The organism is Gordonia sp. VNK21 (assembly GCF_046098115.1).
Lineage (GTDB): Bacteria > Actinomycetota > Actinomycetes > Mycobacteriales > Mycobacteriaceae > Gordonia.
Window position 1 is genome coordinate 202,320 of sequence record NZ_JBJURU010000003.1, and the last position, 42,641, is coordinate 244,960.

At 70.1% G+C, this 42,641-nt stretch carries 44 protein-coding genes and 1 riboswitch; of the genes, 15 read left to right on the top strand and 29 right to left on the bottom strand.

The genetic code is table 11. The features are described from left to right. On the bottom strand, positions 1-666 hold a 666-nt coding region (locus ACJMNC_RS05520; protein WP_408946939.1), incomplete at its 3' end, for an AMP-binding protein. A 150-nt stretch (positions 667-816) separates the two neighbouring features. Here ACJMNC_RS05520 and ACJMNC_RS05525 point away from each other — a divergent pair. Both ACJMNC_RS05525 and fgd read left to right on the top strand, forming a co-directional pair. Continuing rightward, positions 817-2,004: an acyl-CoA dehydrogenase family protein gene (locus ACJMNC_RS05525; protein WP_408946940.1), complete on the top strand. Its 1,188-nt coding sequence runs from the start codon at positions 817-819 to the stop codon at positions 2,002-2,004. 97 nt (positions 2,005-2,101) lie between these two features. After that, positions 2,102-3,127, top strand: a complete 1,026-nt coding sequence (gene fgd, locus ACJMNC_RS05530; RefSeq protein ID WP_408946941.1) for a glucose-6-phosphate dehydrogenase (coenzyme-F420) — start codon at positions 2,102-2,104, stop codon at positions 3,125-3,127. 12 nt (positions 3,128-3,139) lie between these two features. Here fgd and ACJMNC_RS05535 read toward each other — a convergent pair whose 3' ends face one another. After that, on the bottom strand, positions 3,140-3,550 hold the full coding sequence (locus ACJMNC_RS05535) for a hypothetical protein (protein ID WP_408946942.1): 411 nt from the start codon (positions 3,548-3,550) through the stop codon (positions 3,140-3,142). A 591-nt stretch (positions 3,551-4,141) separates the two neighbouring features. Between ACJMNC_RS05535 and ACJMNC_RS05540 the strand changes: the two genes are divergently transcribed. The 3 genes from ACJMNC_RS05540 to ACJMNC_RS05550 all read left to right on the top strand — a co-directional run bounded on the left by ACJMNC_RS05540 (position 4,142) and on the right by ACJMNC_RS05550 (position 7,345). Next, positions 4,142-5,521: a glutamate decarboxylase gene (locus ACJMNC_RS05540; RefSeq protein ID WP_408946943.1), complete on the top strand. Its 1,380-nt coding sequence runs from the start codon at positions 4,142-4,144 to the stop codon at positions 5,519-5,521. Between the two features lie 88 nt (positions 5,522-5,609). Next, a complete protein-coding gene (locus ACJMNC_RS05545; protein ID WP_408946944.1) occupies positions 5,610-6,281 on the top strand; it encodes a hypothetical protein in 672 nt (223 codons plus the stop codon). Continuing rightward, a complete protein-coding gene (locus ACJMNC_RS05550; protein WP_408946945.1) occupies positions 6,278-7,345 on the top strand; it encodes an AraC family transcriptional regulator in 1,068 nt (355 codons plus the stop codon). Before ACJMNC_RS05545 ends, ACJMNC_RS05550 begins: the two co-directional genes overlap by 4 nt. Here the strand turns inward: ACJMNC_RS05550 and thiD are convergent. Beyond that, on the bottom strand, positions 7,293-8,171 hold the full coding sequence (gene thiD, locus ACJMNC_RS05555) for a bifunctional hydroxymethylpyrimidine kinase/phosphomethylpyrimidine kinase (RefSeq protein ID WP_408946946.1): 879 nt from the start codon (positions 8,169-8,171) through the stop codon (positions 7,293-7,295). The genes ACJMNC_RS05550 and thiD overlap by 53 nt on opposite strands. After that, a complete protein-coding gene (thiC, locus tag ACJMNC_RS05560; RefSeq protein WP_408946947.1) occupies positions 8,168-9,787 on the bottom strand; it encodes a phosphomethylpyrimidine synthase ThiC in 1,620 nt (539 codons plus the stop codon). The genes thiD and thiC overlap by 4 nt, the downstream gene beginning before the upstream one ends. Further along, a riboswitch (TPP riboswitch) is annotated at positions 9,780-9,893 on the bottom strand. It overlaps the preceding gene by 8 nt. 173 nt (positions 9,894-10,066) lie before the next feature. Between thiC and ACJMNC_RS05565 the strand changes: the two genes are divergently transcribed. Beyond that, positions 10,067-10,417, top strand: coding sequence for a GNAT family N-acetyltransferase (locus ACJMNC_RS05565; protein WP_408946948.1), 351 nt, complete (start codon positions 10,067-10,069; stop codon positions 10,415-10,417). Between the two features lie 61 nt (positions 10,418-10,478). On the opposite strand, the gene ACJMNC_RS05570 is transcribed toward ACJMNC_RS05565, so the two are convergent. The 5 genes from ACJMNC_RS05570 to ACJMNC_RS05590 all read right to left on the bottom strand — a co-directional run bounded on the left by ACJMNC_RS05570 (position 10,479) and on the right by ACJMNC_RS05590 (position 13,641). After that, a complete protein-coding gene (locus ACJMNC_RS05570; RefSeq protein ID WP_408946949.1) occupies positions 10,479-11,270 on the bottom strand; it encodes an exodeoxyribonuclease III in 792 nt (263 codons plus the stop codon). Next, positions 11,270-11,776: a barstar family protein gene (locus ACJMNC_RS05575; RefSeq protein ID WP_408946950.1), complete on the bottom strand. Its 507-nt coding sequence runs from the start codon at positions 11,774-11,776 to the stop codon at positions 11,270-11,272. Before ACJMNC_RS05575 ends, ACJMNC_RS05570 begins: the two co-directional genes overlap by 1 nt. 61 nt (positions 11,777-11,837) lie before the next feature. Beyond that, on the bottom strand, positions 11,838-12,356 hold the full coding sequence (locus ACJMNC_RS05580; RefSeq protein WP_408946951.1) for a ribonuclease domain-containing protein: 519 nt from the start codon (positions 12,354-12,356) through the stop codon (positions 11,838-11,840). Positions 12,357-12,362: 6 nt separating this feature from the next. Continuing rightward, a complete protein-coding gene (locus ACJMNC_RS05585) occupies positions 12,363-13,010 on the bottom strand; it encodes a hypothetical protein (protein ID WP_408946952.1) in 648 nt (215 codons plus the stop codon). Positions 13,011-13,038: 28 nt separating this feature from the next. Next, positions 13,039-13,641, bottom strand: coding sequence for a peptide deformylase (locus ACJMNC_RS05590; protein ID WP_408946953.1), 603 nt, complete (start codon positions 13,639-13,641; stop codon positions 13,039-13,041). A 170-nt stretch (positions 13,642-13,811) separates the two neighbouring features. On the opposite strand from ACJMNC_RS05590, the gene ACJMNC_RS05595 reads away from it, so the two are divergent. The 4 genes from ACJMNC_RS05595 to ACJMNC_RS05610 are packed head-to-tail and all read left to right on the top strand — an operon-like array spanning position 13,812 to position 16,524. Next, entirely contained in the window at positions 13,812-14,168 is a 357-nt protein-coding gene (locus ACJMNC_RS05595; RefSeq protein WP_408946954.1) for a DUF3263 domain-containing protein, read from the top strand. 46 nt (positions 14,169-14,214) lie between these two features. Further along, on the top strand, positions 14,215-14,748 hold the full coding sequence (locus ACJMNC_RS05600; protein ID WP_408946955.1) for a LytR C-terminal domain-containing protein: 534 nt from the start codon (positions 14,215-14,217) through the stop codon (positions 14,746-14,748). A 49-nt stretch (positions 14,749-14,797) separates the two neighbouring features. Continuing rightward, entirely contained in the window at positions 14,798-15,358 is a 561-nt protein-coding gene (locus ACJMNC_RS05605; RefSeq protein WP_408946956.1) for a superoxide dismutase family protein, read from the top strand. Positions 15,359-15,390: 32 nt separating this feature from the next. Continuing rightward, on the top strand, positions 15,391-16,524 hold the full coding sequence (locus ACJMNC_RS05610; protein ID WP_408946957.1) for a glutamate--cysteine ligase: 1,134 nt from the start codon (positions 15,391-15,393) through the stop codon (positions 16,522-16,524). A 10-nt stretch (positions 16,525-16,534) separates the two neighbouring features. Here the strand turns inward: ACJMNC_RS05610 and ACJMNC_RS05615 are convergent, their stop codons facing one another. Continuing rightward, a complete protein-coding gene (locus ACJMNC_RS05615) occupies positions 16,535-17,110 on the bottom strand; it encodes a TetR/AcrR family transcriptional regulator (protein ID WP_408946958.1) in 576 nt (191 codons plus the stop codon). A gap of 211 nt (positions 17,111-17,321) precedes the next feature. On the opposite strand from ACJMNC_RS05615, the gene ACJMNC_RS05620 reads away from it, so the two are divergent. After that, entirely contained in the window at positions 17,322-18,779 is a 1,458-nt protein-coding gene (locus ACJMNC_RS05620; RefSeq protein WP_408946959.1) for an MFS transporter, read from the top strand. Between the two features lie 17 nt (positions 18,780-18,796). Here the strand turns inward: ACJMNC_RS05620 and mnhG are convergent, their stop codons facing one another. The 6 genes from mnhG to ACJMNC_RS05650 are packed head-to-tail and all read right to left on the bottom strand — an operon-like array spanning position 18,797 to position 25,310. Beyond that, the gene (gene mnhG / locus ACJMNC_RS05625; protein WP_408946960.1) at positions 18,797-19,123 is read right to left on the bottom strand and encodes a monovalent cation/H(+) antiporter subunit G; all 327 of its coding nucleotides are present in this window, start codon (positions 19,121-19,123) and stop codon (positions 18,797-18,799) included. Then, positions 19,120-19,380 carry a monovalent cation/H+ antiporter complex subunit F gene (locus ACJMNC_RS05630; protein WP_408946961.1) on the bottom strand — a complete coding sequence of 87 codons (261 nt, stop codon included), beginning with the start codon at positions 19,378-19,380 and terminating at the stop codon, positions 19,120-19,122. The genes mnhG and ACJMNC_RS05630 overlap by 4 nt, the downstream gene beginning before the upstream one ends. Further along, entirely contained in the window at positions 19,377-20,171 is a 795-nt protein-coding gene (locus ACJMNC_RS05635) for a Na+/H+ antiporter subunit E (RefSeq protein ID WP_408946962.1), read from the bottom strand. Before ACJMNC_RS05635 ends, ACJMNC_RS05630 begins: the two co-directional genes overlap by 4 nt. Beyond that, positions 20,168-21,802, bottom strand: coding sequence for a Na+/H+ antiporter subunit D (locus tag ACJMNC_RS05640; RefSeq protein WP_408946963.1), 1,635 nt, complete (start codon positions 21,800-21,802; stop codon positions 20,168-20,170). The genes ACJMNC_RS05635 and ACJMNC_RS05640 overlap by 4 nt, the downstream gene beginning before the upstream one ends. Then, positions 21,799-22,416: a Na(+)/H(+) antiporter subunit C gene (locus ACJMNC_RS05645; protein ID WP_408946964.1), complete on the bottom strand. Its 618-nt coding sequence runs from the start codon at positions 22,414-22,416 to the stop codon at positions 21,799-21,801. Before ACJMNC_RS05645 ends, ACJMNC_RS05640 begins: the two co-directional genes overlap by 4 nt. Continuing rightward, positions 22,413-25,310, bottom strand: a complete 2,898-nt coding sequence (locus ACJMNC_RS05650) for a Na+/H+ antiporter subunit A (protein WP_408946965.1) — start codon at positions 25,308-25,310, stop codon at positions 22,413-22,415. Before ACJMNC_RS05650 ends, ACJMNC_RS05645 begins: the two co-directional genes overlap by 4 nt. Positions 25,311-25,391: 81 nt before the next feature. Between ACJMNC_RS05650 and ACJMNC_RS05655 the strand changes: the two genes are divergently transcribed. Further along, positions 25,392-25,808, top strand: a complete 417-nt coding sequence (locus tag ACJMNC_RS05655) for a hypothetical protein (protein WP_408946966.1) — start codon at positions 25,392-25,394, stop codon at positions 25,806-25,808. 493 nt (positions 25,809-26,301) lie between these two features. Next, a complete protein-coding gene (locus tag ACJMNC_RS05660; protein ID WP_408946967.1) occupies positions 26,302-26,457 on the top strand; it encodes a hypothetical protein in 156 nt (51 codons plus the stop codon). 46 nt (positions 26,458-26,503) lie between these two features. Here the strand turns inward: ACJMNC_RS05660 and ACJMNC_RS05665 are convergent, their stop codons facing one another. From ACJMNC_RS05665 to ACJMNC_RS05680, 4 genes are all read right to left on the bottom strand, one after another. After that, a complete protein-coding gene (locus ACJMNC_RS05665) occupies positions 26,504-26,962 on the bottom strand; it encodes an SRPBCC family protein (RefSeq protein WP_408946968.1) in 459 nt (152 codons plus the stop codon). A gap of 78 nt (positions 26,963-27,040) precedes the next feature. Next, positions 27,041-27,484, bottom strand: coding sequence for a DUF350 domain-containing protein (locus ACJMNC_RS05670; protein ID WP_408946969.1), 444 nt, complete (start codon positions 27,482-27,484; stop codon positions 27,041-27,043). A gap of 41 nt (positions 27,485-27,525) precedes the next feature. Then, entirely contained in the window at positions 27,526-28,641 is a 1,116-nt protein-coding gene (locus ACJMNC_RS05675; protein ID WP_408946970.1) for an acyl-CoA dehydrogenase family protein, read from the bottom strand. 42 nt (positions 28,642-28,683) lie between these two features. Next, entirely contained in the window at positions 28,684-29,880 is a 1,197-nt protein-coding gene (locus ACJMNC_RS05680; protein ID WP_408946971.1) for an acyl-CoA dehydrogenase family protein, read from the bottom strand. Positions 29,881-29,963: 83 nt separating this feature from the next. On the opposite strand from ACJMNC_RS05680, the gene ACJMNC_RS05685 reads away from it, so the two are divergent. After that, positions 29,964-31,385: an amidase gene (locus tag ACJMNC_RS05685; protein WP_408946972.1), complete on the top strand. Its 1,422-nt coding sequence runs from the start codon at positions 29,964-29,966 to the stop codon at positions 31,383-31,385. Positions 31,386-31,392: 7 nt separating this feature from the next. Here the strand turns inward: ACJMNC_RS05685 and ACJMNC_RS05690 are convergent, their stop codons facing one another. The 8 genes from ACJMNC_RS05690 to ACJMNC_RS05725 form a co-directional block, all read right to left on the bottom strand. Further along, positions 31,393-32,037: an LpqN/LpqT family lipoprotein gene (locus ACJMNC_RS05690; protein ID WP_408946973.1), complete on the bottom strand. Its 645-nt coding sequence runs from the start codon at positions 32,035-32,037 to the stop codon at positions 31,393-31,395. Further along, on the bottom strand, positions 32,034-32,663 hold the full coding sequence (locus tag ACJMNC_RS05695) for a hypothetical protein (protein ID WP_408946974.1): 630 nt from the start codon (positions 32,661-32,663) through the stop codon (positions 32,034-32,036). Before ACJMNC_RS05695 ends, ACJMNC_RS05690 begins: the two co-directional genes overlap by 4 nt. Positions 32,664-32,783: 120 nt before the next feature. Then, positions 32,784-34,412 (bottom strand): cation acetate symporter, encoded by a 1,629-nt coding sequence (locus ACJMNC_RS05700; protein WP_408946975.1) that lies wholly within the window; start codon positions 34,410-34,412, stop codon positions 32,784-32,786. After that, the gene (locus ACJMNC_RS05705; protein ID WP_408946976.1) at positions 34,409-34,786 is read right to left on the bottom strand and encodes a DUF485 domain-containing protein; all 378 of its coding nucleotides are present in this window, start codon (positions 34,784-34,786) and stop codon (positions 34,409-34,411) included. Before ACJMNC_RS05705 ends, ACJMNC_RS05700 begins: the two co-directional genes overlap by 4 nt. Before the next feature lie 143 nt (positions 34,787-34,929). After that, positions 34,930-36,657: a cation acetate symporter gene (locus ACJMNC_RS05710; protein ID WP_408946977.1), complete on the bottom strand. Its 1,728-nt coding sequence runs from the start codon at positions 36,655-36,657 to the stop codon at positions 34,930-34,932. Then, positions 36,654-37,067, bottom strand: coding sequence for a hypothetical protein (locus ACJMNC_RS05715; RefSeq protein ID WP_408946978.1), 414 nt, complete (start codon positions 37,065-37,067; stop codon positions 36,654-36,656). The genes ACJMNC_RS05710 and ACJMNC_RS05715 overlap by 4 nt, the downstream gene beginning before the upstream one ends. A gap of 9 nt (positions 37,068-37,076) precedes the next feature. Continuing rightward, positions 37,077-37,892 carry a LytR/AlgR family response regulator transcription factor gene (locus ACJMNC_RS05720; protein ID WP_408946979.1) on the bottom strand — a complete coding sequence of 272 codons (816 nt, stop codon included), beginning with the start codon at positions 37,890-37,892 and terminating at the stop codon, positions 37,077-37,079. 17 nt (positions 37,893-37,909) lie between these two features. Beyond that, on the bottom strand, positions 37,910-39,133 hold the full coding sequence (locus ACJMNC_RS05725) for a sensor histidine kinase (protein WP_408946990.1): 1,224 nt from the start codon (positions 39,131-39,133) through the stop codon (positions 37,910-37,912). A gap of 473 nt (positions 39,134-39,606) precedes the next feature. Here ACJMNC_RS05725 and ACJMNC_RS05730 point away from each other — a divergent pair, with 473 nt between their 5' ends. Next, a complete protein-coding gene (locus ACJMNC_RS05730) occupies positions 39,607-40,488 on the top strand; it encodes a PPK2 family polyphosphate kinase (protein ID WP_408946980.1) in 882 nt (293 codons plus the stop codon). A gap of 46 nt (positions 40,489-40,534) precedes the next feature. On the opposite strand, the gene ACJMNC_RS05735 is transcribed toward ACJMNC_RS05730, so the two are convergent. Next, a partial coding sequence (locus ACJMNC_RS05735; protein WP_408946981.1) for a plasma-membrane proton-efflux P-type ATPase occupies positions 40,535-42,641 on the bottom strand: 2,107 nt, incomplete at its 5' end.

Sequence of the window (42,641 nt, forward strand, 5' to 3'; positions counted from 1 at the left end):
GGCCCCGTGCCGCCCGGCCAGCCACATCTCCTCGCAGGAGGCGTCGAAGGCCACCGCCAGGCCGGCCAGCACCCGGTCGCCGGGCCCGAGGGGCTGACTCTGGCAGAACAGCCGGGCCTCGGCGTCGACGAAGGCCGCCGCATTGCGGTGGGTCACCGCCACCCCCTTCGGGGTGCCGGTGGATCCGGAGGTGAAGATGATCCACGCATCGCCGTCGGGCGTCACCGGGGAGTCGTCGACGATGACCGTCGCCGCGGGTGATCCGGCCGCGGTCGCCGGCCCGGTGGGGTGGATGCCGTCGGCGTCGATGACGGCGTCCACACCCGCCTCGCCGAAGACCAGTGCGGCTCGCTCGTCCGGGTCGTCGGTGTCCACCGGCACGTAGGCCGCGCCGGCGTAGAGGGTCGCCAGGATCGCGATGTAGAGGTCCTGCCGGCCCGACGGCATCCGGATCCCGATCCGCGATCCGCGGCCCAGCGACAGCGCGGCGAGCCGGCCCGCGGTGCGCCGCACCAGAGCGAGCAGTTCGGAGTAGCTCAGCGGTTCGGTGCCGTCGTCGACGGCTGGTGCATCCGGGTACCGGAAGGCGGTTTCGGTGAGAATGTCTACAAGCGTCCGGGCTGTGGGGGCGTCGCCCGAGCGCAGGTATTCCGGAGGGATCGGCACGCTCCGATTGTCCTATACCGCCGGTGGATTCGCGCGATGGTCGGGCTATCGCCCGGCCGGTGTCGTCCGTATGGTGATGCACGACACGGCACCGTGTGACCGGTCGGTGTCGGACCGGAGATCAGCAGGTGAACGAGGGAAGGCACACAGGTGAGCGAGCACAGCACGGTCGAAGATCTCTTCGGCATCGATCGGCTTCTCGACGACGACGAGCGGGCCGTCGCGGCCACCGTTTCCGACTTCGGCGTCAAGCGGCTGCGCCCGCAGATCGCCGACTGGTTCGAGACCGGCCGGCTGCCGGTGCGCGAGCTGGCCCGCGAACTCGGCGAGCTCGGTCTGTTCGGCATGCACCTGGAGGGCTACGGCTGCGCCGGCACCTCGGCGACGGCCTACGGACTGGCCTGCCTCGAGGCCGAGGCCGTCGACTCCGGACTGCGCAGCTTCATCTCGGTGCAGGGCTCGCTGGCGATGTTCGCCATCCACCACTGGGGCAGCGAACAGCAGCGCGAGCAGTGGCTGCCGGCGATGGCGCGCGGCGAGGCCCTGGGCTGTTTCGGGCTCACCGAGCCGGACTTCGGCTCCAACCCGGCCGGCATGCGCACCCACGCCCGCCGGGACGGCGACGACTGGATCCTGAACGGCTCAAAGATGTGGATCACCAATGCGCCGGTGGCCGACGTGGCGGTGGTGTGGGCCAAGACCGACCTCGAATCCGGCTCGCGCGGTATCCGCGGCTTCCTGGTGCCGGCCGGCACCCCGGGCTTCACCACCAACGAGATCACCCGCAAGCTGTCGCTGCGCGCCTCGGTGACCGGTGAGATCTCACTCGACGACGTGCGGCTGCCGGCCGACGCGCTGCTGCCCGGCGCGGCCGGGATGCGCGGCCCGCTGTCGTGTCTGAACGAGGCGCGCTTCGGGATCGTCTTCGGTGCGGTGGGCGCGGCGCGCGACTGCCTTCAGGCGACGCTGGAGTACGCGGTCTCCCGGGACGTCTTCGACAAGCCGCTCTCGGGCTATCAGCTCACTCAGGGCAAGCTCGCGGATATGAGCGTGGAGCTGGGCAAGGCCTATCTGCTCGCACTGCAGCTGGGCCGGATCAAGGATGCCGGCGGCATCCGTCCGGAGCAGGTGAGTCTGGGCAAGCTCAACAACGTCCGGGAGGCGATCGCCATCGCACGCGAATGCCGGACGATCATGGGCGCCAACGGCATCACGCTCGAGTACCCGGTGATCCGGCATGCGAACAATCTGGAGTCGGTGCTCACCTACGAGGGCACCTCGGAGATGCATCAGCTGATGATCGGCAAGGCGCTCACCGGTCAGGACGCCTTCCGCTGAGCGGCCGGGAGGCGCACGAGTTTCTTCATTTCAGCGTCCGACGCGGGCGCTCGGCATAGGCGGGGAGGTCCCGCCGGAATTTCGAAAGGCACGGTCAATGGCAGCGGATCTGAAGTTCGGGCTCAAGGCGTCGGCGGAGCAGTTCGGCCCGCGGGAACTGGTGGAGATCGGAGTGGCGGCCGAAGAGTTCGGCCTCGACTCGGTGACCATCAGCGATCATTTCCAGCCCTGGCGGCACAACGGCGGGCATGCGCCGTTCTCGCTGGCCTGGCTGGCTGCGGTCGGCGAGCGCACGCAGCGGGTGCAACTGGGCACCTCGGTGCTCACCCCCACCTTCCGGTACAACCCGGCGGTGATCGCGCAGGCCTTCGCCACCCTCGGCTGCCTGTACCCGGGCCGGGTGATGCTCGGCGTGGGCACCGGTGAGGCGCTCAACGAGTACGCGACCGGCTTTCAGGGCGAGTGGCCCGAGTTCAAGGAGCGATTCGCCCGGCTGCGCGAATCGGTGCGTCTGATGCGCGAACTGTGGTCCGGCGAGAAGGTGGACTTCGAGGGCGAGTACTACCACACGCAGGGCGCCTACATGTACGACGTTCCCGAGCAGCCGATCCCGGTGTACATCGCCGCCGGCGGCCCGGTGGTGGCCCGCTACGCAGGCCGGGCCGGCGACGGCTTCATCTGCACCTCCGGCAAGGGCATGGACCTCTACACCGAGAAGCTGATCCCGGCGGTCCGGGAGGGCGCGGGCAAGGCCGAGCGGAACTTCGCCGACATCGACCGGATGATCGAGATCAAGATCTCGTACGACCGGGATCCGGAGGTGGCGCTGGAGAACACCCGCTTCTGGGCGCCGCTGTCGCTGACCCCGGAGCAGAAGCATTCGGTGAACTCGTCGGTGGAGATGGAGCGGCTCGCCGATGTGCTGCCCATCGAGCAGGTGGCCAAGCGGTGGATCGTGGCCTCCGATCCCGACGATGCGCTCGAGCAGATCAAGGCGTATGTGGATGCCGGCCTCAACCATCTGGTGTTCCACAACCCCGGACACGACCAGCGCCGCTTCCTCGAGGCGTTCAGCGCAGACGTGCTGCCCCGGCTGCGGGAGCTGACGCCGGTCACGCAGTGACTGGCGGGGCGGTCACTCTCCGGTGCCGCCTCCGGAGTCGCCCGTCACGGTCTCGGTGACGGTCGTGGTGACCTCGTCGGTGCGCGTGACGGTGTCGGTCTCGGTGACCGTCCTGGTGCGCTCGGCGGTCTCGTGCTCGGTGGCGGTGCGATCGTTGGTCACCGTCTCGGTGGCCGTGCGGGTCTCGGTGACCGGCTCGCCCGAGACCTGCGTGGTCCGCACGCTGGTCTGGGTGATCGTGGCCGGCGCGGTGGACGAGCCGCGCCCGTCCTGGCCGACGAGGAAGAAGCCGAGCACGGTGAGCGCGGCCGCGCCCACTGCGACGGAGGTGATGGTCTGCCAGCGGCGGACGGACCGGGCCGCCGTCTCGGCCTGATCCACCGAGCCGGTGGATGCGCCGATCGGCTCGTGCGGCTGTGTCAACGTCGCTCCTTCATACTTGCCTGATTCCCCGTCTCCGGCGTGCCGGAGACGGGGTTTCGCGTGACACACGTTACCGTGCGCCGATCGGTGGCCCCGGACGGAGGCGCCGGGACCGGCAGACGGCGACCGGTGACGGTGCCCGCCGTGCGGGCGGTCGCGGGGCCGCACACCGGCGGGAATCGGACATGTCCGAATTGTGCCAGCCCTTCAGTCGATCTGTGACCTGTCCGAAAGGCGGGCTCGGGCACGTTTCGGCGGTTGGCCTCGGCAAACCGACAGGTGCGGCGGGTTATGTCCCCCATCCTGGGGACAAAAATGCGTGCTGACCAGTGCTTCTGAAAGGCCGCAGACATGTCCGGAGGGTCTTAGAGTCGGGGTATGAACAATCCGGCGCGTTGCGCACAGAAGGTTTGCACGTTTGGCGCGCATACCTGTGAATCCGGCTGAGTAACAGCGCACCCACCGAACCGGTCCCGATCTCGGGGTGAGGGCCGGTCATGACTCCGTGGACGACCGGCGGCGGGCATCTCGCCGGCCGGCCATGGCACGCAATGACAACAGCACGACCCCACCTGAGAAATGAGGAAGTCCATGGCATCCGACCCCGACCACAACGAAGCCATTCTGAGCCCGGTTTTCAATCGTGAGGGCGAGGCCACCACGCTGCCGCGGTACGAGATGGCCGAGGAAATGCTCTACCCCGAGACCGCCTACCAGATCGTTCACGACGAGGCCATGCTCGACGGCAACGCCCGCCTGAATCTGGCCACCTTTGTCACCACCTACATGGACAAAGAAGCCAAGCTGCTCTATGCGCAGACCGTCGACAAGAACATGATCGACAAGGACGAGTACCCGGCGACCGCGGAGATCGAGGACCGCTGCTGGCGGATCCTGGGCAACCTGTGGAACGTGCCGGACGCCGGTGACACCATCGGTACCTCGACGATCGGCTCGTCGGAGGCCTGCATGCTCGGCGGCCTGGCCCTCAAGCGGCACTGGCAGGAGAACCGGCGCAAGGCGGGCAAGTCCACCGAGAAGCCGAACCTGGTGCTCTCGACCGCGGTCCAGGTCTGTTGGGAGAAGTTCTGCAACTACTTCGAGGTCGAGCCGCGCTGGGTGCCGGTCAGCCGTGATCACCTGATGCTCGACGGCCACGATCTGGAGAACTACGTCGACGAGAACACCATCGGCGTGGTGGCCATCATGGGCCAGACCTACACCGGACTCTACGAGCCGGTGAAGACCATCTCGGAGAAGCTCGACGAGATCGAGAAGAACACCGGTCTGGACGTGCGCATCCACGTCGACGGCGCCTCCGGCGCCATGATCGCGCCGTTCTGCCAGCCGGAGCTGGAGTGGGACTTCCGCGTCCCGCGCGTCGCCTCGATCAGCACCTCGGGCCACAAGTTCGGCCTGGTGTACCCGGGTGTGGGCTGGGTGGTCTGGCGCGATCAGGAACGACTGCCCGAGAGCATGGTCTTCCACTGCAGCTACCTCGGTGGCGACATGCCCACGCTGGCGCTGAACTTCTCCCGGCCGGGTGCTCAGGTGCTGCTGCAGTACTACCAGTTCCTGCGCCTGGGCAAGCAGGGCTACCGTGCCGTGCAGCAGAACTCGCTGGACGTGGCGCAGTACCTGTCCTCCGAGATCGCCGCGATGGGTCCGTTCGAACTGATCAGCAAGGGTGACACCATCCCGGTGTTCGCCTGGATCCTCAAGGACGGTCACACGGAGAACTGGACTCTCTACGATCTCTCGGACCGGCTGCGGATGAAGGGCTGGCTGGTGCCGGCCTACCCGATGGCCGACGATCTGGGCGACATGACCCTGCAGCGCATCGTGGTGCGGGCCGGCCTGTCGCACGATCTCGCCACCCGGCTGCTCACCGACATCAAGGCCGAGGTGGAGATCCTCGACTCGCTGCACAACCCGGTCGAGGGTACGCAGAAGAGCGGTTTCCACCACTGAGTCAGCGGTAGTCGGAACCCGCGGGCGGGTCGCGGATTCGGGGCCGTGCCCCGTCCGCGGGTTCTTAAGACAGTGAAAGGAGTAAGGCATGACGGCCGCTGTGACCGGTGCTGCCACCCGATCGCACAGCGCAGTCTTGACCCCGACGCTCACCAAACAGTGTGTGGGCTTCATGATCGGATCGGCGTTCTTCGCGCTCGGCTCTGCCCCGGGATTCGGCTCGCTGGTCGGTGCCGCCTGGGTCAACATCGTGTACTTCGTGGGCGCCTGGTTCTTCACCGGTGCGGCCCTGATCCAGCTGGTGCTCAGCGGCGCGATGACCGTTCCGGTGGAGTATGCGCCCGGCAGGATGTTCCGCGCCGAGTGGCTGGCTGCAGCCACCCAGTTCTTCGGGACGCTGCTGTTCAACGTGAGCACCACCGGAGCGCTGGCCGCCCACACCATCAAGGGGCAGCAGCACCTGGTGTGGACCCCGGACGCCGGCGGCTCGGTGGCCTTCCTCATCAGCGCCTGCTTCGTGCTGCTGGCGTTCGCCCGGCTTCACCCGTTCTGGTCGGTCCGCACGGCGGACTGGTGGTCCGGACAGATCAACATGGCCGGCTGCATCGCCTTCGGCGTGGCGGCGGTGGCCTCGTTCATCACCACCGCGGGAGTGACCGTGGATGCGGTGCTGGCCAATGTCACCACCTTCATCGGCGGCGTCTGCTTCTTCCTGTCCTCCCTCATCGTTCTTCCGGCACTGAGACGGGCATCGACATGACACGACAGATCACGGACTATCCCGGCGGCCTCAGCGACGCCGACGTAGCCGACTGGTACCGCCGTCTCGAGCGGGGTGCCGGAGGGGCGCTGCGCGCCACCATGCGCCGGCTGTCCGGGCGGGCCGGCATGCTCGGCTGCGGCCCGGACGTGCTCGTCGACGCCGAGGACCCGGACGGCTTCGAACTGCTGCTGCACGTGCGCCAGCAGGCACTGCTCCGCAGTTTCGCCTGCCTGACCACGCCGATGCGGGTCCGTCGCACCCCGGACCTGATCCGGCGCGAGCCGTCGGACGATCTGGTCGTCACCGTCCTGTGGGGCCGGGGCCGTCAGCGGGTCAGCGGTGGCGAGCGCGAATGCTCCTACGGGCCGGGCCGATTGGCGATCCGGAGCAACTCGTCGCCGTACGCGATGGTCTCCGACGGCGTCAGCGATCCACTCGGCGTGATCATTCCGCTCGAGGCGCTGGGCAAGGACCGCCGGCTGGTGAGTACCGCGCTCTTCCCGTTCTCCGGGGACAGCCTGCTGGCCCGGGCGACGGCCTCGTTCATCGGCAGTTTCGTGCTGCAGAGCCTGGTCTCCTCGGCGGACGAGTCGACTCAGGCCACCGTGATCGATCTGGTGACCCAGACGCTGCGCGAGGCGGCGACCGGCTCGCCGGCGATCGACACGCTCCTGCTGCAGCGCCAGTCCGCCGACGAGTTGATCGAGCGCAACTTCTGGAACGCCGACTTCGACGTGGAGAACCTCGCCCGCGAGATGCATGTGAGCCGGCGCCAGCTCTACCGGCTCTTCGACGACGGTGAGACACCGGCCGCGGTGATCGCGGTGCGCCGGGTGCAGGAGGCACGCCGGCTGCTGCGGGAGAGCCCGCAGCTGTCGGTGACCGCCGTCGGCCGGCTGGTCGGCTTCGCCTCGGAGGCGGCCTTCCGGCGGCGGTTCCACGACATCTGCGGCGTCTCGCCGGCCGCCTACCGCCGGGCCGGGTTCGTCGAGCCGGCGGCGGTTCCGCTCAGGCCGGAGCTGGCGCAGGGTTCGGCGGGCGGAGCCGCCACAGCGGGTTGACCGGGCCGTGGCCGGCGCCGAGCGGATAGGCGGCGGCCACGCACCGGGTGATCCAGTCCTTGGCCAGCGCCGCCGCATCGGGTACGGCCAGTCCGTGGGCCAGGGCGGCGGCCGCGGCCGCCGCCAGGGTGTCGCCGGCGCCGTGATCGTGTGCGGTGGGTATGCGCGGTGCGTCGAGCCGGAGGAACTGCCGGCCGTCCGAGAGCAGATCCGGGCTGCGCTCGCTGCCGCGCAGATGGCCGCCCTTGACCAGGGCCCAGCGCGGCCCGAGGTCGAGCAGCGCCCGCACCGCCGCCCGCTGGGAGTCGTCGTCGTCGACCTCGATGCCGGTGATCAGCCGCACCTCGTCGAGATTCGGGGTCACCAGGGTGGCCATGGGGAAGAGCCGCTCGATCAGGGTGCGCAGCGCCTCCGGATGCAGCAGCGGGTCGCCGTGCATGGAGGCGCACACCGGGTCGATCACCAGCCCGATGTCTCCGCCCGCCCCGATGCCGTTGCGTGCGAACGCATCCGCGACGGCGGCGACGATCGGTGCGGAGGCCAGCATGCCGGTCTTGACCCCGCTGACCCCGATGTCGCCGACCACCGTGTCGATCTGCGCGGCCACCACGTCCGGATCCACCTCCTGCACACCGGTCACGCCCAGACTGTTCTGCACGGTGACGGCGGTCAGCGCCACGCAGCCGTGCACGCCGAGCAGGGTGAAGGTGCGCAGGTCGGCTTCGATGCCGGCACCGCCGCCCGAGTCCGAGCCGGCCACCGTGAGGGTGCGGACCGGGGTGGCCCCGGGCGCAGGCAGCGGCAGCCAGCCGGACCGGTCGGTCATGACGAGTGTCCCGAACAGCCGCCGCCCGAGGCCGAGCCGACCGGCTCGAGCGAGAGTTCCACCACCCCGGCGTACTGCTCGCGGATGTCGGTGGAGAGCTTCATCGAGCAGAACTTGGGCCCGCACATCGAGCAGAACTTGGCATGCTTGGCCGGCTCGGCCGGCATCGTCTCGTCGTGGAACTCGCGGGCGGTGTCCGGATCGAGCGACAGGTTGAACTGATCGGTCCAGCGGAACTCGAAGCGCGCCTTCGACAGCGCATCGTCGCGCTGCTGCGCCCGCGGATGCCCCTTGGCCAGATCGGCGGCGTGGGCGGCGATCTTGTAGGCGATCACCCCGGCCTTGACGTCGTCGCGGTTCGGCAGCCCCAGGTGCTCCTTGGGGGTGACGTAGCAGAGCATGGCGGTGCCGGCCTGGGCGATGATCGCCGCCCCGATCGCCGAGGTGATGTGATCGTAGGCCGGGGCGATGTCGGTGGCCAGCGGTCCGAGCGTGTAGAACGGGGCCTCCTCGCACAGCTCTTCCTCCAGCCGCACGTTCTCGACGATCTTGTGCATCGGCACGTGTCCGGGTCCCTCGATCATCACCTGCACGCCATGGCTTTTCGCGATCGACGTGAGTTCGCCGAGAGTGCGCAGTTCGGCGAACTGGGCGGCATCGTTGGCATCGGCGATCGATCCCGGGCGCAGGCCGTCGCCGAGCGAGAAGGTGATGTCGTAGCGCGCGAAGATCTCGCAGAGTTCGGTGAAGTGCTCGTACAGGAACGACTGTCGGCTGTGCGCCAGGCACCAGGCGGCCATGATCGCCCCGCCGCGCGAGACGATGCCGGTGACCCGGTCGGCGGTGAGCGGGACGTACTCCCACAGCACGCCGGCGTGCACGGTCATGTAGTCCACGCCCTGCTCGGCCTGCTCGATCACGGTGTCCCGGTAGACCTCCCAGGTGAGGGCCTCGGGGACGCCGTCGACCTTCTCCAGCGCCTGGTAGATCGGCACCGTGCCCACCGGGACGGGGGAGTTGCGCATGATCCACTCGCGGGTGGCGTGAATGTCCTTGCCGGTGGACAGGTCCATGATGGTGTCGGCGCCCCAGCGGGTGGCCCACACCATCTTCTCCACCTCCTCCTCGATGGAGCTGGTGACCGCCGAATTGCCGATGTTCGCATTGACTTTCACCGCGAAGGCCTTGCCGATGATCATCGGCTCGCTCTCCGGGTGCCGGTGGTTGGCCGGGATCACCGCCCGCCCGGCGGCCACCTCGCTGCGTACCAGTTCGGCGTCGACACCCTCGCGGGCGGCCACGAAGGCCATCTCCGGTGTGACGATTCCGGCCCGGGCCCAGGTCAGCTGGGTGGCCGCCGACGTGCCGGCCGGTGCGGGCAGCGGTTGCGGGTGCTGCCAGCTCTCCCGGGTGGGCGGCAGGCCGCGGTGCAGGTCGATCGTCGCGGCCGGATCGGTGTACGGGCCGGAGGTGTCGTACAGGTCGAGGTGGTCGCCGTCGGTCAGGTGCACCCGGCGGATCGGTACGGCGAGTCCGCCGGTCTGGAGATACTGCTTGCTGCTGCCCTCGATGGGGCCGCAGGTGATCGACGATGCTGCGGGCATGGCTGTACCCATGGTGATTCCTCCCTACGCCGGCATTACCCGGACAGGTTCGTACGGTCGGCGACCGCCCGTCGCCATCTCAGCCCTCGGATCCGCGAGAGCCCCCGTGTGTTCAATTCTCGGCGCACCGCGAGCGGGTGCGCGGAGCCCAGCATACGACGCGACCGGCGTCGGCGGGGACCCGGTGGTGGCGCAGTCCTGGTCAGGGCCGTGATCGTCCTGTGACGCAAGTGGCTTGCGTGTATTCGAGTGGCGTGAGAGTATTTGTGAGCCAGATCACAGGAGGTAGCCATGCATCGCAAGTCGCGCCGTCACCAGCCGCCGCAGTCCGCCGACTCGATCTTGCAGCACATCGCCGAGGTGGTGCACAACCCCGTGCGGGACCGCTTCGAGCTCTGGGTGGCCGGCGACCTGGTGGGCGTGCTCGGCTACACCCGCGACGAGGCCGATCCGCAGACCGTCGTGATCGTGCACACCGTGCTCTTCGACGAGTACAGCGGTCACGGGCTGGCGACTCGGCTGGCCGGGGCCGCGGCCGCCTATCTCGCCGACGAGGGGGTCCGGGTGCGCCCGGTGTGCAGCTTCGCCCGTCACTTCTTCGCCCGCAACCCGGGCCTGGTGCCGCTGGCGCCGGCGGCCTGAACGGTGCAGACTCCCCGCCGGTGGACCCCGCCTGCGCGACGGCCCCGGTCGGTCGCTCGCGTCAGCCGCCGATGTCGAGGACCAGCGGGGCGTGATCGCTGGCGCCCTGCTGGGCGCGGGCCTGCCGGTCGATGAACGCATCGAAGACCCGGTCGTCGAGGGCGGGGGAGCAGAGCGCGAAGTCGATTCGCATGCCCTGGTTCCGGCCGAACCGGCCGGCCGTGTAGTCCCAGAAGGTGTAGACGTCCGGACCGGGAGCGAACGGACCGGCGCTGTCGATGAAGCCGGCCCGGGTGAACTCGGCGAAGGCCTCCCGCTCGGCCGGGCTGGTGTGCGTGCGGCCGGCGAAGTACTCGGGATCCCAGACGTCCGCGTCGGTGGGGGCGACGTTCCAGTCGCCGGCCAGGACGATCTGTGCAGCCGGGTCGTGGCCGAGCTCGAGCCCGGTCACCCCGGCCAGGGCCTCGAGCCAGTCGAGCTTGTAGCGGTAGTGGGGATCGTCGAGCGCCCGCCCGTTGGGCACGTACAGGCTCCACACCCGGATCCCTCCGCAGGTCGCCGAGATCGCCCGGGCCTCCAGCGGCCGGCCCGGCGCCGGTGCGGGCTGCCCGTCGAAGCCGATGTGCACCTCGTCCAGGCCCACCCGGGAGATGATCGCCACCCCGTTGTAGCCGCCCTGACCGGCCATCGCCACGTCGTAGCCCTCGGCGAGAAAGCTCATCACCGGGAACTGGTCGTCCGCGCACTTGGTCTCCTGGACGGCCAGCACGTCGATCGCGTGCCGGGTCATCCAGGAGACGATCTGCTCGGAGCGCGCACGCACCGAGTTCACATTCCAGGTCGCGAGCCGCATCAGGACACCTCCAGGACGGATACGGGCACCCCGGCCGCCGCCCAGCGGGCGGTCACCTCGGACCGGTGCGCGGGGTCGGTGACCAGCAGCACGGCGAAGCCGCGGCGATCACCGGCCGGCCGGCGATCGCGGTAGTCGTCGCGGTAGTAGCCGATCGAACCGGCGAACCAGTCGAAGTCCGCGTCGGCGGCCTCGGCGAGGAGGGCGTGCGCGTTCTCCACCACCGTCAGGTAGCCGGTCGCCGGGGTTCCGGTCGCGGTGAACAGGCGCGGGTCCAGATCGAGCAGGCAGTCGTCGAAGGCGTCCTTGTTGCGGCCGAAATGGTCCGGGAAGTCCCAGGCCTGCGCCACGGCGGTGTACAGGCCGGGCAGGTCGGCGGCGGCCCGGCCGTCGATGCGGCGCACTGCGGCGTCGGTTCCCGCGGTGGAGCTCTCGCCGGTGATCACGCCGACGGCGGGCCCGTCGGCCGCGGCGGCGGCGTAGAACTCTCCGATCGTGCTGTCCATGGCGTCCTGATCGTCGGGGTGCAGGTGGTCGGGGCGGGTCGGCGGCGCGGGGTGCGGCCGCTCACCCGGCCGGCCCGCGGATCCGGGTGAAGTGCTCGTAGTGGTCCAAGGTGTACCAGGCCGAGCCGTCGTTCGCGGTGATGATGCGCTCGGCGTCGCGGCCGCGGCCGCGCTGCTTCGGATTGACGTCCCACTCCTGGAACTGGAGCCGACGGCCGTCGGCCCCGGTACGCGGCAGCAGGCCCTCGTTGTTGCGGAACGTCCTGCCGCCCTGGGTGCCCGGGGCGTTCGCCGCCTCCGGCCAGCGGCCGTCGTCGATCAGCGCCAGGGTGGCCAGCACGCGGGCGGGGGCGCGGGCCGTGCCGGTTCCCGGGGCCGCGCCGGTGCCGGGTGCCGCAGAACTGGCTGCCGCAGAACCGGGCGCCGCAGAACTGGGCGCTGCGGTACGGGGCCCCGGGGAGTCCTGCGCGCCGGTGTCGTCGCCGGTCAGCCAGACCGCCAGCACGACCGCCACGACGAGCGCGAGGATGCTGAAAGCGGAGGTGAGGATGCGCCTGACCGAGCTGCCCGTACGATTCATCGCCGACTACCGTACGGCAGGCGCCGCGAGCGCCACCACGCGGAATCCGTGGTGGCGGCGGTACCCCTGGGCGCGCAGTTCCCTGCGCCGTGCGGTGTCGTCGCCGGCCGCCTCGGCGGGCGGGCGGCCCTCGGCGGTCAGCGCCTCGAATTCGCTGCCGCCCTCGGGTCCGTCGCCGGCCCGGAAGATCCGCTCGGGCAGGATCGCCCAGCCGGTCAGGCCGCGGTCGGCGTACCACTGCGCCACCCCGGCCAGGTCTGCGGTGCGGGCGGTCTGCTCCAGCGGAATCGCCGCGCAGCCGCGCGGGGTGCGGGCCTGCGGATCGGCCCAGAGCGCCCAGCCGCCGATCCGGGCGTCCTCGGTGCCGCCGACGGCCGCGCTCAGTTCGCCTTGCACGGTGCGGATCTGCGCATTGCGCACCACCTGCGCGGACAGCAGCCGCACCGAGGTCACCGCGGCCAGCGGAATCGCGGTCTCGGCTCCGTCGTGCTCGATCACCAGTGCCTCGCCGCGGCGGCCGCGGAGCACGCCGGTCACGTCCGAGAGCGTGGGCTGATGTGCGAGCGGCGGATTCGGCGCGGCCCGCCAGTCCTCCGGGCCGCCGGCGCCGAGCCGGTACCGGACGACGATGCGGTCGCCGATCAGCGGATCCATGTCCGGGGCTCCTCAGTGCACGCCGGGATCAGCTCTCGTCGGGGTCGTCGTGGCCGAACGGATCGCGCTGGGCGCCCGGCAGCCAGGTGAGGCCGGGAGTGCCCCAGCCGTTGCGTTTGACCGCCTTCTTCGCGGCCCGCGCATTACGGCCCACCAGCACGTCCAGGTACAGGAAGCCGTCGAGGTGCCCGGTCTCGTGCTGGAGCATCCGGGCGAAGAAGCCGTGGCCCTCGATCTCCACCGGCTCGCCGTTGCGGTCGGTGCCGGTGACCTTGGCCCAGTCGGCGCGGCCGGTGGGGAAGCCCTCGCCGGGCACCGACAGGCAGCCCTCGTCGTTGTCGTCGGGATCGGGCATGGTCTCGGGGATCTCGGAGGTCTCCAGGACCGGATTGATCACCTCGCCGCGGCGGCGGACTCCGCCGTCGGGGCAGTCGTAGACGAACATCCGCAGACCACGGCCCACCTGGTTGGCGGCCAGACCCACGCCGTTCGCCGCGTCCATGGTCTCGTACATGTCGTCGAGCAGTTCGACGAGTTCTGGGGCCGGCCGGCCGGCGGCGTCGAGCTCGACCGGAGCGGTGGGCTCGTGCAGCACGGGTTCGCCGACGATGCAGATGGGGAGGACAGCCATGAAAATATCGTACTGAAAGCGTTTCCCGGTGAGTCAGCGCCACTCTCGCGGCGCGGGCGTGGTTAGATACGAAGCGAACCACACCGCTGTCATTCGCCCGCCCGAGCGGGTCGATGAGGACGAAGTTTCACCCTGCATGCCAGGGCACTGTAGGTCATTGAGGGAGCACGATGGACGGCGCAACTGCGCGTAGCCAGAACGGAACCGATCCGGTGACGCCCAGCGGAGTCGCCGATCAGTCCGCCAAGCCGGATCCGCATGAAGTCGGTGACGACGGGCTGACCCGCCGCGAGCACGACATCCTGTCTTTCGAGCGCCAGTGGTGGAAGTACGCCGGTGCCAAGGAAGAAGCCATCAAGGAGCTCTTCGGCCTCTCGGCCACCCGCTACTACCAGGTGCTCAACGCGCTGGTCGACCGCCCCGAGGCGCTCGCCGCCGACCCCATGCTGGTCAAGCGGCTCCGCAGGCTGCGGGCCTCGCGGCAGAAGGCCCGCGCCGCGCGCCGGCTCGGTTTCGAGATCACCTAACAGCTGAGCGTCGCTCACGCGGACCCGTGGGCTAGAGTTGCCTGTGATGAAAGCTGACCGCGAACCCAATCGCCTCCCGCTGCGCGCCGGCGCCATGCTTCTGCTGGCGGTCGCCGTGCTGTTCCTCGCGCTCGGTATCCATTCGGCCACCAAGGACGATGATCCGGCGAAGGAACTCGAGCAGGCCGGCCAGAGCGCGCAGCTGACCGAGACCACCAGTGCCGGCAACGGTGGCGGCGGCACCGCCGGCGAGTCGACGTCGCCGTCGAAGACCACGTCCGCCGACGCGGCCGATGTGCCCGAACTGTGCGTGCTCAACGCCGGCACCGTCACCGGCCTGGCCAAGACGGTCTCGGACGACCTCGAATCCGCCGGATTCTCCATCGGCACCGATCCGGGCAATCTCAGCACCAGCTCGGTCACCGAGAACACCGTCTTCTACAACGAGGGCGAGCAGAGCGCGGGCGAGAAGGTCGCGCAGGCCGTGCCCGGTGGCGCCAGCGCCGAAGCCCGGCCGGCCGCCTTCAGCAACTGCCCCGGTGAGATCGCCGTCGTGGTGGTCACCGGTGAGTCCTCGTAAGGCCGCAACGATCGTCAGCCCAGACCCACTTTCCGCGAAGGAGCCAGACATGTCCGTCCGCAACATCCACGGTGCTTCGGCCAAGCGCGCCCTGCTGGCCCTGGCCGTCGCCGGTGCCGCCGTGGCGCTGAGTGCGTGCACCCCCGACGAGTACCCGACGGACAAGCCGGGGACCACCCCGCCGGTGCAGACCGGCAACCAGGTGATCCCGGGTGATCTGGTGAACGCCGACGACATCAGCGCCGGCGACGAGTCCACCGCGGTGGGCACCGTCTCGCTGATCAACCCCAAGGGCGACTCGGTGGGCGCGGCGAGCTTCGTGCCGGCCGGCGAGGGCGTCAAGGTGACCCTGCGCGTGGTGGATCTGCCCAAGGGACAGCACAAGGTGGGCATCTACTCGGTCGGCGACTGCGGCGGCGACAGCAGCTTCAGCGGCGTCGGCTCGGTGATCAACGGCGGCAACCTGCCGGGAATCTCGGTCGGTGACAACGGCACCGGTTCGGCGATCCAGGACGTGGCCTCGCTGGACGTGGCCGGCCTGAACGGCAAGTCGATGGTCATCGGCGGCACCGACGGCAACATCGCCTGCGGCGTCATCACCGCGGGCTGATCCCACCGGCCGACGACCCCGGTCCGACGACCATGGCCTCCCCGATCGAACCGATCGCCTTTCACGCCTCCCCGCGGCCCACGCTCGGCGTGGAATGGGAACTGGCGCTGGTGGATCGGGACACGAGGGATCTGATCAACGCGGCCCCGGCCTTCTTCGAACTGGCGCAGCGGCGCGGCCTGCCGCGCTCGGGGCAGGTGCACAAGGAGCTGTTGCGCAACACCGTCGAGCTGGTCACCGGGATCTGCCAGACCGTCGGTGAGGCGATGGCCGATCTCGGGGCCACTCTCGACGAGGTGCGGGTGCTCACCGACGAGCTCGGGGTGGACCTGTACGGCGCCGGCACTCACCCGTTCGCCAAATACTCCACGCAGCTGCTCACCGAAGGGCACCGGTACGCGGAGCTGATCGAGCGCACCCAGTGGTGGGGCCGGCAGATGCTGATCTGGGGTGTGCACGTCCATGTGGGCATCGACCGCCGCGACAAGGTCCTGCCGATCCTGTCCTCGCTGCTGCAGTACTACCCGCATCTGCTGGCGCTCTCGGCGTCGTCGCCGATGTGGGACGGGCAGCAGACCGGGTATGCGAGCAACCGGGCGATGATGTTCCAGCAGCTGCCGACGGCGGGACTGCCGTTCCAGTTCTATCAGTGGGAGCAGTTCGAGGGCTTCGTGCACGACCAGCGCACGACCGGCATCATCGACCACCTCAACGAGATCCGCTGGGACATCCGGCCGTCGCCGCATCTGGGCACCATCGAGGTCCGGGTGTGCGACGGGATGTCCAACCGCGAGGAGCTGGCGGCGCTGGTCGCGCTCACCCACTGCCTGGTGGTGGATCTGAGCCGGCGCCTCGACGCCGGCGAGGAGCTGCCGCAGATGGCGCCCTGGCTGGTGCAGGAGAACAAGTGGCGTGCGGCCCGCTACGGGCTGGACGCGATCATCATTCAGAACGCCCGGTGCGAGGAGCGTCTGGTCACCGAGGATCTGGCCGAGCTGCTGGTGCGGCTCGAGCCGATCGCCGAATCCCTCGGATGTGCCGCCGAACTGGCCGGGGTGGCCGGCATCGTGGCGCGCGGCGCGAGCTATCAGCGGCAGCAGGCGGTCTACGCCGCCTCCGCCGATCTGCGTGCGGTGGTCGACTCGGTGGTCGGCGAACTGGGCTGACGCTCAGCGGTCAGCCGGCCGGGCGCAGTCCGTCGAGCACGACCTCGATCGGTTTGGCGGCCTCGGCGACCGTCGTCGAGACCATCGCGAGGCCGGTGGCGATCCGCAGCAGATCGATCGGCGTCACATCGTCGCGGATCTCGCCGGCCGCTGTCCCGGCGTCGAGGAACGATTGCACGGCGTCGGCCAGCAATCGCCCTGTCTCCTGGCGGAATTCGCTGCCGGCGGTCAACGCGGGCAGCAGGGCCTCGGGCAGATCCCGGTTGGCGATCAGGTGGGCGGCGAAGGCCTCGAGCCAGGTGCCCAGGGCCGCTCGCGGCGAGCTGCTCGCCGTCAGCAGTGACTCGGCCCGATCACACAGCTCGACCACCCGGTGCCGGTAGACCTCCTCGACCAGCCGGCCGCGGTCGGGGAAGTGCCGGTACAGGGTGCCGATGCCCACCCCGGCCTCCGCGGCGATCGCGCTGAGCGTCGCATCGTGGCCCTGCCGGTCGAAGACGGCGGTCGCCGCCGCCAGGATGCGCCGCCGATTGCTGCGGGCATCGGCGCGCGGCCGGGCCGGCGCGTCCGGCCGGTCTGTGGTCATCTGTCCTCCTGCTGAGCCGGAGCGCCGTCCGTGCGGTCCGTTCCGTGCCGGCTTCAGCCTACCGGCCGCCGGGCGATCCTCTCCCTTGCAATCGGAGGACCCTCCGCTTAGGGTAACGATCCGGAGGTTCCTCCGGTTAGTGTCCGGTCGCCTCCCGGCAGCAGTACCGGGGCCCGAAGCCGGGCCGACACGCGGAAGGGCGACAGCGACGATGAGCAGTACACGAACCGAGAAGCCGGCGGTGCGCTCCGGCGCCGTCGTCGCCGTGCTGGCGCTGGCCGGCATCGTGGTGTCGTTGATGCAGACCCTGATCATCCCGATCATCCCGAAACTCCCGGAGTACCTGCACGCCGCGCCGGACGACACCGCCTGGACCGTCACCGCCACCCTGCTCGCCGCCGCCGTCGCGACACCCACCATGGGGCGTCTGGGCGACATGTACGGCAAACGGCGCCTGCTGCTGGTCAGCGTGGTGCTGATGACCGCCGGATCGATCGTCGGCGCACTGAGTTCGACGGTGCTGACGATGATCATCGGCCGGACCCTGCAGGGACTGTCGGCCGGCGTCATTCCGCTGGGCATCAGCATCCTGCGCGACGTGGTCCCGAAGGAGAAGCTGGCCGGTTCCGTCGCCGTCATGAGCGCCTCACTCGGCGTCGGCGGCGCCTTCGGTCTGCCGATCGCGGCCCTGATCGCCGACAACGCCTCCTGGCACATGCTGTTCTGGGTCTCGGCGGTGCTCGGCGCGGTCAGCTTCGTGGCGATCGCCGTGATCGTGCCCGAATCGCCGGAGCGATCGGGCGGCGGTTTCGACGTGGCCGGCGCCGTGACGATGTCGGCGGGCCTGGTGGCCCTGCTGCTGGGCGTCTCCAAGGGCGCGTCCTGGGGCTGGACGTCGACGGCCACCCTCGGCTGCTTCATCGTCGCCGTGATCGCGTTCGCGGCCTGGACGGCGTGGGAACTGCGGGCACGCACCCCACTGGTCGACGTCCGCGTCGCCGCCCGGCCGCAGGTGCTGTTCACCAACATCGCCTCCGTGGCCTTCGGCTTCGCCATGTTCGCCACGTCGATGGTCTTCCCGCAGGTGGTGCAGCTGCCCGAGGCCACCGGATCCGGTCTGGGCGGTTCGCTGCTGGTGGCGGGCCTGGTGATGGCCCCGATGGGACTGATGCTGCTGCTCGCCGCCCCGGTCTCGTCCCGGATCACCAACAGCGCCGGTCCCCGGACCACCCTCATGCTCGGCGCGGTGATCGTCGCGGCCGGCTACTTCGGCGGTGCCTACTTCCTCGATGCGGAGTGGCAGCTGGTGCTCATCGGCGTGGTCATCGGCGCGGGTACGGGTCTGGCCTACGGGGCGATGCCCGCGCTGATCATGGGTGCGGTGCCGGCCTCGCAGACCGGTGCGGCCAACAGCTTCAACACCCTGATGCGCTCGCTGGGCACCTCGTTCGCCAGTGCCGTCTCGGGGGTGATCGTGGCGCAGATGACCGTCACGCTCGGCGGGCGCGAGTTCGCCAGCGGGGAGGCGTTCTCCACCATCATGCTGATCGCCGGCGGCGCAGCGGTGCTCGCCCTCCTGGCGACCTGCGCCATTCCGCGCAGCTCGGGGCTGGAGACGTCCGCGGTGAACGTCGACGCCGAGCGCGAGTCCGTGGCCGCGCCGCACTGAGCGGCCAGGCAGGCGCGTCAGCCGCGCGGGCGCAGCTGCGACTCGTCGAGCAGATCCTCGCCGGTGCGCTGCTCCCGGTACACCAGCCGTCCCACCCGCTGGGCGATGACCGGGGCGGTGATCAGTGCGAACATGCCGGTGAGGATGAGCATGCCGCCGTCCGGATGACCGGACAGCCGGATCAGTGTGGCCACCAGCACCAGGATCATGCCGAAGGTCTGCGGCTTGGTGCCGGCGTGCATCCGGCTCAGCGTATCGGGGAACCGGACCAGCCCGATGGCGGCGGTCAGGGCGAGGACCGACCCGGTCAGCACCAGGACGGCGGCGATCACGTCGGCGATCATCGGTCGTCCCGCACCCGGAATCGGGCCACCGAGATGGTGCCGATGAAACTCACCAGACTCAGCGCCACGATGGCCGGCACCACGGTGGTGTCGTAGGTCGCGGCCACCCAGACGGCCAGGCCGCAGATCGTGAGCGCGAGCAGGGTGTCCATCCCCACCAGGCGGTCGAGTGTGGTGGGGCCGCGCAGCGCGCGGTAGGTGGTCAGCACGGCGGCGACGAGCAGCATCACCCCGCTGGCGGTCCAGACGAGCGTCATCGCTTCTCCTTCCGGCGGCGCAGCTTCGGCGACCGTTCCCGCACCCGTTCCCGTTCGGCGAAGGGCACGTGATGGTAATCGTCGTCGATGCCGTGGTATGGGCTCGGATGCCATTCGCTGTCCCGCTCGAAGGCGCGGATGAAGTCCCGCTCCACCCGGGCCACCTGTTTGCGGAACTGATCCACCTGCCGCTGGGTGCGCACGTCGAAGACGTGGATGTAGAGCATCCGGCGCAGATGGTCGATCTCCACGACCATGGTGCCCGGCACCAGATTCAGGTAGTCGACGGCCAGGGTGAGCACCAGGTCGGATTTGATCGCCACGTGGACCCGCACCACCGCGCCCAGCGGCGGCGGACCCGGCCGGATCGCCGCCCACGCCACCTGCGCCGAGGAGATGAAGAAGTTGTAGACCAGGGTCATCAGCAGCCACAGTGCCGCCATCGGATGCAGACGGCCCTCCACCGGCACCCGGGGCAGCGGCAGCAGCACCATCACCAGTACCGCCACCAGCACGCCGACGATCAGGTTGCCCCAGCTGAGGTCGCCCCAGAGCAGCAGCCACACCCCGGTCAGCCAGACCACGCCCCAGATCCGCAGCGCGAACTCGCGCAGATCCCCACCGAACATCTTGGGCACGTTGAGGTGGTTGTGCAGCCAGACGAAGGCGATGGTCGTCGGCCAGGCGAAACCGACCAGCGCGCCGCGCCACAACCGGCCGAAGAACGCCGGGATCGGCCGCTTCCCGACCGGTTTGGCCGGCGGCTTGTACGGATAGGGGGTGTTGCTCATCGGTCCTCACCGGCCTGGGCGCTGCAGATGCCGGTGCCCTGCACCGTCTCGATGTAACTGCAGCGGTCGATCACGTCGTGGGCCGCCCGGTCGGTGAACCCGAAGATCGGTCCGGCCCACAGGGTCAGGGCCAGCCCCACGCCCACCATCGCGGCGGTCGGCAGCACCATGCCCACCGGCATCCGGCCCACGTCCTCACGTTCGTCGAAGGGCACGTCGATGCCTTCGAGGATCAGTGCCGACGGTGTGCTGTCGGACAGATCGCCCTGCGGGGCGTCGGCCCGCGGGCGCCAGAAGGCCTTGGTCCACACGCGCGCCATCACGTACAGCGTCAGCAGGCTGGTGATCACCGACCCGGCGACCAGGATCCAGGCCAGCACCGATCCGTCACGCGCGCCGCCCTCGAGCAGCGCCACCTTGCCGATGAAGCCGGAGAACGGCGGGATGCCGCCCAGGTTCAGCGCCGGGATGAGGAACAGCACCGCCAGGACCGGGCTGGCGATGAGCCCGCCGAGCCGGCGCAGCGAGGCCGAACCGGCCTGCCGCTCGATCAGCCCGACCACCAGGAACAGCGTGGTCTGCACCAGGATGTGGTGGGCCACGTAGTAGATCGCCGCCGACATGGAGATCTCCGAGCCCACCGCGATGCCGAAGATCATGTAGCCGATATGGCTGACCAGGGTGAACGAGAGTAGTCGCTTGATGTCGGACTGGGCGATCGCACCGAAGATGCCCACCAGCATGGTGAGCAGTCCGGCCACCATCAGGACGGTGTCCATCGCGCCGCCCGGGAAGAGCAGCGTGTGCGCACGGATGATGGCGTAGACGCCCACCTTGGTGAGCAGGCCGGCGAAGACCGCGGTCACCGGTGCCGGGGCCGTCGGATACGAGTCCGGCAGCCAGCCCGAGAGCGGGAACACCGCCGCCTTGATGCCGAACGCCACCAGCAGCACCGCGAACAGCGCATTGCGGGTGCCGTCGGGGACGTCGTCGAGTCGCTGGGCCATCTCCGCGAGGTTCAGGGTGCCGGTGGTCGCGTAGGCGAAGGCGATACCGGCCAGGAAGATCAGCGACGAGACCATCGAGACCATCACGTACGAAGCCCCGGCGCGAACCCGGTCGGCACTGGCGCCGAGGGTCAGCAGCACGAAGCTCGCGGCCAGCAGCACCTCGAAGGAGACGTACAGGTTGAACAGGTCGCCGGCGACGAAGGCATTGCACACCCCGGCGGTCAGGATCAGGTAGCTCGGCACGAAGATCGAGACGGGCTGCTGGGCGGTGCCGTCCCGGATACCCTGGCCGACGGCGTAGACCATCACGCACAGCAGCACCGTGGTCGAGACCACCAGCATCAGGGCCGAGAGCCGGTCGACGACCAGCGTGATGCCCAGCGGTCCGTTCGGGAAGCCCTTGTCGCCCCAGCCGCCGATCTTCACCGCGAAGGTGCCGTGCTCGCTGGTCAGGTACAGCATCATCGCCGACGCGATCAGGACGGTGCTCAGCGCGCCGATACTGATCGCGCGCTGGAAGCGCGGGCTGCGTCCGCGCAGCAGGGTCAGGGCGGCGCCGAGCAGCGGCACCAGGGTGGGCAGCACGATCAGCACGGTGATCCAGGAGGGCTGCGGAATCACGGCGCCTCCTGCGGATCGGTGTGGTTCTCACCGTCGGTGTCGTCGTGCGGCGGCATCTCGTCGCAGTCGGCCGGCAGCCGGTCGACGACGGCCGCATCCTCGGGCATCAGATCCGGTTCGATCACGCCGCGGTGGGCGGCGGCGAACTCGTCCGGGGTCATCGGGTTGCCGCGGTTGTCGAACAGGTCGCCGGCCACCGTGTCGGCGCCGGTCTCCGGGTCGTCGCTGCGGTCCCGGTCGGGGAAGTCTCTGAGGGTGCCGGTGACGATCTTGCGGTCCTCGCTGTCGTCCTCGAGGTCGTCGTCGGCCCGATTGAGGACGAACAGCCGGTAGGCCAGGGCGAGGACGAAGGCGGCGATGCCCATGGTGATGACGATGGCGGTGAGCACCATGCCCTGCGCGAGCGGATCGGCGCCGGTCTCCTGGCCGTGCTCCTGGCCTTTGATCGGTGGATGCCCGGGCGGTCCGGCCAGCACCACGATCATCAGGTTGATGCCGTTGCCGACGAGCATCAGTCCGAGCAGCATCCGGATGATGCTGCGTTCGGTGAGCAGGTAGACGCCGCAGGCGCCGAGGGCGCCGGCCACGATGAGCAGGCCCAGACTGACGCTCATGCGTTGGCCTCCCGCTCGGGCAGCGCGTCGCCGGCGGCGGCCGAAACGCCGTCGTCGATCGAATCGAGCCGGGCGCCCAGACTGCGCAGCACGTCCAGCACCAGGCCGACGACGATCAGGTACACCCCGGCGTCGAAGAACATGGCGGTGACCAGGTGCACCTCGCCGAAGACCGGCAGGTGCAGCTCGAAGACCGCCGAGGACAGCGCGGGGGCGCCCAGGGCCAGCGAGGTGACGGCGGTGCCCGCCGAGAGCAGCAGGCCGGCGCCGAGGATGGTGCCGGCCTCCACCGGCAGCGCCTCACCGAGTTCGTAGCGGCCGCCGGCCAGATAGCGGAGCACCAATGCCAGGCCCATCACCAGACCGCCGGCGAAGCCGCCGCCGGGCGCGTTGTGGCCGGCGAAGAAGAAGTACAGCGACAGCACCACCAGGGTGGGGAAGACCAGCCGGGTGGTGGCTTCGAGGACCATCGAGCGGTTCTTCGGATCGCCCAGCTCGCTGCCGCGCAGCCAGGTGGTGCGTTCGGGCACCAGATCGTCGTCGTCGAGGCCGGCCTGCGCCCGGGCCACGTCGGTCACCCGCGGCACCGCGCCGAAGCGGCGGCTGCGGAAGACCAGGGAGGCGACGCCGGTGGCGGCGACGATCAGCACCGAGATCTCGCCGAGGGTGTCCCAGGCGCGGATGTCCACCAGCAGCACGTTCACCGCATTGCGGCCGTGCCCGTAGTCGTAGGCGGCCTCGCCCATGTCGGCCGAGACCGGTTCGGTGTTGCGGGCGGCGGCGGCGAACAGGCCCACCAGCACCAGCATGATGCCGAAGGCGACGGAGATCAGCGCGCGCAGGCCGCGGTGGCCGGTCTTGTGCCGGGGCAGCGGCTCGGACGCCAGTTTGCGCAGTACCAGCACGAAGATCACCAGCGTCAGGGTCTCCACCAGGAACTGGGTCAGCGCCAGATCCGGGGCGCCGTACATGGCGAACAGCACGCCGCAGCCGTACCCGGTCACGCCCATCGCCAGCACGCCGGCCAGACGGTTCCGCAGCACGGTGGTGACCAGGGCGGCGGCCACCATCAGCACACCGACCACCAGCTGGACGTCGTCGTCGAAGCCGCGCAGCTCCAGTTCGTCGCGCCGGCCCAGCAGCAGCGCCGCCATCGGCAGCAGCACCGCCGTGCACAGGATCACGCCCTGGGTGATCGGCAGCGAACCGCGCTGGGTGTTGCGGGTGAGCCAGAGCGAGAGGGTGTCGGCGCTGCGCAGCACCCGGTCGTAGACCCGGTCGGCGTTGAGCCGCGGCGGGTGGCTGAACACCTGATCGCGCACCGCGCGCAGGACCAGGAACAGCACGGCGCCGCCGACGACGACGATGATCGAGAAGACCACCGGCAGGTTGAAGCCGTGCCAGAGCGCCAGATGCTCGATCTCGTGACCGTAGCGGTCGAGTTCTTCGGCGTAGGGCTCGATGAGACCGCCGAGCCACGGGGCGGCGAACGAGCCGGCCACGCCGGCGACGGCCAGCAGCAGCGGCGGCAGCTGGAACATCAGCGACGGCGGATGCAGGCCGGCCACCGGGCGGGTGGGCAGGCTGCGGACCTTGCGGCCGAAGGCGCCCCACAGGAAGCGGCTGGTGTACGCGAAGGTGATCACCGAGCCGAGCAGCAGCACCACGTCGACCGTTTCGCGGGTGATCACCGGGTAGGCGCCGGTCTCCCAGACCGAACCGAAGGCGGTCTCCTTGCCGATGAAACCGATGGTGAACGGCAGTCCGGCCATGGAGGCGCCGGCCACCGCGGCGATCCCGGCGAGCACCGGCAGCCGGTGCCCGAGGCGGGCCAGCCGGCGGATGTCGCGGGTGCCGGTGGAGTGGTCGATGATGCCGACCACCATGAACAGGGCCGCCTTGAACAGGGCGTGTGCGATGACCATGGTGATCCCGGCCATCGCCACATTCGCGTCGCCGACGCCGACGAGCACCAGCATGAAACCGAGCTGGGAGACGGTGCCGAAGGCCAGGATCAGCTTCAGGTCGAGTTCGCGCAGGCTGCGCCAGCCGCCGAGGACCATGGTCGACAGACCCAGCACCAGGACCATCACCTGCCAGGTGATCAGTCCGGAGAAGGCGGGCGCGAGCCGGGCCACCAGATAGATGCCGGCTTTGACCATCGCCGCGGCGTGCAGGTAGGCGCTGACCGGGGTGGGGGCGGCCATCGCGCCGGGGAGCCAGAAGTGGAACGGCACGATCGCCGACTTGGTGATCGCACCGATCAGCAGCAGCGCGGCGGCCACCTGCACGAAGGCCCCGTCGCCCATCGGCTGGGCCAGCACCTCGGAGAGCAGATAGCTGCCGCAGCGTTCGCCCAGCATGATGATGCCCACCAGCATGGCCAGCCCGCCGAAGGTGGTGACCAGCAGCGCCTGGGTGGCCGCTCGCCGGGAGGTGGCGCGCACATTGTTGAAGCCCACCAGCAGGAACGACAGGACGGTGGTGGCCTCCCAGAAGACGTACAGCACCAGCATGTTGTCGCTGACGACCAGACCGAACATGGCGGCGGCGAAGGCCACCAGTTCGCCGCCGAAGATCTCCACCCGGCGGCGCATCGCGTCGAAATAGTTGGCGCAGTAGATCAGCACCAGGGTGCCCACGCCCAGGATCAGTGCCGAGAGGATCGCCGAGAGGGTGTCCATCCGGAGCACGATGTCCATGTCCAGACTCGGCACCCATTCGATGGTCTGGGTGACGGGCACGCCGCCGGCCGGCGGCCAGTTGGCGATCAGCCAGACCAGTCCGCCGAACGGGGCGAGAGCCAGCAGATAGAAGCCTTTGGTCCCGAGGGCCCGCATGATCGGCGGTGCCGCGAGCGCGCTGATGCCCAGCGCGATCAGGACCTGAATCACAAGGGCACTCCGTCATTCGTCGTTGTGCGGGCGGGGTGTCGCGTCGGCGGGGGAACGGTCTTTACTTTACCGTTTGGTCTCATGAGCTTCTCGCGCAGATCCCTGTTGGCGCTGTTGACCGCGCTGCTGGCGATCGTCGCACTGGCCGGATGCTCGGACGAGGCGGAGTCGTCACGGCCCGGGGCGGCGCTGCCCAAGGACTTCCCCACGGCCCAGGTGCCGATGATCGACGGCGCAGTGCTCGACGCCTCGGGCGGCGATTCCTCCTGGCAGGTGATGATTCAGGCGCAGGCCTCGGACGGCAACGCGTTCACCAACGCGGTGAGCACCCTGACCGACGCCGGGTACACGGAGTCGTCGCGGACCGACAACGACCGGGAGCGGTCGGTCCTGCTGTCGAAGCGGGACGGCGAGCACACCTACTGGGTGAACGTCGGGATCTCGGCGACCTCGTCGGGCACCGCCAACTCGATCCTCTACGCCGTCACCCGGGAGTGATCCGGACGTATCGGGCACGGTGACAGGTACCCGGCAGGTCGTTCACAGGAGACGGACAGGTGTGCTCGGCACCATCGGGTGATCCGGCGGCGTCCGGGGGCTCTCCCCGGGCGGCCCCGTCGGGTCACAGGAGGGAAAGAACAACCATGACCGACGATCAGTCCGCGAACACCGAACCGATCAGCCAGGGCGCCGCTCCGCAGGAGCCGGTCACCCAGCCCGTCCCGGAGACCCAGCCCGTCCAGGCGGCTCAGCCCGCAGCCCCGGCGCAGCCCGGTCCGGCCGGCGCAGAGGACGTGCGCCGCAAGTGGGTGATCGGCGGCGCCGCCGCGGCCGGTGCCGCACTGCTGCTGGTCGGCTTCGGCCTCGGCTACATCACCGGCGACCAGACCGGCGGCGACGGTGGGGGCCGTTCGCACAGCCGCGACTTTCCGGGCATGAACGGCGACGGTGGTGGCCCGGGCCGCGGAGGCCCGCAGGGGGGGGCTGGAACATGCAGGACGGTCAGGGACCGGGAGGCGGCAACCGGCAGGTGCCCGACGGCGGGAACCGGCAGTTCCCCGGCGGCGACCAGCAGGCCCCGAACGGCACCGAGCAGGCCCCGAACGGCACCGGGCAGGCCCCGAGTACGACGGCCCGGCCCAGCTAGCCCAGGTTCCGGCCGGCTCTACCGGCCGCCGCTGCCCGGGGAGGACTCAGGCTTCGGCGGCGCGCTTGATCTTGCCGAGTGTTTCGCGGATCCCCGCGGAGAGTTCGGACTCGAAGTTGGTGTTGCCGCCGAAGACCTTGTCCACCAGCACTGACGAGATCTTGGTGGTCTGGCCGCCCGCCACCGTGCGGGACTCGGTCAGGGTGGTGCCGGTCGCGCTGGGCGTGAGCCGGTAGGACCACACGGTGTGGTTGTCGGTGATCCGGAAGGCCAGTTCCTTCTCCGGTTCGAAGGCCACCACCTTGGCGCGGGTGGGCCACACCAGCGCTCCGCGCCGGTTGATGTTGAGGGTGCGGGTGCCGGCCTTGACCGGGCCGCCGAAGATGATCATCTTCTTGCACTGCGGGCTCCACTCACCCATCCGGGCGAGGTCGGAGACGACGGCCCACACCCGGTCGGGGGTGGCGTCGATCTCGATGGTCTCTTCGATCAGCGGGGTAGCCATGTGTGTCTCCTCGTTTCGGCGCGGATGCCTGTTCCGAGGGACTCTAGAGCACTCGCGCGGTCCGGCGGAAGCCGGTCGTCAGAACAGCGAGAGCGACGCGGCCACCGCCAGGCCGACGGCGACGAACAGAGCGGCGCCCATCCAGACGGCCGGGCCGTGGTCGTCGTCCTCGAGCAGCACCGAGCCGAGCCGGCCCGGGGTGAGCAGATCGACCAGGACGAAGGCGAAGGCCATCAGCGCGATGGTCACCACGCCGTAGACGAAGGTGTAGAGCACCCCGCGCCACAGCTCCAGACCCACGCTGGCGGCGATCCCGGCGGCGACGGCCAGCGTGACGCCGAGGACCTGAGAGACGGCGAGGACCACCGCATTGCGGTGGCCCTCGCGCCAGACCATGGTGCGCAGACTGCCGGGCGTGATCACGTCCAGCACAGCGAATCCCAGAATCAGCAGGCCTACGGTCAGCAGGCCGTAGGAGGTGAGGTCCGCGAGGTTGTCGCGCAGCACGGTGGTGGAGTCCATGGCTCAACTCTAGGGTGCGCGCCGCCCCCGCGGACCGTAGATCACTCGACGGTGACCATCTCCCAGTCCTGCACCTGTGCGGTGATCGCGTCCAGATGTGCGTCGGCGTCGCCGAGCGTGTGGGAGATGGCGGTCAGCCGGCTCACGTAGTGCGCGATCGGGTACTCGGCGGTCATGCCGATGCCGCCGTGCATCTGGATGGCCTCCTGCCCGATCCACCGCGCCGAGCGGCAGGTCTGCAGCTTGGCCCGCGAGGCGATCAGCGGATCGGTGCGGCCCTCGGACAGCGCGGCCGTGCCGAACAGGGTGAGGCTGCGGGCCAGCTCCAGCTGCACGTACATGTCCGCGGCCCGGTGGGTGAGCGCCTGGAAGGTGGCCAGCGGCACCCCGAACTGCTTGCGGGAGCGCAGATACTCGGTGGTCATCTCCAGCGAGCGGCTCATCGCGCCGAGCGCCTCCGCGCACAGGCCCACCTGGGCCAGCGTCTCGATCTCGGTGATCAGGGCGGTGGCGTCACCGCTGCCCAGCCGCTGCGCCGCTGCGCCGTCGAAGACCACCTGCGCGCCGCGCCGGCGATCGTGCGTCCGGTAGCCGGTGCGGGTCACCCCGTCGGCATCGGCGGCCACCAGGTACAGGCCCACCGTGCCGTCGGCGTCCCGGGCGGAGACGACGAAGGTGTCGGCGCAGTCGCCGTGCGGCACCAGCGACTTGGTGCCGCTGATCGACGAGCCGTCGGCGGAGACGGCCACCGCCGCGGCCGGCCAGCGGTCGTGCTTCTCCTGGTGGGCGAAGGCCAGCAGCCGTTCGCCCGCGGCCAGGCCGCCGAGCACCTCGGCGCGCACCTGCTCGTCGGCGGTGCGGGCCACCAGCAGTCCGGGGACCACCACCGAGTCGAGGAAGGGCTCGGGGGCCAGCGCGGCGCCGAATTCGGTGAGCACGGCGGTCAGCTCCTCGGGGCCGCCGCCCACGCCGCCGTCCTCCTCGGTGAAGACCAGACCCAGAATGCCGATCTCGGCCAGGGCCTTCCACACGTCGTCGCTCCAGCCGCGGTCGGTGTCGGTGACCCGGCGGAGGGTCTCCACGTCGTAGGTGCGGGTGAGCACCTCGCGCACCGTGTCGCGGAGCATCGCCTGTTCGTCAGAAAGCTCGAAATCCATTGTTGTCCTTAAGTTCTCTCGGAAGCGTGAGCAGTCGGGCCGTTACAGGCCGAGGACGGCCTTGTCGATGATCTGCCGCTGGACCTCCGAGGAGCCGCCGTAGATCGTCACCTTGCGGTAGTTGAGGTAGGCCGGGACCGAGAGCTGCGCCCAGGCCGGGACGTCGACCTGCGCCGAACCGTTCGGCTCGTCGGCGCCGAGGCCGGCCACCGGCAGCGACTCCGGTCCGGCGATGTCGGCGATCAGCTCGGTGACCTCCTGCTGCAGCTGGCTGCCGTAGAGCTTGAGCAGCGACGACGCCGGATTCGGCTTGCCGTCGGACGAGCCGGCCACCACGCGCAGCTGGGTCAGTTCGAGTGCGAGCAGCTTGTTCTCCAGTTCGGCGATGCGCGAGGCGTAGCGCGGATCGTCGATCAGGGTGCCGTCGCCGGCGGGGATCTGCGCGGCGAGTTCTTTGGCGCGCGCCAGCTGGGTCTTGGTCCAGCCGACCCGGGCGATGCCCGAACGCTCGTTGCCGAGCAGGAACTTGGCCAGGGTCCAGCCCTGGTTCTCCTCGCCGACCAGGTTCTCGACCGGCACCCGGACGTCCTCGAAGAAGACCTCGTTGACCTCGTAGCTGCCGTCGATCAGCTGGATCGGCCGCAGCGTGACCCCGGGGGTGTCCATCGGGAACAGCAGGAAGCTGATGCCGGCCTGCTTCTTCACATCCGGATCGGTGCGCACCAGGCAGAAGATCCAGTCGGCGAACTGGCCCAGGGTGGTCCAGGTCTTCTGGCCGTTGACCACGTAGTGGTCACCGTCGCGCACGGCGCGGGTCTTGAGCGAGGCGAGGTCCGAACCGGCCTCGGGCTCGGAGAAGCCCTGACACCACCAGATGTCCAGGTTCGCGGTGGCCGGCAGGAAGCGGTCCTTCTGCTCCTGGGTGCCGAAGGCGGCGATCACCGGACCGACCATGCCGGCGTTGAACGGCAGCATGTCCGGGACGGAGGCCAGCGACATCTCCTCGCGGTAGATGTGGTGCTGCACCGGCGTCCAGTCCTGGCCGCCCACCTCGACCGGCCAGTGCGGGGTCGCCAGGCCCTTCGCGTTGAGGATCCGGGTGGTGGTGACGATGTCGTCGGGGTAGTTCAGTTCGCCTTCGGCGCACCGTCGGCGGATGTCTTCGGGGACTTCGGTGGTGAAGAATTCGCGGAGCTCGCTCCGGAAGGCCGCTTCTTCTTCGCTGAATCGGATCTGCATACCCTAGTTCTTACTCCACCGGCTACGCGCCGGTACGCCGGGTCCGTGATCCGGTTCACTCCGGAGTGAGTACCTTGGACGGAATGAAACACGTTCATTCTTTCGGCGACGACGCGCTGGGCGATCTGGATGCCGTGGGCGTGGCCCGGGCGATCGCATCGAAGCAGGCCAGCGCCCTGGAGATGCTCGACGCCGCGCTCGCCCGGATCGACGCGGTGAACCCGACGCTCGCGGCGATCGCCGAGGACGACCGGGAGCGCGCCCGCGCCCGGGCGGCGAGCAACTCGTTCTCGGGTGCCTTCGCCGGCGTGCCGTCGGCGATCAAGTCGAACACCGCGGTGGCGGGCCTGCCCACCCGCTACGGTTCGGCGGCCACCTCGGCTGAGCCCGCGGCCGCCGACGCGCCGTTCACCGGTGAGTTCGTGGGCACCGGCGTCAACGTTCTGGGGACGACGACGATGCCGCCCTTCGGGCTGTCGGCGAGCACGGAGTTCGACGACCGCGAACCGACCCGCAATCCGTGGGACACCGACCGGTCGTCGGGCGGCTCGTCCGGCGGGGCGGCCGCGTTGGTGGCGGCGGGGGCGCTGCCGATCGCGCACGGCAACGACGGCGGCGGATCCATCCGGATCCCGGCCGCGGCCTGCGGGCTGGTGGGACTCAAACCGACGCGCGGCCGCACCGCCGCCGATCCGCTGGCCGCCAAGGCGCCCATCGATCTGGTGTGCAACGGGGTGCTCACCCGCAGCGTCCGCGACAGTGCCTACTTCCTGGCCGACCTGGAGCGCCAGCGCCCGGTGGACGGTCTCGAGCCGGTGGGGCTGGTGCAGGGTCCGGGGGAGCGGCGGCTGCGGATCGCGCTGATCGCCGAGCCGATCACCGGGCAGCTGCTCGAGCCGGACACCAACCGGGTGCTGATGGCCACCGTCGATCTGCTCGAGGCGCTCGGGCACCGGGTCGAGACCGTCCCGCTGCCGGTCGAGCGGTCGTACGTCGACCAGTTCGCGCTGTACTGGGCGCTGATGGCCTTCTCCATGGACCGCTTCGGCGCCCGCACCGTCGGCGCCGGGTTCGATCGCAGCCGCGTCGACCCGTTCACCCGCGGCCTGTCCCGCCGATTCACCCGCCGCTTCTACAAGACGCCGTCGGCGCTGCACGGTCTGCGCACGTCCACCCGGCGGATGCGGGAGCTGTTGGCCGCCTACGATCTGGTGCTCTCGCCGACGCTCTCGCACAGTGCCCCGGAGATCGGCTACCTGGATCCGTCGGCCGACTTCGACGAGGTCTTCGACCGGCTCACCCGGTACGTCTCCTTCACCCCGCCGAACAACACCTCCGGCGCCCCGGCGATCTCGCTGCCGCTCGGCTCGACCGCCGACGGCCGGCCGATCGGGATGCACTTCTCGGCGGACCTGGGCGGGGAGCGGGCGCTGCTGGAGATCGCCTACGAACTCGAGGCGGCGCAGCCCTTCGCCCGGATCCAGGACGCCGGCGCACAGTCCTGACCGCGGCTCAGGCGCCCTGGGCGCCGGAGATCTGCACGCCCTCGAACATGGCTCGCACATCGGCCTCGTACTGCGGATCGGCCGGGGCGGTGGCCTGCGCGGTCATCGTGTAGGTGGTCGACGCGGAGTCGTCGCGCGGCACCACGATCACCTGCAGTATCGCCGGCCTCGCCGGGATCGAGCCCTGCGCGGGCAGGGTGTAGTCGAGCGTCCAGGACGGGTAGCCGCAGACGGTGCCGGGGGTGCCGGTCGCGGGGACGGAGTCTCCATAGACCCGGCGCAGCCCGGTGAGCTGCAACTCGAACGCCGCCTGCGGATCCCCGGTGGACGTCTCCGCGGTGGCCACCACATTGGGCGTGAACCGGTCGCGGGTGAAGCCCGTGTTGACCAGGCCGAGTCGGATGATCTCCGAATCCATCGCGGTGTGGCGTTCCCAGCCGGCCGGTGTCGGCAGTTCCACCGTGGGCTCTCCCGGCTGCGCATTGAGGGCGACTAGCGGATCGTCGACACTCGCGCACGCGGCGGCACCGTCGGCCCGGCTGGACGGCGCGGTCACCGGTGTGCCCTCGATACTCGAACAGGCGGTGAGCAGGCTCAGGCCGAGCGCGGCCGCGGTGCCGGCGATCCGGCGCCCGCATCGACGGGTGATCACTTGTTGATCTGCACGCCGTCGAACATGGTCTGGACCGCCTGCTGGTAGTCGCTGTTGCCGCCGTCGGTGCTCTGGGCGGTCAGCGAGTAGGTGACGGTGCCGGTGCCCTGCGAGACGACGATGGTCTTGAGCATTCCGGCGCGCGCCGGGGCGCCCTGCGCGGCGGGCAGTTCGACGGCGGCGGTGGCCGACGGGTAGCCGCAGGTGGAGCCGGGGGTCACGGTGGCGTTCGGGTCGGCCTGCTGCACGGACCGGATCTCCCCGTCCAGGACCGCTTGCGCGTCGGCGCCGCTGTCGTTGGAGGTGACCACCAGATTGGGGGTGAAGCCGTTGGAGGTCAGGCCTTTCGCGACCAGTGCCAGCCGGACCTGCACCTGGTCGGTGCCGGAGCCGGCGGGGGCGTCGGTCTTCTCCCAGCCCGACGGCACCGGAATCTGCACGATCGGTCCGCCCGCCACCTCGGACAGCGGGGTCAGCGGTGCGCCGGGCTCGGCGCAGGCGGCGTTCACCGGGGCGGTGTTGGTCGCGGAGGCGTCCGAGGAGGACGAGTCGTCGTCACCGCAGGCGGTGAGCAGGCCGACGCTGAGCAGCAGGGCGGCCGGGACCGCGAGGAGGCGAGTGCGCATGGCTGCAGAGTGTAACAATCCCGACCTGTGGTTTCGGGCCGCCAGTCCCCGGGAGCGGCGCGGCCGGGGCCGCCGACCCTGCGGTCGACAGCCCCGGCCGGTGCGGTGAGGTGATCCCGGTCAGTGGGCCACCGCACCGGCGGCGCCGACGCCGGTGAGCGAGCGCACCTCCATCTCCGCGTTCTTCTCCGGCGAGCCGGTGTCCCGCGAGGTGAGGGTGCCGACGATACCGAGCACGAAGGCCAGCGGGATGGACACCAGGCCGGGGTTGGCCAGCGGGAACCAGGCGAAGTCGGCTCCCGGGATCATCGACGACGCGCGGCCCGAGACGGCCGGCGAGAAGACGATCAGCACGATGGTGGCGGTGAGTCCGCCGTACATGCTCCACAGGGCGCCCCGGGTGTTGAACCGCCGCCAGAACAGCGAGTACAGGATGGTCGGCAGATTCGCCGAGGCCGCCACCGCGAAGGCCAGGGCCACCAGGAAGGCGATGTTCTGGCCGTTGGCCAGAATGCCGAGCACGATACCGAGGATGCCGAGCACCACCACGGTGTAGCGCGAGACCCGGACCTGATCTTCCTCGCTGCACTGATTGCGCTTGATCACGCTCGCGTAGATGTCGTGGGCGAACGAGGCCGAGGCGGTGATGGCCAGACCCGCGACCACCGCGAGGATAGTGGCGAAGGCGACCGCCGAGATGATCCCGAGCAGCACCGTGCCGCCGAGTTCGAGGGCCAGCAGCGGGGCCGCCGCGTTCTCCCCGCCGGCGGCGGAGAGGATCTTGTCCGGTCCCACGAAGGCCGCGGCGCCGTAGCCCAGGATCAGAGTGAACAGGTAGAAGGCGCCGATCAGGCCGATGGACCAGACCACCGAGCGGCGGGCCTCCTTGGCGGTGGGCACCGTGTAGAAGCGCATCAGCACATGCGGCAGGCCGGCGGTGCCGAGCACCAGGGCTAGCGCCAGCGACAGGAAGTCCATCTTGGTGGTGGTGTCCTTGCCGTATTTGGCGCCCGGCGCGAGCACATCGCGCGAGGCCACGGCCTCGTCGGCCGAGCCGCTGATCGCGTCCTGGGCGCGGCCGAACAGGTCGGAGACGTTCAATCCCACCTTGCCGAGCACCATCAGGGTCATCACCGCGGCACCGGTGATCAGCAGGCAGGCCTTGATGATCTGCACCCAGGTGGTGCCCTTCATGCCGCCGATGAGCACGTAGACGATCATCAGGATGCCGACCACGGCGATCACGATGGACTGACCGGTGCGGCCCTCGATGTCGAGCAGCAGGGCCACCAGGCCGCCGGCGCCGGCCATCTGCGCGAGCAGATGGAACAGCGAGACCGTCAGTGTGGAGATGGCGGCCGCGGTGCGCACGGGCCGCTGCTTGAGCCGGAAGCTCAGCACGTCGGCCATGGTGAAGCGGCCGGTGTTGTGCAGCAGTTCGGCCACCAGCAGCAGCGCCACCAGCCAGGCCACCAGGAAACCGATCGAGTAGAGGAAGCCGTCGTAGCCGTAGACGGCGATGGCCCCGGCGATGCCGAGGAAGCTGGCCGCCGAGAGATAGTCGCCGGCGATGGCGATGCCGTTCTGCGGGCCGGAGAACGAGCTGCCGCCGGTGAAGAACTGGGAGGCGGACTTGTTGTTGCCGCTCACCTTGATCACCACAGTCAGCGTGATGATCACGAAGGCCAGGAAGATGGCGATGTTGGCGGTCGGGTTGCCTACCGACGAGGCGAGGTCGGTGGTGGTCATCGCTGGACCTTTCCGGCTGCGGCGGCGTAGGTGCCGTCGGCGAAGTGCTCGCGCACGATCTCTGCCTGCGGGTCGAGGGTGCGGTCGGCGAAGCGCACGTACAGGCCGGTGATGCCGAAGGTCGTGACGAACTGCAGCAGACCCAGCAGCAGGCCGACGTTCAGGTTCCCCCAGACCTTGGTGCCCATGAAGTCGTGCGCGAAGGCGCCGAGCAGGACATAGGTGGCGTACCAGATGAGGAAGAACGCCGTCATCGGGAAGATGAAGCGGTACAGGGTGCGGCGGAGTCTCGCGAACTCCGGACTGGCTTGGGCGGCCAGGAATTCGGCGCTGTCGGGCGTCGTCCCGGGGCTGCCGATCTCGGTGGTGGACACGCCGTTCTCCTTCGATGGCTGGGGCGGTGAACCACCTCAGCATGAGGGGAGACCTGGATCACAGGGAACGGCTTGTGTGACCGGAACGACGGAGCCGGTCCGCCGTGCGGTGAACGGTCGGGCGGTGCCGATGAACGGTCGGCTCAGTCGCCGGTGGGGGTGCGTTCGAGGCCCAGCCCGAGCCGCTCGGGTACGTGCATGCGGGCCATCACGGTGGCCACGTCGTTCCGTACCCGGTTCCGGTCGGCGAGACTGACGCCGACCATCACCGCGAAGGTCAGCGGCACGGTCGCCGCGGCGGGGAAGTTCACCAGATCGGCGCCCCAACCGCCGCCGGGCACGCCGAGCGTGCCGCAGACTACGGCCACGGCCGAGGTCGCCCCGCCCACGGCGAGCCCGGCGACGGCGCCGCGGGCGGTGAGGCCGCGCCACCAGATACCCAGCACCAGCAGCGGGCACAGGGTGGCGGCCGAGACGGCGAAGACGATGCCCACAGAGCGGGACAGTTCCAGCGAGCCGGCCGCCAGTGCGAGCGCCATCGGCACGATGCCGCCGATCACGGCGACCAGCCGGAAACTGCGCACTCCCGGCGGCAGCAGGTCCGAGCCGGCGCCCGCGATGGAGATGAGCAGCCCCGACGAGGTGGCCAGGAAGGCGGCGATCGCCCCGGCGGCGACCAGTGCCGCCAGCAGCTGCCCGGGCAGCCCGCTGACCAGCGCGGTGGGCATCAGCAGAACGGCGGCGTCGGCGGTGCCGGTGGCCAGAACCTGCGGGACGTACAGGCGTGAGAGGACGCCCAGTGCGGTGGGGAAGAGGTAGAAGCCGGACAGCAGCACGATCACGGTGAGGGCGGCCCGTCGCGCCTGCGGGCCGGAACGGTTGGTGTAGAAGCGCACCAGCACATGCGGCAGCCCGAGAGCCCCGAGGAAGGTCGCCAGGATCAGGGACAGCACCTGGTAGAGCGGATGGTCGCCGCCCAGGCCGCCGCCGGAGCGGGACCACTCCCGGCCGGTCTGCGGTGCACCCGAGACCACCGGGGTGGCGGCCCCGGCGCCGAGCAGGAGGGTGCCGCCGTCACCGATCACGTGCCGTCCGGGACTCAGCGGCTGCCGGTGGACCCGATGCCCGTCGACGGTGCCGGTGGCGGCGACCCCGGCCGGATCGGTGACCGTCACCGTGACCTCGGTGCGCACCTGCACGGTGGTGGCCTCGGCGACTCGGGCCGGCAGGGGCTTCGCCAGGTCGTACGGCTGGTGGACGAAGAAGCCGATCGCGACCAGCGCCGGGACCGCGATCGCGGTGAGTTTGAGCCAGTACTGCACGGCCTGGGCCAGGGTCACCGAGCGCATGCCGCCGCCGACCACGTTGACCACGATCGCGATGCCCCCCACCAGCACACCCACCCAGTCGGGCAGCCCGAGCAGGATGTCGAGGGTCAGGCCCGCCCCCTGGAGCTGGGGGACCAGGTACAGCACGCAGATCAGCACGACGATGACCATCGCGACCCGGCGGGCGAGGACCGACCCCAGCCGGAACTCGGCGAAGTCGGGCACGGTGTAGGCACCGGAGCGGCGCAGCGGGGCGGCGACGAAGAGCAGCAGCGACAGGTAGCCGGCGGTGAAGCCGATCGGGTACCAGAGTGCATCGGCGCCGTATTTGGCGACCAGACCGGCCACTCCGAGGAAGGAGGCGGCCGACAGGTATTCGCCGGCGATGGCGGCGGCGTTGGCGCGGGTGCCGATGCTGCGGGAGGCCACCAGGAAGTCGGAGGTGGAGCGTGCGCCGCGTCCGCCGTAGGCGCCGATGGCCACCGTGCCGATCACGGTGACCGCCACGGCGGCGACGATCAGTGCTTCGGCGGAGCCGGTCACCGGGGCGTCCGCTCGCCGGCCCCGGGAGGGCTCTCGTCGGGACCGGCATCGTCGACCACCCGGAGGAAGTCGCGTTCGGCCTGCTCGGCGAATCGGATGTAGAGCCGTCCTGCCAGGTACAGCAGCGGATACGGCAGCACGATCAGCACCAGCCAGTTGATCGGGATGCCGGCGAGCTCGGCGGTGGTGAAACCGGCGACGAAGTGCCCGAGCAGCGGGATGGCGGCGAACACCGCGATCACACCGGCGCCGATGCGCAGTGCGAGCCCCAGCTGAGCCCGCACCAGACCGCGCACCAGGTGCTCGCCCATGCCGGTCTGCTCGGCCACCTCCACCCGGGTGCGCACCGGGCGGGCGCCGCGGCGCTGGGAGAGCACCACGCGTTCGCGGCGCGGGGTCTGGTCGGGCACGGCGGACTCCTAGACGCCCGGTCCGGAGGTCTCGGAGCGGCCGGAGCGGAAGGTGCGCAACGGATCACGCACCAGGCGATCCTTCAGTTCCCGCACCTGCCGGCGGCTCACCGGGAGCTCCACGACCCTGCCGGCGCCCGGGCCGCGGACCATCACCTTGGTGGCGGTTCCGTCCGAGCGCAGCCCGGCCACGTGCGGCAGCGCCACCAGGTAGCTGCGGTGCACGCGTGCGAAACCGGCGGCCGCCCAGCGGGATTCGAGCGTTGAGAGGGTCACCCGGACCAGATACTCGCCGCTGTCGGTGTGCAGCCGTGCGTAGTCGCCGACGGCCTCGACCCAGGCCACCGAGTCCCGGCGGATCAGAGCAGTCACCCCGCCGCGCTCGACGGGGATCACCTCGCCGTCGGTGCCGGGGGCGTCGGCCGCCCCGTCGTCGCCGCCGGGGCTTCCCGGCGCGGCCCGCACCGCCAGCACCCGATCGAGTGCCTGATTGAGCCGTTCCTCCCGCAGCGGTTTGAGCAGATAGTCCACGGCGCCCACCTCGAAGGCCTGCACGGCGCGATCGTCGTGGGCGGTGACGAAGACGACGGCCGGCGGGGTGGCATAGCGCGCGAGCACCGCGGCCAGTTCCATCCCGGTCAGCCCCGGCATGGAGATGTCCAGGAAGGCGGCGTCGACGGCCTGTTCGGAGAGTTCGCGGAGGGCCTCGGTGGCGTCGGCGGCGGTGATCACCCGGCCCACCGCCGGGTGCTCGCCGAGCAGGAAGGCCAGCTCGTCGCGGGCCGGGGCCTCATCGTCCACCGCCAGCACGGTCAGTTCGGTCATCGCCCCTCCTCGCGTGGCTACGTCTCGGCCGGTCCGGTGGCGGGCTGGGCGCGGATCCCGGACGCGAACTTAGGAACCCGCATGCTCACCTTGGTACCGGCCCCGAGTCCGGTGTCGACGACTAGACCGTAGTCATTGCCGAAGGCCGAGCGCAGTCGTTGATCCACATTGGTCAGTCCGACGTGGGCGCCGTCCCCGTCGGGGCCGGGGACCAGGGCGTCGATCGCCCCGCTGTGCAGCAGTTCCGGATCCATCCCGGCCCCGTCGTCCTCCACGCTGATCAGGCAGTCGGTGCCGGAGTTGCGGGCCACCAGGGTGACCGTTCCGGTGCGCCGCCCGGCCAGGCCGTGCCGGACGGCGTTCTCCACCAGCGGCTGCAGGGCCAAGAAGGGCAGCACCACACCCAGAACCTCGGCATCCACCTGAAGCTTCACGGTCAGCCCCTCGCCGAAGCGCGCCCGTTCGAGGGTCAGGTAGCGATCGATGTTGCGCAGTTCCTCGTCGAGGGTGGTGTATTCGCCGGCCGCCCGGAAGCTGTAGCGGGTGAAGTCGGCGAACTCGAGGATCAGTTCGCGGGCCCGGGCCGGGTCGGTGCGGACGAACGAGGCGATGGTGCCGAGCGCGTTGTAGATGAAATGCGGGCTGATCTGGGCACGCAGCGCCAGCACCTCGGCGCGGTCGAGCCGGGCGCGGGAGGCGTCGAGTTCGGCGAGCTGCAGCTGACCGGCCGCGTAGTTCGCGACCTCGGTGATCGCCCCGATCCGGCCGGGGCCGGGGTCGCGGACCGAGGCCACCACCAGCACCCCGGCGCTGATGTCGTCGGTGAGCAGCGGTGCGGCGATCAGCGAGCGCACCGGGCCGGTGCCGTCCGCCGGGTCGGTCGCGATGCGCCGCCGCCGCTCGGTCAGGGCGTCGGCGGCGAGTTGCCGTGCGGCGCCGGAGAGTCCGTCGCTCCACACCTGCGGCAGGCCGTCGGCGGCCAGCAGGGTGCCGTCGTCGGCGTAGAGCGCGACGCCGGCGGCGGAGGTGAGTTCGCGCAGCGGGCCGACGGCTTCGGCCGCGGACTCGGCGGTCAGCCCGTGCCGCAGCGGCCGCGCGGCATCGGCGGCGATCCGCAAGGTGTCGTGCACGGCCTGCTCGTGCGGGGTGGCCACCACGGTGCGGGTGCGCAGCACGATGACGAAGAGCAGCAGCGCCAGGATTCCGCCGAGCACCACGATCGCGATCAGCTCACCGGACATCGCCCCTCCTCGCTCCGGCGCGGTGCCGGTCTGCCCCGGCGGCGGCGCCGGATCGTCGCCGCCCGATTCTCTCGCAGAACCGCGCCGTTCGCGGGCGGTCCGCGCCTGAAGCGTCGGGATCAGTTCAGCGAGCTCTTCGTCCTCGTTCATCCGGTCGCCCCGGTCGGGCCATCCGGTGCTGGTGCGATGAGATCGGCGCCGCTGGGGTGCCGACGGACGGAAGAGAGGGAACCGATGGGCGTTCTGCTGACGATCGGGGCACTCGGAGTGGTGCCGTGGATCAGTTTCCTGATGGGCTCGGGCGAGGACGACGCCGCCGCCCGGGTGCAGCCCAGGCGTTGACGTCCCGCGCGGGATTCGTCACCGGATCGGCGAATTCTGCTGCCGGACACCCCGTCCGCTACTCGGCTGCGGCAGAGTAGGGGTGTGCCGCGTCGGAGTCGACCGAGGCGGATGGACGAGGGGGCAACGGTATGAAGTGGAAGTCTTTGGCACGCGAGACGCTGGTGCAGCCGGGGAGCCGGGTGGAGCTGGCGCGGGACTTCGATCCGGGTCGCAAGCCCAAGGGGCTGAAGAAGAAGGACGGTCTGGAGCTGCTCGAGCAGGGCAAGGCCGAGCTCTTCGACCTGCAGGATCGGTTCACCGCGCAGGCGGACCGGTCACTGCTGATCGTGCTGCAGGCCATCGACGCGGCAGGTAAGGACGGCACCGTCAAACACGTCATGTCCGGTATGAATCCGGCCAGTGTGGACGTGCACGGTTTCAAGGCCCCGTCGGCCGCCGAACGTGCGCACGACTATCTGTGGCGGCACCAGCTGGTGGTTCCGGCGCTGGGCCGGATCGCCGTGTTCAATCGTTCGCACTATGAGAACGTGACGGTGACCCGGGTGCACCCGGAGATGCTGTGGCCGGCCTCGGCCAATGCCCGCGACGGCCGGATCTGGCACCGGCGGTACAAGGACATCAACGCCTGGGAGCGGCAGCTCACCGACAACGGCACGGTGATCGTGAAGCTGTTCCTCAACGTCTCCAAGGACGAGCAGGCCCGGCGCTTTCTGGACCGGATCGATCGCCCGGAGAAGAACTGGAAGTTCTCCCGGGCCGATCTGGCCGAGCGCGGCTACTGGGACGAGTACCAGTACGCGTTCAACGAGATGCTCAGCCACACCAGCACCGAGTACGCGCCCTGGCATGTGATCCCGGCCGACCACAAGTGGGCCAGTCACCTGTCGACGTTCGCGGTGCTGCTCGAACAGCTGCGGGCGCTCGATCCGCGGTATCCGACGGTCTCCGACGAGGACCGCGCGGCCCAGCAGAAGGCCCGCGGCACCCTGGCCGCCGAACTCGGCGGCTGAGCGGCCGAGTGAGCGCCGCCGGCCGGTCCGGACCGGCCGGTTCCACTCAGACCGATGCGGTGGTGGCCGACGCGGTGGCGGCCGGCGCGGCCGCCGTCGCCTCGCCGCGCGGCTGGTGCGGCCGCAGCATCGGCGGACGCAGCTCGCGGGTGATGTCGTTCTCGCCGAGCCGGTTCCAGCGGAAGCCGTGATCGAGATGGCGCTCGGTGCCCAGTCGCACCGCACCCATGACGAAGACCCACACCACGCAGTAGGCCAGCACCACGCCGACCATCTCCCACGGCAGCGGCTTCATCAGCCAGCCGAAGCCGGCCATCAGGACCGCCAGTATCTGGGTGCCGGTGATCGCGGCCACCAACGGCCAGGACGGGAACGGGCGCAGGAAGAACCAGCGCTCGGCGCGGGTGACGAAGATGAGCAGGTGGCCGCCGGTGACCAGCTGCAGGAAGACCGCGGTCTGGATCTGGTCGACGGCGGTGCCGTCGGTGCCGTGCCAGGAGGCCATGCCCAGGGTGCCGTCGCCGAGCCTGGTCATCCCCCACACGAAGAAGAACAGGCCCAGAGACTGCACGACGGAGGCGAAGCCGAGGACCGCGGACGTCGCGAGGATCCGGGGCATCCGCCAGCGGATGGGACGTTTGCTGACCGGGGTGTTGTCGTAGGCGATGGTCATGATCGGCACATCGTCGAGCAGCGAGATGATCACGATCATCACCGCGGTGAGCGGCTGGAATCCCAGGATCAGGGTGGCCAGCACCACCAGGAACATGATGTCGATGGTCAGCGCCACCCGATAGATCGTGTAGCTGGTGACCCGGCCGAAGATGCGGCGCGCCTCGTCGATCGCGCTGTTGATCACCGAGAGCCCGGGGGCGGTGAGGATCAGGGCCGCGGCGCCGCGGGCGGCGTCGGTGGCGCCGGAGACGGCGGTGCCGCAGTCGGCCTGCTTGAGCGCCGGCGCATCGTTGACCCCGTCGCCGGTCATCGCCACCAGGTGACCGCGCTGCTGGAGCGATTTGACGATCGCGTACTTGTGTTCGGGGAAGACCCGGGCGAAGCCGTCGGCCTTCTCGATGGCGTCGGCGACGGCCGGCGGCACATTGTCCGGGTCCATGTCGGGTGGGAAGACGTCCGAGGCCGTCATGATGTTGGTGCCCAGCTTCAGCTGCCGGGCGGTCTCGACGGCGATGGCGGTGTCGTCGCCGGTGATCATCTTGATCTGCACGCCCTTGGCGCGGACGTGCTCGATGGTGCTCAGACTGTCGTCGCGCGGCGGATCGAACATCGGCAGCACACCGAGGATCGTCCAGCTGGCGCCGTCGTCGGCCGAACGCGCCACCGCCAGAGCCCGGTTGCCGTGGGAGGCGAGATCGGCCACCGACGAGGTGACCGTGTCGGCGTCGGCGCCGGTGGCCCCGGCCAGGGCGACGATCGCCGCCGGTGCGCCCTTGGCGACGGTGAAGTTCCTGCCGTCGGGATCGGTGACCTCGGCCTTGGTGTACTTGCTGACCGGATCGAAGGGAGTGAACCGATGCTGGGTCCAGGTGGCCAGGACGGTGGCGTCGGCGAGTCCGGCGACCACCGCGTCGTCGATGGCGTCGTGGTCCTCGGCGCGCGAGGCCAGGGCTCCGGCGAGGATCACGTCCGCAGGATCGGTGGCGCCCACCAGGATCGGGTCGCCCAGAGTCAGCTGGTTCTTGGTGAGGGTGCCCGTCTTGTCGGAGCAGAGGATGTCGACGCCGGCCATCTCCTCGATCGATTCGAGCCGGGAGACGATGGCCTTCTGCTTCGACAGCGCCAGGGCTCCGAGCGCCATGGTCACCGAGAACACCGCGGGCATGGCGACCGGGATGGAGGCGACCAGCAGCACCAGCACGAACTGGACGATGCCCAGTGCCTTGGTGAGGTTGTCGTCGGCGGTACCGGACCACTGCGTGCCGAAGTCGTTGAACACTTCGAAGAGCACCAGCACCACCGCCAGGATCACCGCGACGGCGATCAGGAAGTTGCCGATCTGGAACATCGCCTTCTGGGCGTGCGAGACGCTGCCGGCCCCGGCGACGAGCGTGGCGGTCCGGCCGAAGAAGGTGTTGGAGCCGGTCGCGAGCACCACGCCGGTGGTCTCGCCCTGTTTGACGATGGAGCCGGAGTAG

What these genes read in the sequence shown, in the direction of transcription:
- ACJMNC_RS05540 (WP_408946943.1), top strand. Translation starts at nt 4,142, where the DNA reads ATGGCATCCGACCCCGACCACAACGAAGCCATTCTGAGCCCGGTTTTC.
- ACJMNC_RS05635 (WP_408946962.1), bottom strand. Translation starts at nt 20,171, where the DNA reads ATGAGCAACACCCCCTATCCGTACAAGCCGCCGGCCAAACCGGTCGGG.
- ACJMNC_RS05685 (WP_408946972.1), top strand. Translation starts at nt 29,964, where the DNA reads ATGAAACACGTTCATTCTTTCGGCGACGACGCGCTGGGCGATCTGGAT.
- ACJMNC_RS05645 (WP_408946964.1), bottom strand. Translation starts at nt 22,416, where the DNA reads ATGAGCGTCAGTCTGGGCCTGCTCATCGTGGCCGGCGCCCTCGGCGCC.
- ACJMNC_RS05600 (WP_408946955.1), top strand. Translation starts at nt 14,215, where the DNA reads ATGAAAGCTGACCGCGAACCCAATCGCCTCCCGCTGCGCGCCGGCGCC.
- ACJMNC_RS05620 (WP_408946959.1), top strand. Translation starts at nt 17,322, where the DNA reads ATGAGCAGTACACGAACCGAGAAGCCGGCGGTGCGCTCCGGCGCCGTC.
- ACJMNC_RS05665 (WP_408946968.1), bottom strand. Translation starts at nt 26,962, where the DNA reads ATGGCTACCCCGCTGATCGAAGAGACCATCGAGATCGACGCCACCCCC.
- ACJMNC_RS05595 (WP_408946954.1), top strand. Translation starts at nt 13,812, where the DNA reads ATGGACGGCGCAACTGCGCGTAGCCAGAACGGAACCGATCCGGTGACG.
- ACJMNC_RS05630 (WP_408946961.1), bottom strand. Translation starts at nt 19,380, where the DNA reads ATGACGCTCGTCTGGACCGCCAGCGGGGTGATGCTGCTCGTCGCCGCC.
- ACJMNC_RS05730 (WP_408946980.1), top strand. Translation starts at nt 39,607, where the DNA reads ATGAAGTGGAAGTCTTTGGCACGCGAGACGCTGGTGCAGCCGGGGAGC.
- ACJMNC_RS05590 (WP_408946953.1), bottom strand. Translation starts at nt 13,641, where the DNA reads ATGGCTGTCCTCCCCATCTGCATCGTCGGCGAACCCGTGCTGCACGAG.
- fgd (WP_408946941.1), top strand. Translation starts at nt 2,102, where the DNA reads ATGGCAGCGGATCTGAAGTTCGGGCTCAAGGCGTCGGCGGAGCAGTTC.
- ACJMNC_RS05615 (WP_408946958.1), bottom strand. Translation starts at nt 17,110, where the DNA reads ATGACCACAGACCGGCCGGACGCGCCGGCCCGGCCGCGCGCCGATGCC.
- ACJMNC_RS05610 (WP_408946957.1), top strand. Translation starts at nt 15,391, where the DNA reads ATGGCCTCCCCGATCGAACCGATCGCCTTTCACGCCTCCCCGCGGCCC.
- ACJMNC_RS05720 (WP_408946979.1), bottom strand. Translation starts at nt 37,892, where the DNA reads ATGACCGAACTGACCGTGCTGGCGGTGGACGATGAGGCCCCGGCCCGC.
- ACJMNC_RS05565 (WP_408946948.1), top strand. Translation starts at nt 10,067, where the DNA reads ATGCATCGCAAGTCGCGCCGTCACCAGCCGCCGCAGTCCGCCGACTCG.
- ACJMNC_RS05545 (WP_408946944.1), top strand. Translation starts at nt 5,610, where the DNA reads ATGACGGCCGCTGTGACCGGTGCTGCCACCCGATCGCACAGCGCAGTC.
- ACJMNC_RS05605 (WP_408946956.1), top strand. Translation starts at nt 14,798, where the DNA reads ATGTCCGTCCGCAACATCCACGGTGCTTCGGCCAAGCGCGCCCTGCTG.
- ACJMNC_RS05695 (WP_408946974.1), bottom strand. Translation starts at nt 32,663, where the DNA reads ATGCGCACTCGCCTCCTCGCGGTCCCGGCCGCCCTGCTGCTCAGCGTC.
- ACJMNC_RS05580 (WP_408946951.1), bottom strand. Translation starts at nt 12,356, where the DNA reads ATGAATCGTACGGGCAGCTCGGTCAGGCGCATCCTCACCTCCGCTTTC.
- ACJMNC_RS05655 (WP_408946966.1), top strand. Translation starts at nt 25,392, where the DNA reads ATGAGCTTCTCGCGCAGATCCCTGTTGGCGCTGTTGACCGCGCTGCTG.
- ACJMNC_RS05700 (WP_408946975.1), bottom strand. Translation starts at nt 34,412, where the DNA reads ATGACCACCACCGACCTCGCCTCGTCGGTAGGCAACCCGACCGCCAAC.
- ACJMNC_RS05570 (WP_408946949.1), bottom strand. Translation starts at nt 11,270, where the DNA reads ATGCGGCTCGCGACCTGGAATGTGAACTCGGTGCGTGCGCGCTCCGAG.
- thiC (WP_408946947.1), bottom strand. Translation starts at nt 9,787, where the DNA reads ATGGGTACAGCCATGCCCGCAGCATCGTCGATCACCTGCGGCCCCATC.
- ACJMNC_RS05550 (WP_408946945.1), top strand. Translation starts at nt 6,278, where the DNA reads ATGACACGACAGATCACGGACTATCCCGGCGGCCTCAGCGACGCCGAC.
- mnhG (WP_408946960.1), bottom strand. Translation starts at nt 19,123, where the DNA reads ATGATCGCCGACGTGATCGCCGCCGTCCTGGTGCTGACCGGGTCGGTC.
- ACJMNC_RS05725 (WP_408946990.1), bottom strand. Translation starts at nt 39,133, where the DNA reads ATGTCCGGTGAGCTGATCGCGATCGTGGTGCTCGGCGGAATCCTGGCG.
- ACJMNC_RS05585 (WP_408946952.1), bottom strand. Translation starts at nt 13,010, where the DNA reads ATGGATCCGCTGATCGGCGACCGCATCGTCGTCCGGTACCGGCTCGGC.
- ACJMNC_RS05675 (WP_408946970.1), bottom strand. Translation starts at nt 28,641, where the DNA reads ATGGATTTCGAGCTTTCTGACGAACAGGCGATGCTCCGCGACACGGTG.
- thiD (WP_408946946.1), bottom strand. Translation starts at nt 8,171, where the DNA reads ATGACCGACCGGTCCGGCTGGCTGCCGCTGCCTGCGCCCGGGGCCACC.
- ACJMNC_RS05575 (WP_408946950.1), bottom strand. Translation starts at nt 11,776, where the DNA reads ATGGACAGCACGATCGGAGAGTTCTACGCCGCCGCCGCGGCCGACGGG.
- ACJMNC_RS05680 (WP_408946971.1), bottom strand. Translation starts at nt 29,880, where the DNA reads ATGCAGATCCGATTCAGCGAAGAAGAAGCGGCCTTCCGGAGCGAGCTC.
- ACJMNC_RS05670 (WP_408946969.1), bottom strand. Translation starts at nt 27,484, where the DNA reads ATGGACTCCACCACCGTGCTGCGCGACAACCTCGCGGACCTCACCTCC.
- ACJMNC_RS05660 (WP_408946967.1), top strand. Translation starts at nt 26,302, where the DNA reads ATGCAGGACGGTCAGGGACCGGGAGGCGGCAACCGGCAGGTGCCCGAC.